Raw genomic sequence first — 55036 nt, 5'->3', positions numbered from 1 at the left:
GCCGTCGACGCGTTCGAGGTCGAACGTGCGCGGCGAGGCGTCCGTCGGGTTGGCCTGCGTGTGTGCGGTGACCTGCGCGATGGCGGAGTCGCCGGTGATCTGGACCGTGTCGATGCCCGTGACGACCGGGACGTTCCCCTGCGCGACGGTGTCGCGGTGCACGCTCGCGAACTCGGTGGGCGGGATGTCGCGGTAGAAGTCGGCGAGCGTGCCGCAGGTCGACGACTGCAGGGTCGCCAGGTCGCCGGACCCGAGGGCGCCGACGAACGTGTCGACGGCGTCGCGGACCTTGGACTCGTCGGCCCCGTGCGCGCCGCCGCGGGCGATGACGAAGCCGGTGACCCCGAGAGCGGCGAGCACGCCGACGACTGCGACAGTCGACGCGATGATCCAGCCGCGCCGCCCACCGGGCTTCGTGGCCGGGGCGACCGGATCGATGCGCTGCGGGCCGGCGCCGGCCGGTGTGGCGCGAGACTGGTTGTCGTTCGGGTCGGGCACGGGACGCCTCTCGGTCCGGGAGTGGGATCGACTGGTGGGCAGCCTATCGGCCCGCGTACGACGCCGGGCACGGTGGACGTAACCTGGACGCCATGACGTCTTTCGGTGATCTTCTCGGCCCGCAGCCCACCCTGCTCCCCGGTGACGAGGACGCGGAGTCGGACCTGCTCAACCACGAGGACCCGGCGAAGGTCGCCGCGGCGCACCCCACCGCGTCGATCGCGTGGGCGTACCTGGCGGAGGCGGCTCTCGAGCAGGGGCAGACCATCACCGCGTACGCGTACGCGCGCACCGGCTACCACCGCGGGCTCGACCAGCTGCGCCGCAACGGGTGGAAGGGCTTCGGTCCGGTCCCGTTCAGCCACGAGCCCAACCGCGGCTTCCTGCGCTGCGTCGCGGTCCTGGCGAAGGCCGCCCAGGCAATCGGTGAGAACGACGAGTACGCACGCTGCCTGGACCTGCTCGAGGACTGCGATCCGCGGGCCGCAGAAGCACTTGGTCTCGGCTAGCCGCTTCGTTCCCCGCCCTGCAGCGGGTAAGGAGCGCGCGCAGGCGTCGGTCCGTCGCCTGCGCGCGTCGGCGCTTCCGGTGCTGCAATGCGCCCTGGCGGCGGGCCTCGCGTGGTGGTTCGCCACCGAGATCGTCGGACACACCCGACCGTTCTTCGCGCCGATCGCGGCGGTGGTCTCGCTGGGCCTGTCGCTCGGTGCACGCCTGCGCCGATCGGTGGAGTTGGTCTGCGGTGTGACGGTCGGCATCGGTGTCGGCGACCTGCTGATCTCGCTGATCGGCACCGGAGCGTGGCAGATCACGCTCGTCGTCGCCTTGGCGATGTCCACGGCGGTGCTGATCGGCAGCGGGCCCATCTTCTCGATGCAGGCCGGCACGTCCGCCGTGCTGGTCGCGACGCTGCTGCCACCGGGCGACGCCGGCGGCGTCGACCGGATGGTCGACGCCCTGGTCGGCGGACTGGTGGGTATCGCGGTGGTCGCGATCGTGCCCACGCATCCCGTGCGCCGGGCCCGGCGGGACGCCGCCGGCATCCTCGCGACCGCGGCCGAGGTGCTGCAACTGGTCGCCGACGGGCTCATCGAGAACGATCCCAAGCCGATCGAGAAGGCCCTGCGCAAGGCCCGCGCGACGCAGTCGGCGATCGATTCGCTGCGCAGCAACCTGTCGGGTGGCAAGGAGATCAGCCGGATCTCACCGCTGTACTGGGGCAGTCGCGCCCGGTTGGCCCGGCTCACGGCGACAGCCGATCCGATCGACAACGCGATGCGCAACATTCGGGTGCTCTCGCGCCGGTCGCTCTCGCTGGTGCGCGACGACGAGATCCTCGACCCACGTCTCGTCGACGAGATCGAGAAGCTCTCGCACGCCCTCGACGTGCTGCGCCGGATGATTCTCGCCGAACCGGGGGAGCAACCGGATCAGGCGGAGGCGGCCCGGGTGCTGCGGACCGTCGCGTCGGGCATGAAGCCCGAGCTCGTCGAGAGGGCCGGCATCTCCGCGACCGTGGTGTTCGCGCAGATCCGGTCGCTCATCGTGGATCTTCTGCAGGTCGCGGGACTCGAGCGGATCTCGGCGATCGCGACGCTGCCGCCGACGGTTCCCAACCCCGCCTACAAGCCCGAACTCTGACTCCTTTTCATATATGCGAATGTATGCATATGATGGGCCGGACTTACGAGGAGGGTGATCATGGGAGCCGGTCACGGGCACAGCCACGGCAACACTTCGGGCGTCGGCGCCGCCGGTCCGTCGCATACACGGATCCGCAAGATGGTGATCGCGCTCGGGATTCTGATCGCGTTCCTGATCCTCGAGGTGGTCGTCGGCCTCGCGATCGGATCCCTGGCGCTGCTCGCCGACGCCGGGCACATGCTCACCGACGTCGTCGGCATGTCGATGGGGCTCGTGGCGCTGTTGCTCGCGAAGCAGGGGTCCAAGGCCGCGGCCCGCACGTTCGGCTGGCACCGTGCCGAGGTTCTCACGGCGATGGCTAACGCCGTGCTGCTGCTGGGCGTGGCCGCGTTCGTGATGTACGAGGCCATCGGCCGGATCGGTGACGTCCCCGAGATCCCCGGCGTCCCGCTGATGGCCACCGCGGCCGCGGGCCTGGCCGCCAACATCGTGGTGATGCTGATGCTGCGCGGCGACGCGAAGGACTCCATCGCCGTCCGCGGCGCGTACCTCGAGGTGCTCGCCGACGCGGTCGGCAGCGTCGGTGTCCTGATCGCCGGCGCCGCGCTGGTGTTGTTCGACTGGACCTACGCCGACGTCGTCGTCGGTGTGCTGATCTCCCTGTGGGTGGTGCCGCGCGCACTCAAGCTCGCCGGTTCGGCGCTGCGGATCCTCACGCAGGCATCGCCCGCCAATATCGACGTCGACGCAGTCCGGGCGGATCTGTGTGCGGTGCCCGGGGTGTCGGACGTCCACGACCTGCACGTGTGGACCCTGACCACCGGCATGGACGTCGCGACGGTGCATCTGACCACCGATTCGGACTCGCAGCGGGTGCTGGCGTCGGCCAAGACCGTGCTGGACACGCACGGCCTGAGCCACGCCACCGTTCAGGTGGAGTCCGGGGCCGAGGGCTCGCGCTGCCAGGAGGACCTCACTTGGTGACGCGGTGACGCGGAGCGGTCACCGATAGCCCTCGGTGTTCGCGGGCAGGTCCCGGTCCTGCACCTCGACGATGTACCGCCAGCAGTCGGGGCGGGAGCCGTCCACGTCGGTGAAGCCGTATCGCGCGGCCAGTTGGCCGCTCGAGACGACCTGGCCGCTGTATCCGCCTGCATCCGGCGCCGCCGCCAGCGCCGCGACCGCCCGGCCGACGAATGTCGGGGACTCCGAGATCGCGAAGTGCGGTACTTGATCGAGGGCGTCGCGCCAGTTGTCCTCGGTGACGCCGAACACCTCCAGCATCATCTCCGACCGCAGCCAGCCGGGGGTCACCGCGACGGCGGCGCCACCGTGCGGGGCGAGCTCGTACGCCTGCGCGGTCGTCATCCGCTGCACCGCCGCCTTGACCAGGTCGTAGTAGAACCCGACCTGGTGCCGGTAGGCGACGTTGTAGTCGGCGGTGCCGTCGGTCATCTCGACGACCAGCCCGCCCGGCCGGCGGATCAGCAGGGGCAGCGCGAAGTGGCTGGTGATCACATGGGTGTCGATGCCCATACGCAGCATGCGCAGGCCGCCGTCGAGGTCGTGCTCCCACAGTGTGGTGCCGAACTGGGCGTAACGGTCGCCGCCGAAGATGTCGTTGACCAGGATGTCGAGGCGGCCGTGTTCGGAGTCGATCCGGTCGATCAGTGCGCGCACCTGGTCGGGTTCGAGATGGTCGACGCGCAGCGCCACACCGTCGCCGCCGGCGGCAGCGATGAGTTCGCCGGTCTCCTCGATGGTCTCGGGTCGCTCGATCTCCGACGGCCCGGCCACCCGGCTGCTGCGGCCGGTCGCGTAGACGGTGGCTCCGGCCCGCGCCAATTCGACCGCGATGGCCCGGCCGGCACCCCGTGTCGCACCGGCGACGAGGGCGACCCGCCCGGTCAGGTCCGGCGCGGTCACCGGCTGGTTCTGGTGACGTCGGCGCCGGGCCGCCACAGGTCGACGTGCAGGCGATCCTCCGACACCGTGGTCAGCACCACCTCGTCGACGCTCAGTTCGAAGATCTGTGCGTCGTCGCCGGGGTTCTCGGGATAGGAGTCGAGGATCGCCTGCTTCTCGGTGCCGGTCAGTTCGCGGGCGCGACCGGAGATCTTGGCGTCGCCGCCCTCCATCGAGTGGTGGCCCGGATTCGAGTGCAACGAGTACCGCGGATCCCGTTGCAGGTCCCGGACCTTGCGGGCGCCGGGCATCGAGCCGAGCACGAGCAGCCCCCGGAAGATCTCGACCTCGGTGCCGCTCACGCGCGGTGAGCCGTCGGCGCGCAGCGTCGCGATCACGTGGTGCTTGTGCGCGGTCAGTCGCGCACGGACTGCCTCGGCCAGCGCCGGGGCCTGCTCGGAGAACTCCTGCCAGGTTGTCATGCCGTCAGTGTGCGCGCCGATCACTGACATCTTGTGTCAGTGATTATTCGTAGACTTTCCGGGTGCGCTCCTCCCGACTGCTCAATCTGATGCTGCGCTTGCAGGGTGGCCCCGGCACCACTGCCGCCCGGCTGGCCGAGCAACTCGGCGTCTCGGTGCGGACGGTCTATCGCGACGTCGCGGCGCTACAGGCCGCCGGGGTTCCGGTGTGGACCGAGAGCGGGCCCGGCGGTGGGATCCGTCTGCTCGACGGCTGGCAGTCCAAGCTCAGCGGCATGACGGGCGCGGAGACCTCCGCGCTCATGCTGCTCGGTATCCCGGACGTCGCGCAGGACCTCGGGCTCGCCGACGTCGCGGCCCGCGCGGAGTCGAAACTGCTGGGGGCGCTGCCGCTTCCGCTCCGGGCCGGCGCCCTGCTGTGGCGCGAGCGCCTGCACGTGGACGCGCCGGGCTGGTTCGAGTCGACGCCGTCGGGGGAGCACCTGCCGGCGGTGGCGGCCGCGGTGTTCGAGGGGCGACGGCTCCGCATCCGGTACCGGCGTCGGGGTGGCGAGGCCACCCGCACCCTCGATCCTCTCGGCCTGGTCGCGAAGGCGGGTGTCTGGTACCTCGTGGCGCGGCACCGGGATCGGACGTTGTCGTACCGGGTCTCGCGGATCGACGGCGCGCAGGTGCTGGATGCGCAGGCCGCGCGCCCGGACGACTTCGACCTGGCCGCGTGGTGGGCGGCGTCGATGGCGGAGTTCGACCGGGCGTTGCTGCGGTACCCGTGCCGGCTGCGGCTGTCGCCGTACGCGTGGCGACGGCTGCCGGACGTCGTGGGGGAGGAGGCGGCGCGTGTCGAAGCGTCCGAGGCGGACGAGCAGGGCTGGGTGACGGTCGATCTGATGCTCGAGGCCGAGGAGGTGGCGCTCGATCAGCTCACCGCGCTCGGCGGCGGCGTCGAGGTGCTGGAGCCCGCTTCGTTGCGCGCCGGGTTGCGGGCGGTCGCCGAGGAGGTGGCGCGCCGCAATCGGTGATCCGCGCTGCCGGCCGTCACAGCATGCGGCGCCGCCGGTCCAGCGCGCGGGCTCGGCGCACCGACACCCGAGACCACACGGCCTGCTGGATCGCCAGTGTCGCCCACCCGGCCAGCGCCATCCCGGACAGGTTCAGCAGCAGCTGCTGGGTGCTGCCCCAGACCTCGTGCCAGGCGCCGAAGGCCAGCGCGAGTCCGATGTTGCCGGCCGCGGGAACCGTTGTCACCGAGATGAACACACCGGACAGCCCGCCGAGCTTCGCCGAGGTGATCGACAGCACCCCCGCGGCCGCCGCGATGACGGCAACGATGAACGACCACTTGTCGGGTGAATAGATGAACGCGGTGTCCGGGCGGGGTCCGGTGACGTCGTCGATCGTCATCCAGCCGAGCATCCGTCCGCCCACGGCGGCCAGCGCGGTCACCCCGATCGCGACGGCGAATCCGACCAAAAGGGTACGCACGGCGGTCGCGAGCAGCACGAAGCGGCGCTTGACCAGGGCGACACCGAGCGCGGCGATCGCGCCGAACTCGGGGCCGAGGACCATCGCACCGATGACGAGGATCTGCGAGTCGGTGATGATCGCGATCCCCGCCAGCAGCGTCGCCATCGTCATGAAGCTCAGGTACGTCCAGTTCAGTTCGACGTCCTCGTAGGACCGCTGCGCGACCTCCGCCCACACCACGGCGTCGGCGCTGCTGCCCGGGCTGCTGAGCTCGGCGTCGAGTCCGCTCCGGGACAGCCAGGTCGTCACCGGCTCGATCTCGATGCTGCCGCGGTGGTGCAGGTCGGTGGCGCGGAGCTTCTCGATCACGTCGTTCGCGACCTCGCGGGCGATGTCGGCGTGGACGAGGTCGCCGGTCGGGCGCACCGCCGCGCCACGGAGGACGGCGAGCCCGCTGACGGCCGGTTCGTCCTCCAGGATGCGGACCGCGTCGTCCGTGAGATCGGTGGGCGAGAGGATCCGCAGATGGAGCATGCGCACAGTGTGCCGGGCCGGGCCGGGCGCGGTGACGGTGGGATGCCGCGGCGGCCGGGCGGGCACGAATTCGCTTTCCGCCGGGGCGCGGCGTCGATAGCATTCCCGGCCATGGCTATCCCGCATCCGCACGTGTACTACGGCGACCGACTCGTTCCCGCGTCCGAGGCCACTCTGGGAGTCGCCACGTCCGCCGTCCTGTACGGCCTGAGTGTCTACACCGTCTTCCCGGTGCACGCCGACGGTGGTGTCCGCTCGGCCTTCCGCCTGGCCGACCACTACCGACGTCTCGTCGAGTCCTGCAAGATCATCGGCATCGACCGGTTCGCCGACGAGTGGAGTTTCGACCGTTTCGTCTCGGCCGCAACCGAACTCGTCGACGCCAACGCGCCCGGCTCGGACGTCTTCGTGCGGGCCACCGTGCACGTCGACGAGTCGATTCCCGGCACCCGGGTGCGTGGTTGCCGGACCGTCGTGTCGATGTTCGTTTACGACGCGGTCCCGATCGTCCCGCAGGACGGCATGCGACTGAAGACCAGCACGTGGCGGCGTATCCCCGACTTCGCGATCCCCTCGCGTGCCAAGGTCAACGGCGCGTACGTGAACTCGGTGCTGGCCAAGCAGGACGCGATCGATGCCGGCTACGACGACGCGATCTTCCTCGACGGCGCCGGGCACGTGTGTGAGCTCAGCGCCGCGAACATCTTCCTGGTCCGCGGCGGGACCCTGATCACGCCCGACGTCTCGTGCGACATCCTCGACGGCATCAACCGGCGCACGCTGCTCACACTTGCCGCGGAGGACGGCATCCCAGTCGTGGAGCGCACGGTCGATCTCACCGAGCTGTACATCGCGGACGAGGTCTTCGCCACCGGCACCTCGGCCGGTGTGGCTCCGGTGACCGAGGTGGACGGCCGCATCGTCGGCGATGGCACGACGGGCCCGATCTGCGAGGCGCTGCGGAAGCGGCACACGGCGGCGCTGCGTTCGGACGCCCTGCACGGTTGGGTCACCGTCCTCGCCTGACGGCCGGCGCCGGCGAGATCGGGTAGTGAACTACCTACGTGTCCGCGCGACCGCGTACCTAGCGTTGTTGGCATGACCAGCGCACAGGTGACGAACATGTCGACGAACCGGGAGGCGGACCGCCGACCGGACGTCGACATCGAGCAACTCCGGGGCGAGATCGACCGTCTGGATTCACAGATCCTCGCGGCGATCCAGCGGCGCACCGAGATCTCCCGTCTGATCGGTGAGGTGCGAATGCTCGGCGGCGGTACTCGTTTGGTGCACACCCGAGAAATGAGTGTGCTGTCGCGTTTCGACGACCTGGGGCCGGAGGGGCACACGCTTGCGTTGCTGCTGCTGCGGCTCGGGCGGGGGCGTCTGGGTCATGCCATGTGACCGGCTGACCCCGGTCAGGAACCGACCGGGGTCGGCGCGGTCACGTGCGATGAACTGTGCGGGTCAGGTCCGCCAGAACTGCATCAGGTAGCTGCCGAAGGCGGCGTAGTAGTCGGGGATGCCCGACAGTCCGAACAGCCAGTAGATCGCGTCGAAGAACGCGGAATTGATCTGCGGGACGAACAGCAGCGCGATCAGCAGGAGCAGCCCGTACGGTTTGATCTTGTCGAGCGATTCGCGCGTGCGTGGCCGTAGATGCGGTTCGAGGGCGCCGTATCCGTCGAGCCCCGGCACCGGCAGCAGGTTCAGCACGGTGGCCATCACCTGTAGGAACGCCAGGAAGCTCAGCCCACTCCAGAACATCTGGTTGTGCCCGTCCAGTCCGAACAGCCGGATCACCACCAGCAGCACGACCGCGGCCGCCGCGTTCACCGCGGGCCCGGCCAGGGAGATCCGCGTCTGTACGCGGGGCGGCATCGACCCGGTCCTCAGGTACACCGCGCCGCCGGGCAGTCCGATACCGCCGATCGCAAGGAACAGCACCGGCAGGCCGATCGACAGCAGCGGCTGGGTGTACTTGCGTGGATCGAGGGTGAGGTAGCCGCGCATGACGACGTCGTGGTCGCCGTGTCGCCACGCGACGAACGCATGGGCGAACTCGTGCAGGCACAGCGTGACCACCCAGCCCGCGACGACCAGCAGGAACACGCCGATCCGGCCCGACGTCGCGTAGTCCGTGGACCGCCACGCGAGGACACCACCCAGTACGGCGACCGCCACGATGCCGAGGAACACGGGGCTCGGCCGGACCGTGGAGGAGCGGGTACGCGAGTCGGGATACATGCCTCCCAGTATCCAGGCGAGCGTGGTTCAGGCGCCGTAGACGAGAAGCCAGTCCTCGTGGTGGCGGTAGAAGGTCGAGCGTTTGACCGCCCGCGGGGTGCGGACACCGTCGCGCGTCAGTACCGCCGCCGGCGATCCGAGTTGGACGGCGCGTCCGGTGAGCCAGCGGTGCCCGCCGAACCAGCGTCGCTTGTCGACCGTCGCGCGCACGCCGGGCAGTTCGGGAATCGGAACGATGCGCATTCCGGGGACGGTGCCGGAGAACAGCCGGGTGTCGTCGACGTACGCCTCGCCGATCAACTCGCCCGCATGCTCGGATCCGTAGATGCGGGCCTCACCGACGAGGGCGATGCCGGCGTCGTCGCGGATCAGGGGCAGCGGCCGCGCCACACCGGAGACGGCGATCGAGGCCGCCTTGGATCCGGTCCGCAGTCCGTACGCGTGGGTGGCGTCGGTCCGCTCCTCCGGAACGTAGGCGAGTTCGATGTGCAGGCGCTCGGTGCGCATCAGCCGGGTCAGCGCGGCCGCGAACGCGCCGTCGTCGCCGACGATGACCAGTCGGGGCTTCTCGACCGTCTCGAGCTTGGCGAACGCCTCGTCGAAGTCGTCCTTCTCGGGGCGGGCGGGCGCGTTGAACACGTCGAGCGACCGCAGCGCCAGCGGTAGCGGCCCGTCGCCGCACTTGAGCACTACCGGGGTCATGACACTCCTTGCTTGTCCCCGACGCTGCGGTTCGGATCCGGCGATTCGGAGGATGGGCGTGTGGGTGAGCAGTTCGAACCTGGAGCCACGAACCGCCCGTCTTCTCACGTTCGTCGCCACGCCACGGCAGCGGCGACGGAGCATCCGTCGCGCGCAAAGGCATTTCGATGTCTACCCGAACGCGGGCGGGCGTCGCAAACGGTCGGGCCGCTTCGCTGCCCGTTTTGGGCGGGTTCGGAGGGCTAGTGGGCTGGACGACGGTCGGTCTCGGCTAGACTGTGCGTCCGGCCACTGCCTACACCACGGCAGGACCATGCAGTCGGATACGTCTGCACGTCGACCGTAGGAGACAGGGAAATGCCGGCAATCGTCCTCATCGGTGCCCAGTGGGGCGACGAAGGTAAGGGCAAAGCTACCGATTTACTGGGCGGAAGCCTGCAGTGGGTCGTGCGGTACCAGGGCGGCAACAACGCGGGACACACCGTGGTCCTGCCGAACGGTGACAAGTTCGCACTCCATCTGATCCCGTCGGGCATCCTCACGCCGGGCGTCACGAATGTGATCGGCAACGGCGTGGTGGTGGACCCGGGCGTGCTGCTCGAGGAACTCGCCGGGCTCGAGGAGCGTGGCGTCGACACCAGCGGGCTGCTGATCAGCGCCGATGCGCACCTGATCATGCCGTACCACGTGGCCATCGACAAGGTCACCGAACGCTTCCTGGGCGCCAAGAAGATCGGTACCACGGGTCGCGGGATCGGCCCCTGCTACCAGGACAAGATCGCGCGTGTCGGTGTCCGCGTCGCCGACGTCCTGGACGAGAAGATCCTCACCCAGAAGGTCGAGGCCGCCCTGGAATTCAAGAACCAGGTGCTCGTCAAGATCTACAACCGCAAGGCCCTTGATCCCCATCAGGTGGTCGACGAGGTCCTGACGCAGGCCGCGGGCTTCAAGCACCGCATCGCCGACACGCGTCTGCAGCTCAACCAGGCGCTCGAGCGCGGCGAGACCGTCCTGCTCGAGGGCTCGCAGGGCACGCTGCTCGACGTGGACCACGGCACCTACCCGTACGTGACGTCGTCGAACCCGACGTCCGGCGGTGCCGCGGTCGGTTCCGGCATCGGCCCCACCAAGATCGAGACGGTGCTCGGCATCCTCAAGGCGTACACCACGCGTGTCGGCTCGGGTCCGTTCCCGACCGAGCTGTTCGACGAGTCCGGTGAGTACCTCGCGGTCAAGGGCGGCGAGGTGGGTGTCACCACCGGTCGCGCGCGCCGCACCGGCTGGTTCGACGCCGTGATCGCCCGCTACGCGACCCGCGTCAACGGCATCACCGACTACTTCCTCACCAAGCTCGACGTGCTGTCGAGCCTGGAGACCATCCCGATCTGCGTCGCGTACGACGTGGACGGTGTGCGTGTCGACGAGATGCCGATGACGCAGACCGACATCCACCACGCGAAGCCGATCTACGAGGAGATGCCGGGCTGGTCCGAGGACATCTCCGGCGCCCGCACCTTCGAGGAGCTGCCGGTCGCTGCACAGAACTACGTGCTGCGGCTCGAGGAGCTCTCGGGCGCGTTCATGTCGTGCATCGGCGTGGGCCCGGGCCGCGACGAGACCATCGTCCGCCGCGACATCCTGGCCTGACCCTCCCCGTGTGACCGAATGTCACATGTGTTCAGTTCGACTGAACGCATGTGACATTCGGCGTTTCGGGGGTCTTCTCGGGCTCAGCGCATCTCGCCCGCGCCGGCGTACGGGTGCAGGCTGGCGAGGGGTTTGCCCTCGTCGAAACGGCTGTAGCGGAAGTCGTTCCCGTCGACGGCGGGGTCGCTGCTGATGCCGTCGAGCAGCAGGTCCGCGGCCAGGCGTCCCACGGCCGGGGAGATCTTGAAGCCGTGGCCGCTGAAGCCCACCGCGAGGAACAGGCCCTCGGCGGGGGCGGGGCCGATGATCGGGTTGTAGTCGGGCGTGATGTCGTAGCAACCCGCGTACGACGACGCGAGCCGCGCGTCGGGCATGTGGGGCAGGATCCGGTCGAGTTTGCCGATCGCGGTCTCGACGAACCCGTCGGTGGCGCGGTTGGGGTAGTTGTCCGGATCGGCGAACTCGGGTGCGGAGTGGTCGCTGTTGCCGACCAGCAGGTGCCCGTTCGGCTCGCGTCGAATGTATTGCAGATTGACCAGATCCGAGAACGTCGGGACATCGGGGGTGGGTTCGCCCTGGTCCACCAGGACCAGTTGCTCGCGCTGCGCGCGGATCGGCACATGCACGCCGGCGGTCGCCGCCAGTGCGGGACTCCACACCCCGGTCGCCAGTACGACGGTGTCGCAGAGGATCTCGGAGCCGTCGCCGCACGCGACGCCCACCACGCGCTCGGTCTCGTCCTGGATCAGTCGAACAACGCTGGTGGACTGCCGGATTCGGACGCCCAGTGCGCGGGCGCGGGCGCCGTACGCCATGCCCGTCATGTAGGCGTCGCCGTGCCCGCCGAGCGGTTCGTAGGCGAACCCGGCGAAGTCGTCGAGGTGGAGTCCCGGCCACATCGTGCCGACGGCGTCGGCGTCGATCAGTTCCACCGGGACGCCGAGGCCGCGGTGCATCTCGACGTTGGCGTGCAGTGGCGTCAGGTTGGCCGCGTCGACGCCGACGACGTATCCGGTCTGCCGGAAGCCGATGTCGGTTCCGAAGATGTCCTCGGCGCGGGAGAACACGTCGACGCCGTGCCACGCCATCGCGGCGAGTGACGGAACTCCGTAGTGGCACCGGACGATTCCGCTGGACTTGCCCGTCATGCCCGAGCACAGCGTGTCGCGTTCGAGGACGATGACGTCGGTCTCGCCGCGTTCGGCCAGGGACCACGCGATGGCCAGTCCCTCGAGTCCGCCGCCCACGATCACGATTCGTGCGTGCTCCGTCGTGCTGTCTGTCATCTCGACCTCCGGTCACCGATGTTTCTTGATGATGGACAGTGTTGCATGAAGTGAAACAGACGCAACCCCGGATTTGCTGTGCGAACCCTGTTACGCACTGTTCACCGGAGCTACTCGCAGCCCTTACAGCCGCCGTTCACTCTCGGATGACCTCGATTCCCCGTGTAAAACGGGCCGACACAAGGTGGGCAGATATGGAGCAGGCTCTCGCGGCGGCCGATACCGCATGGTTACTGGCAGCCTTCACTGCTGTTGCGTTGATGATCCCCGGGCTCGCGCTGTTCTACGGCGGCATGGTGAGCATTCGCAACTCGCTCAACATGATGATGATGACGTTCGGCTCGTTCGCCGTCGTCGGTGTGCTGTGGGTGCTCTTCGGCTACTCGGCCGTCCTCGGTAACTCCTTGGGCGGCTTGGGCATTCTCGGCGATCCGCTCGAGTTCGTCGGACTGGGGCAGTTGCTCGAACCGGCCGCGGAGCCCGCTCTGCCGCCGGCCCTGGTGGCGGGATTCCAGATGCTGTTCGCGGCCATCACGGTCGCGTTGATCTCCGGCGCACTCGCCGACCGAATCAAGTTCGGTTCCTGGATGCTGTTCGCCGGATTGTGGGTCAGCCTCGTGTACTTCCCGGTGGCGCACTGGGTGTTCGCGTTCGACTCCGACGACGGCAGCGTCATCGGTGGCTGGATCGCGAACACGCTGGGGGCGATCGACTTCGCGGGCGGCACGGCGGTCCACATCAACGCCGGCATCGCGGCGCTGGCGATGGTGCTGGTGCTGGGCAAGCGGTACGCATTCCCGAACATGCCACGCCCGCACAACCTTCCGCTGACCCTGCTCGGCGCGGGCATCCTGCTGTTCGGTTGGTTCGGCTTCAACGGCGGCTCCGCGCTCGCGGCCGACAATGCGGCGTCCGTCGTCGTCCTCAACACGGTGTCCGCGGCGTGCGCCGGGATCTGTGGCTGGCTGCTCGTCGAGCGTCTGCGTGAGGGCCGGCCGACCTCGCTCGGTGCGGCGTCGGGTCTCATCGCGGCGCTGGTCGCGATCACCCCGGCCTGTGGTGCGGTGTCGCCGATCGGTGCCCTGCTGATCGGTGCGGCCGCCGGCGCGCTGTGCTGCTTCGCGGTGTCGCTGAAGTTCCGCCTGGGCTACGACGACGCCCTCGACGTGGTCGGCATCCACCTCGTCGGCGGCATCCTCGGCACGCTGCTGATCGGTCTGCTCGCCACCGAGGACGCCCCGAACGGCGTCGCCGGACTGTTCTACGGCGGTGGCTTCGCACTGCTGGGCAAGCAGGCGCTGGCAGTGGGTGTGGTGCTGGCCTACTCGTTCGCGGTGACGTGGATCATCGCGAAGGGCATCGACCTCACGCTGGGCCTGCGGGTGCGGCCCGAGGACGAGCACGAGGGCCTCGACGTCACCGAGCACGGCGAGACCGCGTACGTGACCGAGACGGTGTCGGTGACGGTGTCCGGGTCGGGTCCGGTGGATCCGGCGGCCGTCGCGGATGCGGCCGAGGCGCTCGTGACACGCGCTGCGAACACCGAACAGCGCACGTAGCGGCGCATCGCACGATCGGGGCGACCGCTGCCCGTCCTCTCCGAGGCGGGCAGCGGTCGCCCTGCCGTGTCGTGAGTCTCGGCCCGGACGTCGGCATAATGTTCGACGGCAAGGTACTTCGATGAATCGGGATTTCGAGGCGGCATGAGCGAGGGCAGGAACACCGGACGCGGAGGTCCCGCGGAGGGAGAGGACTTCTCGCACTGGTTCGTCGAGAGTTTCGCCGACTACCGGCAGTCGGCCGGAGCGTCACGGATCGAGGGCCGCATCGCCGGGTACCTGCTCATCGACGAGTCGCCCGGGGTGACCGCCGAGGAGCTGGCCACCGAACTCGGTGCCAGTCGCGGTTCGGTCTCGACGTACGTCCGGCGGTTGATCGATCGCGGGTTCGTCAAAGTGATCCGCAAGCCGCGAGACCGAACTCATTACTACGCAATGGATTCGGACGTGTGGGGCGGATTCCTCGAGAACGAGCACGCGTACCTGGAGAACCAGCGCCGCCTCGCGACCGAGGCGCTTGCGCACACCGACCCGAAGGGGCCGGCGCACATCCGGGTGCTGAACATGCGGGACTACATGGGGTGGATCATCGACAACCGGATGCTCCGCAGCGAGTGGAACCGCTTCAAGGCCGAACGCGATGGGGGAGAACGCGACGGCGGAGCATCCGGTGGCGAGAATGCCGGAACGGCCTGACTAGTTGGCCTGGGCGGCGGGCTGGTCGAGCTTGGCGACCGCCTCGTCGATCATCGGCACGTAGCGTTCGAGCGACCACGGCACAGTCAGCGGATTGATCATCGACGAGCCGGTGACGAACGGTTGGTTCGTCGGGGCCACGACGGACCCGCGCGCGACGGCCGGAATCTGGGCGTACACCGGCTGTGCCTCGGTCTCGGCGCGGTTCGCCGGGTCCGAGTAGAACGTGAACAGCAGGTCCGAGTCCTTCAGCAGGTGCGCGTGCTCGAGCCCGATCACCGACGAGTCGGTGCCGTCGGTCTCCGGCAGGGTGTTCACGATCGGATCGACCTGCAGGCCGAGGCCGCGCACCATCGCGACCCGCTGCTCGTTCGGGAAGAACACGCCCAGCGTGCCGGGGCCGGTGTTGTAGATGAACGAGAACGAGACGTCGGCGTACTCGGGGTGCGCGGCAATGCTGTCGGCGAACTGGGACTTGATCTTCGCGATCTCCTGTTCGGCCTCGGCGGACTTGCCCATGGCCTTGCCGATCATCTTCATCTGGTCCTCCCACGTGATCGTCCACGCCTTCTCGGCGTAGGCGACGGTGGGGGCGAGGGTGCTGAGTGCGTCGTACTGCTGCTGCGTGATGCCCGACCACGGCGCGAGGATGAGGTCCGGATCGAGCGTGGCGACCGCCTCGATGTCGATCTCGCTGCCGCCGGTCAGCTGCACGGGAAGCTCCGCGCCACGCTCGGTGACCGCCTCGCGGATCCACGGCAGGTAGCCGGTCTCGTCGCTGCCCCACTTGTATTCCTCGACGCCGACCGGCACGGTGCCGAGCGCGATGGTGGTCTCGGCCGAGCCCATGCCGAGGGCGACGATGCGCTCGGGCTGCTCGGTGATGACCGCCTTGCCGAGGGCGTGTTCGATCGTGACGGTCTCGAAGTCGGTGCTGCCGGACTCGGCCGGCGACTCGCTCGAACTGCAGCCCGCCAGGACGAGGGCCGCGGCCACCAGGCCGGACAACAGTCCGGACCGGCGTGCGGTCCCGGATCGAGCGAATCTCATGGAGGAGCCTTCCGACGCGTCGACGATGCGTCGGTGAGCATAGGCTTACCTTCATTGAAATTTCAACTCAATTGAAAGTTTGTGCTGTGATCACTCGCTCAACGGGCCCACGGGCAGACAGACGCAGAACGGATGTCCGGCCGGGTCGATCAGGACGCGGCTCACCGCGGGTGCGTACTGCTCGGGCGCGAGCCGTGCGCCGAGTTTCACGGACTCGACTACTGCGGCATCCAGATCGTCGACGACCACGTCGAGGTGAATCTGCTTGGGAAGTTCGCCGCCCGGCCAGGTGGGCGGCCGGTAACCCGGCACGCGCATGGCGGTGAGCAGGCCGCCTGCGAACCGGACGCTGACGTATCTCTCGCCCGAGCGGGAGATCTCTCCGCCGAGTAGGTCTCGCCAGAAGGCAGCCAGAGTCGGAGGGTCGGAACAGTCCAGAGTGATCGAACCCATTCGCGCTATCGCCATGGGGCGACGCTACCCGTCACTCCTGGTGATTGTCCGGGTACGCGGTGACGGCCAGGAAGCGGATCGGCAACTGCGCCAGTTCGTTCGGGCCGTGCAGGCCCTCGCCGTCGAGCAGCAGCGAGTCACCCGGACGCAGTCGGTACTCGCTCTCGCCGTGCCCGTAGACCATCTCGCCCTCGAGCATGTAGATCAGTTCGGTGCCGGGGTGCTGGAAGAGCGGGAACACCTCGCTGGCGTTGGTGAGGGTGACGAGCACCGGTTCGAGGCGCTTGTGCTGCCCGCGCAGGGCGCCGAGCAGTTCGTAGTGATGCCCGACCCGCGTGCCGCGGCCGACGATCACCGCGCCGTTGCCGGACTCGACGAACACCGCGTCCCGCGTGGTGTCGGCGCCGCGGAACAAGGACGTCACCGGTACGTCCAGTCCCGCGGCCAGACGTGCGAGGGTCGAGAGACTGCAGGAGGTCTGCGCGTTCTCGATCTTCGACAGCATCGCCTTCGAGATGCCGACCCGCGCGGCCATGTCGCCCACCGACAGCCCGCTCGCCAGGCGCAGCTTGCGGACCTGCGCCGCGATGACGCGTTCGAGGTCGACGCCGGTGGGGGTGTCGGCCGGCACCTCGCGCTCGGTGGTGTCGCGGTGCACGGGGCGCTGGGACGGGCTCATTGCCTCACAGTAGCGCCCCGTCCACTGTCGGTGGACGGGGCGCGGTGGTCGGGCGGTGAGCGTTGTGGAGGGTGCCGGCACCGCAAAGGTTCTGTCGGCATCGCACACCTTTTCAGTACTGAATACATATGCGACGCCGGCAAAAGGTGTGCGACGTCAGAGCTGACCGGGAATCCAGCTCGTCCCGGCCAGCGGCACCCGGGCCATCGCCGACGCCTCGATGGTGAGTGCGACGAGGTCCTGCGGTTCGAGGTTGCGCAGGTGCGACTTCCCGCACGCGCGGGCGAGGGTCTGCGCCTCCATCGTGAGCACTCGCAGGTAGTTCGCGAGCCGGCGTCCGCCCTCGACGGGGTCGAAGTTCTGCTGTAGCTCGGGATCCTGCGTGGTGATCCCGGCGGGGTCGCGGCCGGCCTGGAAGTCGTCGTAGAAGCCCGCCGACGACCCGATCGCCTCGTACTGCTTCTGGAAGCGGGGATGGTTGTCGCCCAGCGCGATCAGCGCGGCGGTGCCGATCGCGACGGCGTCCGCGCCGAGGGCCATCGCCTTCGCGACGTCGGCGCCCGAGCGGATGCCGCCCGACACGATCAACTGCACCCCGCCGGATCCCCCCGTCGCTCCGCTCGCCCCGCGCCGATGGACGTCCATCTCCTGCAGCGCCTGCACGGCCTGCGGGATCGCGGCGAGCGTCGGGATGCCGACGTGCTCGATGAACACGTCCTGCGTCGCGGCGGTGCCGCCCTGCATGCCGTCGACGACGATGACGTCGGCTCCGGCCTTCACCGCGAGCTTGACGTCGTAGTACGTGCGGGTGGCGCCGACCTTGACGTAGATCGGCTTCTCCCAGCCGGTGATCTCGCGGAGTTCGATGATCTTGATGGCGAGGTCGTCCGGCCCGGTCCAGTCCGGGTGCCGGCACGCGCTGCGCTGGTCGACGCCGACGGGCAGCGTCCGCATCCCCGCGACGCGGTCGGTGATCTTCTGCCCCAGCAGCATTCCGCCACCGCCCGGCTTGGCGCCCTGCCCGAGGACGACTTCGATCGCGTCGGCCTTGCGCAGGTCGTCGGGATTCATGCCGTACCGCGACGGCAGGTACTGGTACACAAGGTTCTTGGACTGGCCGCGTTCCTCGGGCGTCATGCCGCCGTCGCCGGTGGTGGTGGAGGTGCCGACCTCGCTGGCCCCACGGCCCAGGGCCTCCTTCGCCCGCCCGGACAGCGCGCCGAAGCTCATGCCCGCGATGGTGATCGGGATATCCAGGTGCAGAGGGAACTTCGCGTGCCGATCGCCGAGCACCACGTCGGTGTCGCAGCGTTCGCGGTAGCCCTCGAGCGGATAGCGCGACATCGAGGCGCCGAGGAACAGCAGGTCGTCGAAGTGGGGGAGCTTGCGCTTGGCACCCCAACCGCGGATGTCGTAGATGCCGGTGTCGGCGGCGCGCTGGATCTCGTGGATGACGTCGCGGTCGAACGTCGCGGATTCGCGCAGGCCGGGGGTGTGCGTGGTCATTCGGGCCTCCTGGGGGTGGCGCGCGTCAGTAGGACGAGGCGTTGTCGACGTGGAAGTTGTAGAGCCGGCGGGCCGAGCCGTACCGGCTGAATTCGGTGGGGTCGGCGTCGAATCCGGCCGCGCCCAGTAGTTCTCGCAGTTCGGTCAGGTGCTCGTCGCGCATTTCCTTCTTGATGCAATCGGCGCCGAGCGAGGCGACGGTGCCGCGCACGTAGATGCGGGCCTCGTACAGCGAATCGCCCAGGGCCTCACCGGCGTCGCCGAGGACGACGAGGCGTCCGGCCTGTCCCATGAACGCGCTCATGTGGCCGATGCTGCCGCCGACGACGATGTCGACGCCCTTCATCGAGATGCCGCACCGGGCGGCGGCGTTGCCCTCGATCACCAGCAGCCCGCCGTGCGCGGTGGCACCCGCGGACTGGGACGCGTCGCCGGTGACGCGGACGGTGCCGGACATCATGTTCTCGGCGACACCGACGCCCGCGTTGCCGTCGACGACGACGTTCGCCTGCTGGTTCATCCCGGCCGCGTAGTAGCCGACGTGGCCCTCGATGCGGACGTCGATCGGAGCGTCCAGACCGCATGCCAGGGCATGTGCGCCTGCGGGTTCGACGACGGCGACGGCCGCGGGGGCTGCGGTCGACTGCAGCGCGGCGTTGAGTTCGCGGGTGCCGATCTCCGACACGTCGTACGTGGTCGGGGTGGCGGTCAGCGGTGCCATACGTAAACCTCTTCCGGCTCGGGTTCGAAGACGCGGGCGTCGGCGATGCCGGGCAGGCCGGCCAGGGCGCGGTACTCGGACGCCATCGCGACGTACCGGTCGTGCTCGGCGATGATCGCGGGCTTGCATGCGATGGGATCGCGCACGACGGCGAAGGAGTCCTCGGTGGACACCAGTAGGGTGTAGAAGCCGTCGAAGCGCTCGCCGAGCAGGCGCAGTGCCTTCTCGAGGTCGACGCCCTCGGCGAGTTGCTTCGCGACGAAGCGGGCACCGACCTCGGTGTCGTTCTCGCTGTCGAACGCGACGCCCTCGGCCTCGAGCTCGCGCTTGACGCTCAGGTGATTGGAGAACGAGCCGTTGTGGACCAGGCACTGGTCGGGGCCGACGGCGAACGGGTGCGAACCCGCTGCGGTGACAGCGGATTCGGTGGCCATCCGGGTGTGCGCGACGCCCTGCCAGCCGGATGTCTGCGGCAGTCCGAACCGGTGCGCGAGATCGACGGGGTCGCCCATGCCCTTGAGCACCGCGACGTCGTCGCCGAACCCGATGAGGATGGCGCCGGGGGCCTCACCCAGTGCCGCGTCGGCCAGTGCCGAGGCCGGAACCGGCGCGTGCAGCACCGCGTTCGGTCCGGCGCCGATGCCGACGACCGTGGTGCCGAGCGCGCTCCCGACCGCGGCGGCCAACGCCTCCGCACTGACGCCGGCGTCGAGCAGGGTCACGGTCGCGTGCCCGGGCGGCGACCACGTGGGGTCACCGTAGATGGCCATCCCGGCCGAGTCCGGCCCGCGGTCCACCATCTGGCCCAGCATCCCCGTGAGTAGCTCACCGAGTTTCGGGTACAGCGAGGACTCCCGCAGATGGAGCCCGACGATTCCGCACATATGTTGTCTCCCTTGGATGTCAGATGCTGGCGGTGGTCAGAACGCGGTCAGGTAGCTGTCCACTTCCCACGGCGTCACCGTGTTGTGCCAGTCGAAGAACTCGTCACGCTTGAGGGCAGTGAAGTAGTCGGCGACACCCGCCCCGGCCGCGTCCAGCGCGCCGGTCACGACGATGTCCGCGGCGAGGGCGTCCATCGCGTGCAGCAGCGTCATCGGCAGGACGTCGGCGCCGGAGCCGCTCCCCGCCGTGCCGGGGTCGATGCCGCTCCCCGCCGTGCCGGGGTCGATGCCACTGCCCGGCTCGCCGGGGTCGATGCCGCGGCGGATCCCGTCGAGCCCGGCCGCGACGGTCGCGGCGGACGCGAGGTACGGGTTGGCGGAGCCGTCGCCGCCGCGCAGCTCCACCCGGTTGCCGTCGGGCACGCGCAGGTAGTGGGTGCGGTCGTTGCCGCCGTACGTGGGCCGCCGTGGCGACCACGTCGCGCCGCTGCTGGTGGACAGCGCACCGGTCCGCTTGTAGGAGTTCACCGTCGGCGCCAGCACGCCCTGCAGCGCGCAGGCGTGGTCGAGGAGACCGCCGATGAACGAGTACGCGGTGCTCGACAGGCCCAGGCCGCGGGGGTCGGCGGCGTCCGGGAACACCGGGGAGCCGTCGCGCCACAGCGACAGGTGCATGTGCATGCCGCTGCCGGTGCGGTCGGCGAACGGTTTGGGCATGAACGTCGCCGTCATGCCGCGCTGTTCGGCAAGCACCGAGATGAGGTAGCGCAGGGTCATGACGCGGTCGGCGGTGGTGAGGGCGTCGGCGTACTGGAAGTTCTGTTCGAACTGGCCGTTGCCGTCCTCGTGGTCGTTGGCGTAGTTGCCCCAGCCCAGCTGGTTCATCGCGGCCGAGATCGCGGTGAGGTGTTCGTACATGCGGGTGACGTCGCGGGCGTCGTAGCAGGGTCGGCGGGAGGTGTCGAGGGCGTCGGCGGTGCGCAGCACCCCGTGCTCGTCGCGGTCGACGAGGAAGTATTCGATCTCGGTGCCGATCTTGACGTCCAGGCCCAGTTCGGCGGCCTGCGCGAGCACCTTTCGCAGAATCACCCGCGGCGCGAACGGCCAGGGGGTGCCCTCGACGTGCGGGTCGCAGTGCACCAGCGCGAGACCGGGCCGGACGAACGGGATCGGGGTGAAGGACGTGAGGTCGGGGATCGCGACCAGATCGGGGTCTCGTGGCTGCTGGCCCATCGCCGCGGCGGCGTAGCCGGCGAATCCGACGCCGTCGTGCTGGAGTTCTTCGGCCGCTTCGACCGGGACGAGCTTGGCGCACGGCTTGCCGGTGAGGTTGGTGAACACCGCGAGGATGAAGCGGGTGTCGGTGGCCCGGGCCAGCGCGGCGAGGTCGGAGTGCGCGGGGGCGTCCGGTGTCGCGGTGGCCGGCAGGCGCATCACGGTCAGATCGGCGGGGTCGAGCGCCATGTGGACTCCTCGGGATTCGACGACGAGTGTTTCATTAGGTGAATCGGTGTCGCATGTCAGGAAACACGCCGTCGATGACGGCCACGTTACGGGTGAGTGAGGTTGTCGTGACGGCCGGGCCGGGCGGCGCGTACGGGGATGGTGGGCTGGGAACTGTTGTGACGAAGGAGGATTCGGTTACAAGGATTAACCGGCACGTAATCGCTTCCGGGTTTCATCTCATTACTGTGCGTTTCACGCCAGCGATCGGCGCCCCTACTGTCGCCGCACCACGAGGAGCAGACATGTCCGACACCGCCACCACGCCCGCGTTCCGGGTCACCCCGGACTTCTGGAAGTCGCTGCCGCAGATGCCCCGGACGGAGTTCCCCGGCACCGAGGGCTACATCGCCGACGTCTACCCCAACCCCGGCGGGTCGGCGATGGCCGCCGGCTACTTCGAGCTGGTCCACACCGACGCGCCGCTCGACTACGTCTACGAGTACGACGAGATGAAGGTGGTGCTCGACGGCCGGTTCCGGCTCGAGAACCTCGACACCGGCCAGGTGGAGGAGGCGGGGCCACGCGATGCGATCTTCTTCCCGGCGGGCTCCCGGATCCGGTTCACCACCCCCGACCGCGCACTGGCGTTCTACGTCGGCCTGCGCTCGTTCGCACCCTAGGCGCGACATGAGTGTCTGCATGGAAACCACCAGCGTGCCGCGGTGGGGCATCGAGGCGCGGGCCCTCACCGACGCCGGGCGCACCGTCACGGTCCTGTCGTTCGGCGGGGCCGCCGAGGCGCGGGCGCGGGTGCTCGTCGCGGGCTTCGCCGGACGGCGCGTCAGCTGGCTGCGAATGCCGCCCGGGTGGACGGCGGGCGCCGAGGCCGTCCTGGGTCGCGAGTTGGCGGCGGCCCGCGTCGGATGGCGCCTGGTCCTGGTCGGCGACGAGGTGACGGTGCTGCAGGCGCGGGCGCTGGCCACCGCCGCCGGCGCGCTGGACCAGGAGATCCTCTCCGACGTGGTCGGAACCGACCTGCGGCGCGTGTACTGCGCGCACTGCCATCAGGTGCACGCCACGGACTCGGCGCCGGGCGAGCGCTGCACGTGCCTCACCTGCGGCGCCACGCTCGTCGTCTACCACCACGTCTCGCGCCGTCACGGCGCCTATCTCGGATACATGTGCGATGCGGAGGAACGCCCTTGACGATGCTCGTAGTCGGCTCGCTCGCCGACCTCACCGACGACGTCCGGCACCTGCGTCTCGTCGACCCCGCCGGCGCGGCGCTGCCGTCGTACGCTCCCGGCAGTCACGTCGTCCTCGCGTGCGGCTTCGGGGCGGACGGACGTCCGCGGCGGAACTCGTACTCGCTCACCGGGTCCGGGGTGGAGCCCGGCGCCTACTCGATCTCGGTTCGCCGTGACGACGCCGGCCGCGGCGGGTCGCTGTATATCCACGCCCTGAGTCTCGGCGAGAGCGTCGAGGTGAGTCGTCCGCGCAGCGCGTTCGCGCCGGTGTCGACCGCCCGGCATCACGTGCTGGTCGCGGGCGGGATCGGGGTCACGCCGATCCTCTCGCACGCCCGGGCGGCCGCGCGGTGGGGACGCTCGTTCGAGGTGCACTACGTGTTCCGGGACGGCGACGGTCCACACCTCGACGATCTCGGCAGGCTGTGCGGCAACCGTTTACGGGCCTATCGGGGCGCGGACGAGCTGTGGTCGGCGCTGGGGCCCGCCCTGCTCGACCGCCCGCTCGGCACCCACCTCTACACGTGCGGTCCCGCGCCGCTGATCGACGAGGTGAGCCGTCGAGCGCGCGCCGCGGGCTGGCCGCCGCAACGAATCCATCACGAACACTTCGGGATCGTCGACCTGGATCCGGGAACGGCCTTCACCGTCCGGTTGCGGCGCACCGGCGTCGACGTCGACGTGCCGTCCGGGACGAGCATGCTCGACGCGCTGGAACGGCGCGGGGTGGCGGTGCCGAGCCTGTGCCGTCAGGGTGTGTGCGGCGAATGCCGTGTCCCGGTTGCCGCGGGTGCCGTCGCACACCGCGATCTCTATCTGACCGACGACGAGAAGGCTGCGGGTGACTGTGTGATGCCGTGTGTGTCCCGTGCCGGAGGACCCCGATTGGAGCTGGAACTGTGAGTACCGCAATGGATTCCCGAGTGCCGCCGCGGGTGGCCGCCTTCCCGTTCCCGTTCCCCCGCGACACCTACCGCTACAGCACCAACGTCGAGCCCGCCGGCGGCCGCGCGGTGACCGCCGCGGGTGGCTGGGGCGAGCACGTCGTCGACGTCGACGAGCGCTATCTGACCGAACTCGCCGAACGCGACCGCATCCTGGCGGCGGATCCCACCCGGTTCCAGGCGTTGCCGCACATGGAGATCGCGCAGTGGGACGCGATGCTCACGATCATGCGGTCGCTGGCGGCGTCGTATCCGAGGGTGATGTCGCTCGAGCGTGACGGCGGGATCTGGCGGTGGACCAACCACGCCCTCGACCTCGAGCAGGCGTTCGTGCACGGGGAACGGGCGACGCTGCCGGAGCCGCCGCTGCGGTTCATCGGCCGGCAGATCCAGGAGGACGTCGTGCTGCTCGACCAGCGCGAGGGGCAGCTGTGGGGCGACGCGGGCCTGGTGACGTTCGCGGCCGACTGGTCGCTACGGTTCGACGTCGGCATGAGCTTCCTGCAGATCCACGGCCCCGTCCCACGGATCCACGCCGAGGGCGTGGTCACGCGAGCGCAGAGCTTCCTGATGCGGCTCGAGACGGGACAGCAGTTCCGGCGGACCAACTGGACGCTCACGGTCGACGGCCGGCTCGACACCTCCACCGAGACGTACCCGGAGTGGGGGCGGGACCGGCGGACGCTCGCGGACGGTCCGCTCGCAGAGGTGGGGGAGCGGCTGCACCTGCGGGTGGAGGTGCAGCACCTGATCCGCCTCGGCGCCTCGGGCGCGATCATGTTCCTGGTCCGCACCCACATGCTGCCGTTCACCGACATCGTGCTGGTCCCCGAGTGGGCGCAGCGGGTGCACGCCGTCCTGTCCGAGCTGCCCGACGACATGGCCGAGTACAAGGGCATCACCCGGATCCGGCAGCCCGGCATCGACTGGCTGGCCCGCTACGGCGTCCGATTCGGGAGCTGAAGGGACCGTTCGTACGCTGCGCGCGCACGAACGGACCCTTCAGCCAGGGGCGGCGGTTACGATCGGCCACATGGCCATCCTGCATGCCGCACAGCTGTCGCCCTCCAAGCCCGAACTGATCGCAGCCTGGATGCCGGCGGCGCCCTACTACTCGGGCGGGACGCCCACGCTCACGCCGGTCGGTGCGTACCGCTTCGACGATCCCGCCGGCGAGGTCGGCATCGAGACGCACCTGGTGCGCGACGCCGACGGCACGATCTACCAGGTGCCCCTGACCTACCGCTCGGCGCCGCTCGCGGGGGCACGGTTGGCGGGCGAGATGGAGCACTCGGTGCTCGGGCACCGCTACGTGTACGACGCCACCACCGACCCCGTCTACGTGCAGCAGTTACTCGCGACGATCTACGGCGGTGGCCGTGAGGTGGAACAGTACGTCGAGGTCGAGGGCTCCGAGCCGAGGCTGATCGACAACACCGCCTACGCGTCGGGCAGCGGTGTGACCGGCGCCCCGACGCCCACCGTCACCGGTGTCGGCGTCGCCGCGGACGGCCCGGACACCGTGATCAGTGCGGGTGGGACCACCGTCGTGGTGCACCACCGCCCGCTCGATGTCGAGCCGGGCGGGCCGGTCCTGCAGGGCGAATGGGACGGCGGCCGAGGAGTTTTCGCGTCGGTGCGCTGACACCGGCTCCCCCCCCCGGATAGCAGAATGTCACATACGTTCAGTTGGACTGAACGTATGTGACATTCGGTCACGCGAGGGGCGGTCAGTTGCCCCGCGCGATCCACTCCTCGAGGTGCGGCGACTCGGTGCCGAGGGTGGTGCCGTCGCCGTGCCCGGTGTGCACGCGGGTCTCGGCGGGCAGCGCGAACAGCTTGTCGCGGATCGACCCGATGATCGTCGGGAAGTCCGAGAACGAGCGGCCGGTGGCGCCCGGACCCCCGGAGAACAGGGTGTCGCCGGAGAACAGCTCGCCGGCCTCGGGCAGGTACAGGCACGTCGAGCCGGGAGAGTGGCCCGGGGTGTGGATGGCCTGGATTTCGGTGCCCGCCACGGCGATCCGCTGACCGTCCTCGAGCGCCTGGTGTCGGACACCCGGGTGGGTCATCTGCCACAGGACGTCGTCGGCCGGGTTCAGCAGGATCGGCGCGTCCAGCTTCTCGGCCAGCTCCGGTGCGACGGTGACGTGGTCGTTGTGACCGTGCGTGCACACGATCCCGACCACCTTGCGGCCGCCGACGGCGTCGATGATCGGCTGCGCGGTGTGCGCGGCGTCGATCACCACCACCTCGTCGTCGTCACCGACGAGCCAGATGTTGTTGTCGACATCCCAGGTGCCGCCGTCGAGTTCGAACGTTCCCGACGTGACGACGCGGTCGACGCGCAACGCGCCGCTCACAGGACCACCACCGAGCGCAGCACCTCGCCGCGGTGCATCGTCTCGAACGCCTGCTCGACGTCCTCGAGCTTGATCCGCTCGGTCACGAACTTCTCGAGCGGCAGGCGACCCTGCTGGTACAGGTCGACGAGCATCGGGAAGTCGCGCTCGGGCAGGCAGTCGCCGTACCACGACGACTTGAGCGAGCCGCCGCGCGAGAAGAAGTCGACCAGCGGCATCTCGAGCGTCATGTCCGGGGTGGGCACGCCGACGAGGACGACGGTGCCGGCGAGATCGCGCGCGTAGAACGCCTGCTTCCAGGTCTCGGGGCGGCCGACGGCGTCGACCACGACGTCGGTGCCGAAGCCGTCGGTGAGTTCCTGGATCGCCTCGACGACGTCGTCGACCTTCGACACGTCGACGGTGTGGGTGGCGCCGAGTTCGACGGCCCACTCGAGCTTCTTGGCATCACGGTCGATCGCGATGATCTTGTTCGCGCCGGCCAGACGCGACCCCATGATCGCGGCGTCGCCGACGCCGCCGCAGCCGATCACGGCCACCGAGTCGCCGCGGGTGACGTTGCCGGTGTTCATGGCGGCACCCATGCCGGCCATGACGCCGCAGCCGAGCAGGCCGACGACGGCCGGATCGGCGGTGGGATCGACCTTGGTGCACTGCCCGGCATGGACGAGGGTCTTGTCGGCGAACGCACCGATGCCCAGGGCCGGCGTCAGTTCGGTGCCGTCCTCGAGGGTCATCTTCTGCTTGGCGTTGTGCGTGTCGAAACAGTACTGCGGGCGACCGCGCTTGCAGGCACGGCACTTTCCGCACACCGCACGCCAGTTGAGTACGACGAAGTCGCCGACCTCGACGGTGTCGACACCCTCGCCGACGGCCTCGACGATGCCCGCCGCCTCGTGTCCGAGGAGGAACGGGAACTCGTCGTTGATGCCGCCGTCACGGTAGGTGAGGTCGGTGTGGCACACGCCGCACGCCGCGATCGCGACGACGGCCTCGCCCGGTCCGGGATCCGGAATCGTGATGTTCACGAGTTCGACGGGCGCATCCTTCGAGCGGGCGATGACGCCCCGTACCTGCTGCGGCATGGTTTCTCCACTCCATTCGGTCGACGTGAACACGGGCGCACACATGGTGGGGTGCGCATCCCACTACGAGGCTAGTCATGAGCGGGCGGCCCCGGGACTGGTCGAGCGGAGGGGTGAACCTGGCCGAACGGTCAGGTCGGTCAGGGGATCGGCCGAATACCGGCCTCGCCACCGAGGGCGGCGGCCTCGGCCCTGGTTGCGACGTCGAGCTTGCGCAGAACGCCCGCGACGTGGAACTTCACCGTGCTCTCGCTGACGCCGAGCCGATCGGCGATGACCCGGTTGCGACGTCCCGCCACCAGGTGCCCCAGTACCTCGAGTTCGCGGGGGCCGAGGTCGGTGAGCGCATGGTGCGCGGTGGGTGCCGTCGGCGCGTGCAGCGGCAGTGCCGCGACCACCCGCGAACCCCAGCCGGGCGTCGACTCGATCTCCACGGTCCCGCCCAGGGTTTCGACGCGGGGACGCAGTTGCCTGTCCAGGTCTGCGATGTCGGCCAGGCCGTGGCCGTCGTCGCGGATGTCCACCACCAGTTCGGTCTCCGGGCAGGTCCAGGCGACCCGGATCCGGCCGACGTCTCCCTGCGCGGACAACGCGAGTACCGCGCCGCGGACGACGGCGCGGGCCGCGTGGGCCACCTCGCCGGGGACGGCGCATCCGGCCACCGGCGGCTCCACCAGGTCCAGGTCGAGGTTCCGGTGGCGCAGTAGTCCGCGCAGTTCACCGCGGAGGCGGGCGAACGCGGTGACGACGGATTCCTCGGCGAACTCCCGGTGCGTGTCCACCGAGGTCCGCAGACCGATCAGGGCCGCCGACGCCGTTTCGCGCGCCGCCGCGCGGGCGCGGGTGTCGTCGAGGTCGTTGGACCGCAGCGTCGAGAGCAGCGTCTCGAGCGTGGTCGCGTGCACCTCGGTGAGTTCGGCGATGGTGCGGGCCCGCTCGGCGGAGGCCGCCCGGGACTCGGCGAGGTAGGCGGGGCTGGCGCCCTGCACCTGCAACTGGATACCGGTCGCGACCAGCCCGAACATGGCTCGGACGGACTCGAGTGGCACCGTCCGGGACAGGGGGCCGCGCGGAACCACGACCAGCAGGGTGTCGGTGTGGTCGAGGATCGCGTACACGTCGCGGGAGCTCCCCGCGATGGTTGCGCGGCCGCGGTGGATCTGACCGTGTTCGAGATCGGCTCGCAGGGAATCCAATTCGGCGATCGTCACCCGATCGACGATGTTCGGGTCGCCGGCAATCTTGCGGGGACGGCCCGTGCACTCGCGCGTGAAGATCACCAGGGCCGTGTGGGGAACCGTCTCGGTGAGCAGCGTCGAGAACCGGCGTCCGATGTCGGAGAGCCGCCCCACCAGAACATCGCGCAGGCCGTCCAGCAGGGTTTCGGTTCCGGTCTCGCTCACCTGGCCACGATATCGGGACGGCGGGTGGGCCGAACCGACCCACCCGCCGCTGTCCCCACCAGGGTGGGTCAGGAACCGAAGGGCCATTGCAGCGAGCCGAACGACGGCAGCTCGAGCGATCCGAGGACGGTGCCGACCGTGACCGGAAGAATCCCGCCCGCGGCCAAGGACACGGCGGCGCTGAGCGATGCCTTCACTCCCGTCTCGGTGAGCGTGCTGGGCACGGTGACCGCCACTGTGGTCGCCACGTCCGGCGTCGTGGCGGTGATGGTGCCGGAGTGCCGTTGATCGAGAACCGAACGGTGCCACCGGAAACGTGGTTTCAGGGAATCGGGTTGAGTGGCCTGATTGATCGGTACTGGTGTGGCTACCGACGTGTCGAGTCGGTCGGGCCTCGGCCCGATCAGTCCAGTCTCGAAATACTGGACTGATCGATGCTGGAGGAGGGCTCGGGGCGCGGTTCGTCGGGTCGCCGAGCTTCGGCGGTGTCGAGGATGCCTGCCAAAGGTGCTGCGGGGCGGAACTGTTCGGGCCGAAACGGGCCCCTCTCGTGCTCCCCGGGTGCGTACCGGTAGACGAACGCGGCCAGGGCAGCGATGCAGAGGAAGGTGATCAGAGTGCTCATGAGCACGATTCTGGGAAGAAGTGGCGTTGAAATGAACGGCCAGTATGCGAATACTGGACCGCATGATGATGCATGCACTCGGTGCCCGGGCGGTGGCGCGCGACCTCGGCGCCTGGCAGGACGAGTCCGGACGGCGCACGTCGCGCCCCGCGTACCGGGCCCTGGCCGACGGCATCCGACTGCTCGTGCACGACGGTCGCGTTCCGTTGGGGACGGCGCTGCCGAGCGAACGTGAATTCGCGTCGGAGTTGAACGTGAGTCGCACGACGATCACCACGGCGTACGCGGTGCTGCGCGACGAGGGCTATCTGGTGAGCCGGCAGGGATCGCGCAGCACCGTGACCCTGCCGGCCGCCGTCGACTCGGACCGGAGGAGGGTCCACGCCCATCTGCCGGTGCCCGAGGGTGTCGGGGTGGACCTCAGCTACGCCGCCATGGTGGCTCCGGCGGAGGAGATCAGTGAGGCTTACAGCGCTGCGCTGCAGTCTCTTCCGCCGTTCCTCGAGACTCACGGCATGGAGCCGGTGGGGATAACGGTGCTGCGGGAGGCGGTCGCGGCACGCTACCGCGCCCGGGGCCTCGACACCGACGTCTCACAGATCATGATCACCTCGGGTGCCCAGCACGCCCTGCGGCTCCTGCTGGGCGTCCTCACCGCTCCGGGGGAGCGGGTGCTGGTCGACCATCCGACGTACCCCAATGCGCTCGAGGCGATCCGGCGGGTGGGTGCACGCCCGGTTCCGGTGCCGGTGCGACCGGAGGGAGGTGCGGCCCGCGCCTGGGATCTGGGCGGGATCCGAAGCGCCGCACGGCAGACCGCCGCCCGGATGGCGTACCTGCTGCCGGACTTCCACAATCCGACAGGCCTGTGTCTGGACGCGCCGGGCCGGGCCGAACTGGCCCGGATCGCCCACGAGACCCGGATGACCCTCGTCGTCGACGAGACGATGGTCGACGTCTGGCTGGATGCGCCACCGCCACCCCCGGTCGCGTCGTTCGCGCGCGGCGCCGGGGACTCCGACGTCGTGACGGTCGGCTCCGTCTCCAAATCGCACTGGGGCGGATTGCGGGTCGGCTGGATCCGGGCCAATCCGGAACTCATCACGCGCCTGGTGGGTTCGCGGTCTGCGCTGGATCTGGGAACCCCGGTCATGGACCAGTTGGCCGCCGTGCGCCTGCTCCAACGGGGCGACGCCCCGATCGAGGTCCGCCGGGAACAGTTGCGCACACAGCGCGCCGCACTGCTCGACGAGCTGTCGGCCCGCCTACCGGACTGGGTTCCCACGGTCGGCACCGGGGGGATGTCGCTGTGGCTGCGGATGCCCGAACCGGTATCGACGGCGCTGGCCGCGACCGCGCCGAGCCATGGTGTGATCCTGGCGGCCGGAACGCGTTTCGGTGTAGAGGGCGCGTTCGAACGGTTCGTCCGGCTGCCCTACGCGCGACCGGTCGACGAACTCCGGCGCGCGGTGGCCGGCGTCGCGGCGGCCTACGACGCGCTCGGCGTGGCGCGCGAGCCCGCCGAGCCCGCGCTGGTGGTGTGAACGAGTCGCCGCACCCGTAACGGCGGATCACCCGCTCGGCGCGTCCTCCTTCCGCCAGGATGATCCGCATGCGTGAGATCACCCTCGACCTCGATGCGGTACGCCTTCAAGCCCTGACCTGGGGACCGGAGACCGGGCGGCTGGCAGTGCTGCTGCACGGCTTCCCGGACACCGCGCACACCTGGCGGCACCTGGGGCCCGCGCTGGCGGACGAGGGCTGGCGAGTGGTCGCGCCGTTCACCCGCGGGTACGCACCGTCGGCGGTGCCGGAGGACCACAGCGGTCATGTCGCCGCACTGATGGACGACGCCGTCGCGATCCACGCACGACTGGGCGGCGGGTCCGACGCCGTGCTGGTGGGACACGACTGGGGCGCCACCACTGCGAACGCTCTGGCCGCCCACGCCGAGAACCCGTTCGTCGCGGTGGCGTCGCTCTCGGTCCCGCCGTTCGCGGCCCTGCGGACGCCGGCGGCGGTCCGCGTGCTGCCCCGCCAACTGTGCAACAGTTGGTACGTCCTGTTCAACCAGCTCCCGCTGCTGCCCGAACGCCACGCGGAACGGCTGGTTCGCCGGCTGTGGGCCGACTGGTCACCCGGGTACGACGCCGGTGAGGACCTGCCGGCCGTGCTGGAGGCGATCGCCGATTCGGCGCACCGCCGTGCTGTATTCGGCTACTACCGGAACATGCTCCGGCCGTTCCCGCGTCCGCCCGCGCGTTACCGGCGCTGGGCCGGAGCCGAGATGCGGCTGCCGGCGGTCCCGACGCTCTATCTCCACGGCGGCGGCGACGGCTGCCTCGATCCGCGGCTCGCCGTCCTGGTGGGGCCCGGACTCCCGCCGGGCAGCGAGACCCACGTGATCGAAGGGGCGGGCCACTTCCTCCAACTCGAGCAGCCGGCGGCGGTCAACGCCCGGATCGTGGAGTTCCTCGCCGGGCACTGACGGCGACGCTCGGCTGGGGCCTCCCCGCCGAGCGTCGCGTGCAGACTGCCGTGGAGCGGCTCAGCGCCAGAGCGTGTCGACGTCGGTCGCGCTGTGGGCGGGCGGCTCGGGCGTGCGGTTGGGCGTGCGCGAGAAGCGCGGCGCCGGGGCGTGCTGCGGCACGCCCTCGATCTCGATGATCCCGCCGCGCGCCGCGACGTGCGGATCCTGCGGGGCCTCGGCGAACGTGAGCACCGGGGTGGTGCAGGCGTCGGTGCCGTCGAAGATCTTGGTCCATTCGTCGCGGGACTTCGACAGGAACCGGTCGGTGAGGATCTGGCGCAGTTCGGGCCAGCGGGCGGCGTCGTTCTGGCCCGGCAGCTCCGCGGGATCCAGTTCGAGGCCCTTCAACAGCACGGCATAGAACTGCGGCTCGATCGCGCCGACGGCCATGTACTTGCCGTCGGAGGTCTCGTAGGTGTCGTAGTACGGGGCGCCACCGTCGAGCATGTTCACCCCACGCTCGTCCGACCACATGCCGATGCGGCGGAAGTTCCAGATGATGTGCGACAGCGCGAGCGTGCCGTCGACCATCGCGGCATCGACGACCTGGCCCTTGCCCGAGGTCTGCCGCTCGATGATCGCCGCGAGGATGCCGAACAGCAGGAACATCGAGCCACCGCCGAAGTCGCCCACCATGTTCAGCGGCGGCACCGGACGCTCGCCCTTGCGGCCGATCGCATGCAGGACGCCGGTCAGCGAGATGTAGTTGATGTCGTGACCCGCGGAGTGGGCGAGCGGTCCGTCCTGCCCCCAGCCGGTCATGCGGCCGTAGACGACGCGGGGGCAGCGCGCGAGCACCACGTCGGGACCGAGACCCATGCGTTCCATCACGCCGGGGCGGAAGCCCTCGATCAGGATGTCGGCGCGACCGAGCAAGTCGAGGACCTTCTCGACGTCGGTGGGGTTCTTCAGGTCGGCCTCGACGACCCGGCGGTTGCGCGCGGTCTGATCCCCGACCGTGCCCTCGGGCGGGATCTGCCCGGCACGCTGCACGCGCACCACGTCCGCACCCAGATCGGCCAACAGTGTCGCGGCGTGCGGACCCGGTCCGATTCCGGCGAACTCGACGACGCGGATCCCGGTCAGCGGGCCCTTACGCTCGGTCCCTGCAGCAGTCACGGCATACCTCTTTCTGGATGGTCGACCTCATTTCCTGTGACGGTAACCCCTGCGGATGCGACTTTGTGTCGCGGGTCACGGGAAACCGGCCACTTGTCTCCGGCACTGATCGGGGCGCACAGTGGATGGCATGGCCTTCCCCGGAGAACTCGTCGCGTTCCTGGCCAGCACCGACCTGGACGTCTCGTCGATGTTCTACGTCGACACGCTGGGCCTGGCCGTCACCGAGCGCACGCCGTTCGCGCTCGTCGTCGACGGCGGTGGCGGCACCGAACTGCGCATCACCCTCGTCCAGTCGAAGGCCGACACCGGGTACACGGTGTTGGGGTGGCGCACGAAGGATCTGTCGGCGACGGTCGACGACCTGCGGGCCAGAGGCGTCGACTTCCTGCGCTACCAGGGGATGGACCAGGACGAGCACGACGCGTGGACGGCGCCCGACGGCACCCGGGTCGCGTGGTTCCACGATCCGCACGCCAACGTGCTCTCGATCCACCAGCCGCCGGCCTGATCCGGTGGGATTCGCCCTGGCCGCGGGTGCGCGGCTGCACTACGAGGTGCACGGAGACGGCGAGCCGCTGGTGCTGTTGCACGGCAACAGCGAGAACCTCGGCTATTTCGCCGGGCAGGTTCCCGCGTTCGCCGCGACCTACCGTGTGCTCGCGCTCGACACCCGCGCGCACGGTGAATCGACCCGGGGCGACGGCCCACTGGACTTCGAGCGCTTCGCCGACGACGTGTGCGCGGTCCTCGACGCGACCGGTGTCGAGAGTGCGCACGTCCTGGGCTACAGCGACGGCGGCAACACCGCCCTCACGCTCGCGCTGCGGCACCCGGCGCGGGTGCGATCGCTGATCGTCAACGCCGCCAACCTCGATCCGGCCGGACTGGGGCCGATGTTCCGGATTCCCGCGACGGCGGCCTGGATGCTCGGCGGTCTGGTGGCGCCGCTGTCGCGAGGCCTCGCGCGGAGACGCGAAATGCTGGGCCTGATGGTGCGGCATCCCCACATCGCGCCGGCCGCGCTCGCCGCGATCGACGTTCCGACGCTGGTGATCGTGGGGGAGCGCGACGTGATCCCCCGGCGCCACACCGACCTGATCACGCGCTCGATCCCGGGTGCCGAACTGGTGGTCCTCCCCGGCGCGGGCCACGCGTCCGCCGAGGAGCGACCCGATCTGTTCAACGCCGCGGTGCTGGACTTCCTGGCCCGCGTGGAGGCGCGCGGCTAGAGGATCTGCGCCGAGACGAACCCGGCGAGCAGCACCGCGAACGCGCCGATCTCGCCGACGACCAGTGCGATCATCGCCACACGCAGTGCCGCGTCGGGGCGCTCGAACTGGTTGGTGGTGTCGCGGCGGGCGCCGTGCACGATGTAGCTGCCGATGGCCGCGACGAAGAAGAACACCAGGATCCCCGCGCACGTCGCATTCGCCGCCGTCGGCCAGCCGCTGAGCTCGACGAACGCCGAAACGAGAAGCGTCGCAAACGAGTACAGGAGCGCCGAGCGGTGCGCGATGTCGACGTACGGGTGCGCGAGATGATTCGGCGACGTATGCATCTGGTGGTACTTCCACACTCCGAGGAGCAGGGCCAGCAGGAAGATGAGCCCCGCCGCGAGCAGTGTCAGGCGGGTGTCGAGGCCGAGTTCCATCGCGACAGTATGACCTGCGGCAACCGCATATAGTCCGACGCATGCGCCCCGACACTTCCGCTGACATTCCCACCCGGATCGGTACCCCGCTGAGCCCGAGCGCCACCCGCGTGATGCTGCTGGGCTCCGGCGAACTCGGCAAGGAGGTGATCATCGCCCTGCAGCGCCTGGGCGTCGAGGTGATCGCCGTCGATCGCTACGCCGACGCCCCCGGTCACCAGGTGGCGCACCGCGCGCACACCGTCGACATGGGCGACCGCGAACAACTGCTGCGCGTCATCGAGGACGAGCGCCCGCACTTCGTGGTGCCCGAGATCGAGGCCATCGCCACCGAGGCCCTCGCCGAGGTGGAGGAGCGCGGACTGGCCGTCGTCATCCCCACCGCGCGGGCGACGCAGCTGACGATGAACCGGGAAGGCATCCGCCGTCTCGCCGCCGAGGAGCTGGGCCTGCCGACGTCGCCGTACGCGTTCGCCGATTCGCTGGACGAGGTGCGTGCCGCCGCCGAGCAGATCGGGTTCCCTTGCGTCATCAAGCCGGTGATGTCGTCGTCCGGCAAGGGGCAGTCCGTCGCGCGCAGTGCGGACGATCTCGAAAGCTCTTGGGAATACGCGCTTTCCGGCGGACGGGTCAACAAGGGGCGGGTGATCGTCGAGGGCTTCGTCGACTTCGACTACGAGATCACCCAGCTCACCGTCCGCGCCGTGGACGGCACGCACTTCTGCGAGCCGATCGGCCACCTGCAGGACGCCGGCGACTACATCGAGTCGTGGCAGCCGCAGGCGATGACCCCAGCCGCGCTCGCCGCTGCACGTGACGTCGCGGAGAAGGTGACCACCGCGCTGGGCGGACGTGGCATCTTCGGCGTCGAACTGTTCGTCAAGGGCGACGCCGTCTACTTCTCCGAGGTGAGCCCCCGCCCGCACGACACCGGACTGGTGACGCTGCGCTCGCAGCGGTTCTCGGAGTTCGAGTTGCACGCCCGCGCGATCCTCGGCCTGCCCGTCGACACGACGTTGGCTGCCCCCGGCGCGTCCGCGGTGATCTACGGCGGCGTCGAGTCGGTCGGTGTCGCGTTCGAAGGCGTCGCCGACGCCCTGGCGGTGCCGGAGACCGATCTGCGCCTGTTCGGCAAGCCCGAGGCGTTCGCGCGTCGTCGCATGGGCGTCGCGGTGTCCACCGGGCCGGATGTCGAGACGGCCCGCGAACGGGCCCGCGAGGCGGCGTCCCGGGTGCGCGTCGTCGTGCCGGAGTGACGTGAGCGCCGGGGTCGAGGTTCTGCTCGGCCTGGTGATGCTCGTCGGGTTGGTCGGCGTCGTGGTGCCGATCCTGCCCGGCACGCTGCTGATCGCCGGTGCGCTGCTGGTGTGGGCGATCGTCGACGCCAGCGCTGCCGGGTGGGGCGTCTTCGTGGCCGGGGCCGCGCTGATGGTGGGCGCGGGGATCATCAAGTACACGTGGCCCGGACGCCGGATGCGCGACGCCGGCGTCCCCAACCGCTCGGTGATGTTCGGCGGGTTGGTCGGGATCGTCGGCTTCTTCGTGGTGCCGGTGGTGGGACTGCTGCTCGGGTTCCTGCTCGGCACGTACGCGGCCGAGGCGGCCCGGCACCGCACGCACCGCGACGCGTGGGCCTCGACCGTGCACGCCACCAAGGCCGTCGGACTGTCGATCCTGGTCGAACTGTTCGGCGCGCTCCTCGCGGTAGGCCTGTGGCTGGGCGCGGTGCTGTTCGTCTGACCGCCCGGTCGGGCCAGTCACAAGTCGAGTTCGCGGGCGAGCAACGCGGCCTGGACCCGCGACGCCAATCCGAGCTTGCAGAGTACCCGCGACACGTGCGTCTTGATCGTGGGAGCTCCCACCCCCAGTTCCCGGGATAACCCGGCGTTGGACAGGCCCTGCCCCAGCAGTCGCAGCACCTCGAGCTCCCGGTCGGTCAGGTCGGCGAGTGCCGTCGGTGGGGTGCGGCGTGCGGGGACTCGAACGAACTGGTCGATCAACGCGGACGCAGCACGCGGAGCCAGCACGGACTCTCCGGCCGCGACCGTGCGCACCGCAGCGGTCAGTTCATCCGCAGTCGCGGTTTTCACGAGGAACCCCGACGCGCCGGCGCGCAGCGCCCCGAACACGTACTCGTCGAGGTCGAACGTGGTGAGTACGACCACCCGACTGTCGGTGGTGTCGGTAATCGCACGCGTGGCCGTGATGCCGTCCGTGCCGGGCATCCGCACGTCCATCAGGACGACGTCCGGGCGATGGGTGCGGGCGAGGGTCACCGCCGATGTACCCGAATCCGCCTCGGCCACCACGTCGATGTCCGGTTGGCCATCGAGGATCATCGCGAGTCCCGCGCGGATGGCCGCGTGATCGTCTGCCAGCACCACGCGGATCGGCAGTCCATCGCGCTCGTTCATTCGGACGCTCCTCGTGACTCGAGCGGCAGCACCGAATCGACGATCCAGCCGTCCTGTGTCGCGCCGGCGTGGAGTCGGCCACCCAGCAACTGGGCGCGTTCTGTCATGTTGCGCAGTCCCTGTCCTCCGGACGCAGCGGAGGGCTCGTCGCCCGGGCCGCGTGGTATCGGGTTGTGCACGCGCAGCCGAACGGCATCGGCATCCTGCTGGATCGTGATCGAGATCTTCTGACGGGGAGCATGTTTGACCGCATTGGTGATCGATTCTTGCGCTATTCGGTACGTGGCGTGGTCCACGACGCTGGTCAACGTATCGGGATTCGTCGCGACGCTGGCTTCCACGGCGCTTCCGGCCGCGCGCGCACCGACGATCAGCATGTCGAGGTCGCTCAGGCGTAGCGGGGCGCCAGGATCATCCGGATCGCTCTCGGCGCGGAGTAGATCGATCATCGAGCGCATCTCGTCAAGCGCGGCGACGCTCCCCGCCCGGATGGCGGTCAGGACGTTGTCGAGAGTTGGATCGGTCCCGGTCGTCCCTCGAGACAGCGCGGCCGCCGATTGAATCGCGATCGCCGACAGGTGACTCGCGATCACGTCGTGCAGATCCCGAGCCATGCGATTCCGTTCGTGGGCGACCGCGGCCGCCCGGTCCGCCTCCGCGAGGGCCCGCATCGACTCTGCCCGTGCCCGTTCGGCGGCCGCGACCTCCTGGTGACGACGGATCGCGAGCGCCCACCACACGGGGGTCGTGAAGAACAGTGCGAGGACGATCCCCGCCGCCGCGGCCGCACGGCCGTCCTGCCATCCGACGTAGGCGGCAGCAGTGAGGACGACGACCGCCGCCCCGGTGGAGTAGCAGACCGCCCGGCTGACGCGGGGCCGCCCGTACAACACCGCGGCGTAGACGAGATCGGAGAGAACCAGCCACACGGGGACGGTGGGTCCGAGTGCGAGGTCGATGGCGGTCAGGACCGCCCCCACGGTCAGGGCGGCGGCCGGGTACGTGCTGCGGAAGGTGTCCGCAGCGGCGATCGCGACGAGCAGCGCGACCCGAACACCGGCGGGGGTGCTGCTCGGCCCGGTGCCGAGTTGAAATGCGCCGACGGCATACAGGACCAACCCGATGACGAGCATCCCGCCCGCGATCAGGATGTCATCACGGCGGCGTGACCGGGCGGTGTTCACGTGCCGGCGCATCCGCAGGCCGCCCCGCGACGGTTGCAACGGATACGCCATCACTCCATCACAGCACAGTGGACAGCCGGACCTGTCATACCAAGTGATGACGTCGCAGCCGCCCGGCGGCCGATGTGTCACTCCGCAGGGGGCCAGCAGTATTCGTGGCATGCGGTTACGACTTGCGGCAATGTTTGGAGTGTTCCTGATCGTCGCCGGGGCGGCGTTGTGGTTGTTCGCACGCGACGCGGAGTTCTTCTGGTTCCGGGGCGGACCGCTCGGCGTAGCACTCGTGGCGGTCGGGGTGATCGACGTCGTCAGCGCGCGTAGGACCGACACCAGTGGCCGTTGACGTGAACGTGGTGCTGCTGGCGTCGCTGGCAGGCCTTGCGCTCGTGGACAGTACGAGCATCGGAACGCTGGTACTGCCGGTGTGGATGCTGCTCGCGCCCGGGCGCCCACCCGTCGGTCGCATCGTCCGCTACCTGATCGTCATCGCCGTGTTCTACCTCGTCATCGGCGCGGCCCTCCTTACCGCGGGGCGGATGGGCCTCGACGTCGGAGGCCGGATGTTGGATTCGCCTGTGGCAAAGGCGGTCCAGTTGGCCGTCGGCGCGGCATTGTTCGTGCTGAGCTTCCGCTTCGACTCGAAGAAGCGCCGCGAACGTGGCGAGTCGAGTCGGGTCATCCGCTGGCGCGATCGGGCCCTCTCGGCGGGCGGGTCGGGTGGTGTCACCACACTGGCCCTCTCGGCGGGAACGCTGGAGCTGGTCACGATGATCCCCTACCTCGCGGCCATCGCGCTGATCGTCTCCGTGGGAGCGCCCGCTGCTCTGTCGATCCCCCTGCTGGCCGCCTACTGTCTGGTGATGATCGTCCCGGCCGTGACCCTGCTGGGGCTGCGGATATTGGTCGGGCAGCGCGCCGACGGCGTCCTGCACCGGATCGACGACTTCTTCACTCGCAACGCGGACAGCGCCGTGGGTTGGGCGTTGGGAATCGCGGGCTTTCTGCTCGCGATGGACGCCGCGAGCGCCCTGTTCGCGCTATGAGTCGTCGTCGCGCCCAGGATCGGTCATTGCCGAGAAGGTCCGCCCGGGCAGCGGTACCACTCTCGCGCGTTGCCGCCGAGGACGGCCTCGAGGTCGTCCCCGACGGCGTCGGCGATGACGTCGACGTCGGCGGCCTCGAACGCGCGGCGGGCACGGGTGCCGGGCAGGTCGGTGCCGAACATGAGGGCCTTCGGGTTGACGGCGTGGATCTGCCGGATGACGCTGCCGACGTCGTCGATCGAGGTCCGCCCGAAGCCGGTGGCCTTCACCTTGGCGCCCCGGTCGACGAGGTTGAGCAGGTACCGCAGCCCGCGCGTCGACATGCCCAGGTGGTCGATGCTGACTGCGGGCAGCTTCGCGAACACCGGTTCGAGCGACAGCAGCAGCGTCGCGTCCACGTAGAACTCGGCGTGCCAGCCCACCAGTTCGTACGCCCGCAGGGCCTGCGTCGTGAGGACCTGGACGTCGGTGGCGCTGCGCCGCAGATTGAAGCGCACCCCGCGGACCCCGGCGCGGTCGAGCGCGAGGATGTCGTCGTCGGTGGCGTCGGGGTCGAGGTGCGTGACCCCCACCCAGCCCTCGCCGAGTTCCTCGAGCGCGGCCAGCAGGCCAGGCCCACCGAGCGTGCCCTGGTACGACGCGGTCACCACCGCACCACCGTCGACGCCGAAGCCCGCCATGCGGCGGCGGTAGTCGTCGATCGTGAACGGATCGGGCAGATACCCGTTGTTCTCCACCAGCGGGAACCGCGGATCGATGATGTGCACGTGCGCGTCAAACACGTGTTCATCATGCCTCCCGAAACAGCTGAAGGGGCCCTTCACGCGCTGACGGCGCGTGAAGGGCCCCTTCAGCCGGGTGACGGAGTGCGTCAGGCCTTGTGCGGCTCGCTGGCGCGCAGCATGTCCTCGCGCTCGACGACCTTGACGCGTTCGCGGCCCTCGGGCTCACCGAGGGAACGCTCGTGGGCGTCGAGGCGGTACCAGCCCTGCCACGTGGTGTACGGAACACCCTTGCCCTCGAGGAACTCGATGATCGCGTCCTCGCCCGGCTCGGCGGCACCCGCGAAGTTCGGGGAGTCCTCGAGCAGGCATGCGATGGTCTCGTTCGCGTCGCCCTTGGTGTGGCCGATCAGGCCGACCGGGCCACGCTTGATCCAGCCGGTGACGTAGGTGGCGTCCATGAAGCGTGACGCGCCGTCCGCAGTGTCGTCCGCGAGGACACGCCCAGCCTCGTTGGGGACGGTGCCGGCCTGCTCGTCGAACGGCAGCTTGGCGATGTTCTGCGACAGGTAGCCGACGGCGCGGTACACGGCCTGGACGTCCCAGTCGTTGAACTTGCCGGTACCGCGGACGTTTCCGGTGCCGTCCAGTTCGGTGCGCTCGGTGCGCAGGCCGACGACCTTGCCGTCCTCGCCGAGAACCTCGTGCGGCGACTCGAAGAAGTGCAGGAACAGCTTGTGCGGGCGATCGCCCTGGTCACGGATGGCCCAGTCCTGCAGCGTGTTCGCGACCATGTCGACCTGCTTGGAGCCGCGACGCGCAGCCTCGGAGCCCTCGTCGTAGTCGATGTCCTCGGGGTCGACGATGACCTCGATGGTGGGGGAGTGGTCCAGCTCGCGCAGCTCGAGCGGCGTGAACTTGGCCTGCGCCGGGCCGCGACGGCCGAACACGTGGACCTCGACGGCCTTGTTGTTCTTGAGGCCCTCGTACACGTTCGCGGGGATCTCGGTGGGCAGCAGTTCATCGCCGGTCTTCGCCAGGACGCGGGCGATGTCGAGCGCGACGTTGCCGACGCCCAGCACGGCAACCTTCTCGGCCTCGAGCGGCCACGTGCGCGGGACGTCCGGGTGGCCGTCGTACCAGGAGACGAAGTCGGCGGCGCCGTAGCTGCCCTCCAGGTCGATGCCCGGGATGTTCAGGGCGCGGTCGGCGTTGGCGCCGGTCGAGAAGATCACGGCGTCGTAGTAGCGGCGCAGATCGTCGAGGGTGATGTCGTTGCCGTAGTCGATGTTGCCCAGCAGACGCACAGCGTCCTTGTCCAGCACCTTGTGCAGGGCGGTGATGATGCCCTTGATGCGCGGGTGGTCCGGCGCGACGCCGTATCGGATGAGGCCGAAGGGCGCCGGCATCCGCTCGAACAGGTCGATGCTCACCTCGGTGTCGGACTTCATGAGCGCATCGGCGGCATAGATTCCGGCCGGGCCGGCACCGACGATGGCCACGCGCAGTGGACGAGTCTGGTCAGTCATCTGAGGCGAACTACCTTTTCGATTGGACGGACGTGCTGGTGGTTGTGCGACAGCCGTGTGTGAAGCTCCAGCTTAAACTAAGCCCTACCTAACACGCGGTGCTGTCGGACTGTCGCGGGCGGTGGATTCCCCCGAACCCACCGTCCCCCGCCTTCATGCTAGAACTCGCACGGCGACCGCACCCGATACTCCCGGTGTGTTCTACCCCCGGGTAGTACGCCGTTGTTTGGGAGGTCACAAACAGCGATTGTGCCTTGGACTGTTCGCGACCCGGTTGGAGAGGACCCGGGCAGTCAGGGGAAAATCGCAGGTATGACCGATCAGCAGGAGCCCCTCGACGACCCCTCGCGCACGACGGCGAAGCCCTTCATTCTCGCCGTGTCAATAGTGGCGATCTTGATGATCGGAATTATCGTCTCCGCGCTGCTGCGACCGGCCGAGGAGAGTCGATCCGATGCCGATCGGATCAACGCGTCCGTCAGTGATTTCGTCCGCGCGAGCAACAACGACGATGCGGACGCGATCGACCACATGGTGTGCCAGGGATTTGCCGAGGAACGCTCCCCGATCGCCGGCCGTGAGGGCGAGATCAAGATCGAAGAAGTCACCAATGCGGCCGTGAACGGCACCGCCGCCACCGCGGACGTTCGGATCGACGCGGGCGACGGCAAGGGCGCCGCCACCTCGACGTGGCAGTTCGTCCACGGCGACGGCATCTGGCTCGTCTGTAACTGACCCGCCGCACCTGCACAGTTCTCGCGTTCTCGACCCTCCGCGTGCTACGCCCCACCGGGCACTGTGGAAAGCTGGGACGGTGAGCTACGCAGGTGACATAACGCCGCAGCAAGCCTGGGAGCTGCTGCGCGAGCATCCGGAAGCCGTGCTCGTGGATGTGCGGACCGACGCCGAATGGCGATACGTCGGGTTGCCCGACACGTCGTCGATCGACCGCCGGACCGTGCTCATCGAATGGGTGAGCTATCCCACGGGTGCGCGCAACGAGTCCTTCGTCGACCAGTTGGTCGAGGCGGGCATCGTCGGTGGCGCCGACGCGGAAGCAGCGCGTCCGGTGATTTTCCTGTGTCGCTCCGGGCAACGCTCCATCGGTGCGGCCGAGGCCGCGACCGCCGTCGGTATCGGACCGTCGTACAACGTGCTCGACGGGTTCGAGGGCGGGCTCGGGTCCGACAACCGTCGCGGCACCACCGGCTGGCGCGCCGTGGGCCTGCCGTGGAGGCAGTCGTGAGCGCCATCCCGCAGGGCGGGTCCTTCCGCAAGACGTTGCCCGACTCCGTGCGTCCGGCCACCCTCGGTGTCCGCGGCGGCACGATGCGGTCCGGCTTCGAGGAGACGTCCGAGGCGATCTACCTCAACTCCGGCTTCGTCTACGAGTCCGCCGAGGCGGCCGAGCAGGCGTTCACCGGCGAGGTCGACCACTTCGTGTACTCCCGTTACGGCAACCCCACCGTGAAGATGTTCGAGGAGCGGCTGCGTCTGCTCGACGGCGCCGAGGGCTGCTACGCCACCGCGTCGGGCATGTCCGCGGTGTTCACCGCGCTGGCCGCGCTGCTCGGCAAGGGCGACCGGCTGGTGGCCGCACGCAGCCTGTTCGGCTCGTGCTTCGTGGTGTGCAACGAGATCCTGCCCCGCTGGGGCGTGGAGACCGTGTTCGTCGACGGCGAGGACCTCGACCAGTGGGAGCAGGCGCTGTCGGTGCCCACCACGGCCGTGTTCTTCGAGACGCCGTCCAACCCGATGCAGACCCTCGTGGACGTCCGCAAGGTGTCGGAGATGGCGCACGCCGCCGGTGCCAAGGTGGTGCTCGACAACGTCTTCGCGACCCCGCTGCTGCAGCGCAGCCTGGATCTCGGCGCCGACGTGATCGTGTACTCGGGCACCAAGCACATCGACGGCCAGGGGCGTGTCCTCGGCGGCGCGATCCTGGGTCCCAAGGACTACATCGACGGCCCGGTGCAGCAGCTGATCCGGCACACCGGTCCGGCGCTGAGCCCGTTCAACGCGCACACCCTGCTCAAGGGTCTCGAGACGATGCCGCTGCGCGTGAACCACTCGGTGGACAGCGCCCTGCGTATCGCGCAGTTCCTCGAGGCCGAGGACGCGATCCGTTGGGTCAAGTACCCGTACCTCGAATCGCACCCGCAGCACGAGCTCGCGAAGTCGCAGATGAGCGGTGGCGGCACGGTCGTCACGTTCGAGCTGGACTCGGCCGAGGGCGAGGGGAAGAAGCGTGCCTTCGAGCTGCTGAACAAGCTGCAGGTCATCGACATCTCCAACAACCTCGGTGACTCCAAGTCGCTCATCACCCACCCGGCCACCACCACGCACCGCGCGATGGGACCGGAGGGGCGCGCCGCGATCGGCCTGTCCGACGGCGTCGTGCGCCTGTCGGTCGGCCTGGAGGATCCCGAGGATCTGCTGGAGGATCTGGCGCAGGCACTGCGCTGACGCTCGCTGTGTAGTGGCCGAATGTCACACACGTTCGGTCCGACTGAACGCATGTGACATTCGGCCGGAGCGCGAACGGGAGGGGTTGGGTCATCGACGTCGTACTGCTGGGCACCGGCAGCGCCGACGGGTGGCCCAACCCCTTCTGCGTGTGCGCGTCCTGCCGCACCGCCGCCGCGCGCGGCGAGATCCGCGGTCAGACGGCCGCCCTCGTCGACGGCACGATCCTGCTCGACTGCGGACCGGAGATCCCGCGGGCCGCGGTGCACGCCGGACGTTCCCTCGCCGGCGTCCGCCACATCCTGTTCACCCACGCGCACCCCGACCATGTCGGTCCGGCGGCGCTGCTGTTCCGCGCGTGGGTGCGGCGGGACGAACCCCTCGACGTGATCGGGCCGCCCGAGGCGCTGGACCTGTGCCGCGACTGGGTGGGCCCCGACGACCCGGTGCGGTTCGTCCCGGTTGCCGCCGGTGACCGAATCGACCTGGACGGCTACACGATTCGCGTGCTCGAGGCCGCACACACCGCGATACGTGACGGCGACAGCGTGCTCTACGACGTCGCCGCCCCGGAGGGCGCGCGGATGCTGTGGGCCACCGACACCGGGCCGCTGCCATCGTCGACGCTGGACGCCGTCCAGGATGCGGGATACGACGCGGTGTTCCTCGAGGAGACCTTCGGGACCCGCACCGACCTCTGCGCCGGACACCACGACCTGACGACGTTCCCGCGCACGCTGGCCGCACTGCGCGAATCCGGCGCGATCACCGACGCCACCGACGTGGTGGCCGTGCACCTGAGCCACTACAACCCGCCCACCCCGGAACTGACGGAGCGCCTGGCGCCGTGGGGTGCCCGGGTGGTGGACGACGGGGCGACGGTGACCGTAGGGGCGCAGACGGTGACCGAGACGCCGGGGCTCCGGCGCACCCTCGTCCTCGGCGGCGCCCGCGCCGGCAAGTCCACGTACGCCGAGGCGCTGCTGACGGTGCATCCGCGGGTCACGTACCTGGCGACCGGCGGGGTGCACGAGGGAGATCGGGAGTGGGCGGAGCGGATCGCCCTGCACCGGGCCCGACGCCCGGCGGGGTGGACCACCGTCGAGACGGCGGACGCGTCCGCGGTGCTGCGGTCCGCCCGCGAACCCGTCCTGCTGGACTGCCTCGGCACCTGGCTCACCGGACGCCTCGATCACCACGGCGTCTGGACGGGTGGCGATTGGGCCGCGGTGGATGCCGATGTGAGCGATCTGCTGGACGCGATGCGTTCGGTGACGGTGCCGGTCGTGGTGGTCAGCAACGAGGTGGGCAGCGGTGTGGTGCCGCCGACGTCGGCGGGTCGACGGTTCCGGGACCTGCTGGGGCGGGTGAACTCGGCGGTCGCGGGTGAGTCGGAGAGCGTCGTGCTGGTGGTTGCGGGCGTGGCGACACCGCTGCGCTGAGCGCCCACTCCGGGCCTCTGCGCACGGGAACCCGCGCCGGCGCTCGAGGAATGGGCGCTGACGCCGAATCATTCCTGCGGGAGTCGGCGGCGGCCTAGGCTGTCAGGTGGGGCCGCGGCGGGGGTGTCCGGTTCGAGGTGTTCATGACATCGGTACAGGGTCAATGTGATTCGGCGTTCTCGGCTGTCCGCGATGTCTTCGAGGACAGCTTCGCGGACGGCACGAACCTGGGTGCCGCGGTCGCCGTCTACGCCGACGGCCGACCCGTGGTGGACCTGTGGGGCGGCGTGGCGGACCGGCGCACCGGACGGGCGTGGGCCTGGGACACCCCGTGCGTGGTGTTCTCCTGCACCAAGGCCGTGACCGCGGCGGCGGCGCTGCTGCTCACCGAACGCGGTTACGTGACGGTGGACGCGCCGGTCGCGCAGTGGTGGCCGGAGTTCGCGCAGAACGGCAAGGGCGGCGTCACCGTCGAACATCTGCTCACACACCAGGCCGGACTGCCGGCGTTCGACGAACAGGTGTCGGTGGCACAGGCGGCCGAGCCGGCGGCGATGGCGGAGCGGCTCGCACGGCAGGCCCCGGAGTGGGAACCCGGCACCGATCACGGCTACCACGCCCTGACCTTCGGGTGGCTGGTCGGCGAACTGGTCCGGCGGCACACCGGGAAGACGGTGGGACAGTTCGTCCACGAGGAGTTCGGCACCGACCTGTGGATCGGGGCGCCGGCGGGGACGATCGCCCGCTCGGCCCGGATCAGCGTCCCGCGCCGCGGGGAGCCGTCGTCGCCGCTGACGGACGTCGCGACGCAGACACGGATCGACTCGGCCTACGCCGAGCCCGGCTCGCCGATCTTCCGGGCCACCACGAATCCGGTTGCGTCGTACAACGATCCGGCAGTGCTCGGCGGCGGATGGCCGGCCGCCGGGATGGTGACGACGGCCCGCGCGCTGGCCCGGTTCTATCGCGACCTCGTGCACGGCGTGTCGTTGAGCCATGAGACGCTGGACGACGCGCTGCGCGAACGGGTCCGCGGCCCGGACCGGGTGCTGCTCACCGACAGCGCGTACGGCCTCGGCTTCATGCGTCCGGCGCAGAGTTTCGAGCTACCCGAGGTGGCTCGTGACACCGCGTTCGGTCACCCGGGCGCGGGCGGGGCCGTCGGCCTCGGCGACCCCGACCACGGACTGACGGTCGCGTTCGTGCCGAACCTCAAGCGCGACTACTTCGCCGGTGACCGTCGCGCGTACCGGCTGATCGAGGCCGCGTACGCCTCGATCGCGTGAAACATTCTCTTTCAGAACGGGTTCGCGGTTCGCCCCACCAGATCGGCCACGGATTCGAGGACGAGTGTCGGACGGTACGGGAACGTCTCGACGGTTGCGCGGGTGGAGATTCCGGTGAGCACCAGGATGGTCTGCAGCCCGGCCTCGAGCCCGGACACGACGTCGGTGTCCATCCGGTCGCCGATCATCAGCGTGTTCTCCGAGTGCGCCCCGATCGCGCGCAGCGCCGACCGCATCATCAGTGGATTCGGCTTGCCCACGTAGTACGGCTCACGGCCGGTCGCGCGGGTGATCAGGGCCGCGACCGAACCGGTCGCCGGCAGCGACCCGTCGCGGGACGGGCCGGTGGCGTCCGGGTTGGTGGCGATGAACCGCGCGCCGCGCTCGACGAGACGGATCGCGGTGGTGATCGCCTCGAACGAGTACGTGCGGGTCTCACCGAGCACCACGTAGTCCGGGTCGTTGTCGGTGAGCACGTAGCCGATCTCGTGCAGCGCCGTCGTGAGGCCGGATTCGCCCACCACGTAAGCACTTCCGCCGGGACGCTGGTTCTTCAGGAACGTCGCGGTGGCCAGCGCGGAGGTCCAGATCGACTTCTCCGGGATGTCCAGGCCGCTGCGCAGCAGGCGTGCCCGCAGATCCCGCGGCGTCCGGATCGAGTTGTTGGTCAGGACGATGAACGGCGTTCCCGCCTCCTGCAGTTCGGCGAGGAAGGCGTCGGCGCCGGGAATCATGTGTTCCTCGTGGACGAGCACGCCGTCCATGTCCATGAGATAGGTCCAACCGGGGTTCCGCTCGTCGGTACTCACACCACCAGTATCCGTCATGCCCCGATCGCCGGTCCGAGCACCGCCCACGAGTCCTGCATCTCGGCCTCGAACACACCCCAGGTGTGGCTGCCCACGTCCCGGTAGACGACGGTCGCAGGGATCCCGAGCGACCGCAGGCGGGCGTCCATCACCAGGGTGCAGCGCATCGTGACCGACTCCAGCAGACCGCCCACAACGCCCTGCGGGATGGCGATCAGCGGGTCGAGGCGGTCGATGGCGCCGGGCATACCGGACGCGGCGGACAGGTACAACACCTTGCCGCGCAACCTTTCTGCCTGCACCACCGGGTCGTGCTCGATCCACTGCGGCCCGCCGACGGGACCCCACATGTTGTTGACGTTGCCGCCGCCACGCAGTTCGACCATGGAGCGGACCATCGCCTGCCCGTTGAAGTCGCTGGTTCCCGCGCACCCGCTGTACGAGCCGACGGCGCGGTAGACGTCGGGTGCCTGGATCGCGAGGTCGAGCACCGGGCCCGCTGCCATCGACACCCCGCCGAGGGCGTTGACGCCGGTGGTACCGAACTGACGATCGATCACCGTCGGTAGTTCCCGGGTGAGGAAGGTCTGCCACTTGTTGCGGCCCAGCACCGGATCGTCGTCGGCCCAGTCGGTGTACATGGAGAACTTGCCGCCCACCGGCAGCACCACGTTGACGTGCTTGTCGGCGAAGAACTGCGTCACGTCGGTGTTGTTGTACCAGGAGACGCCGTCCTCGCCGCCGGTGATGCCCGTGAGCAGGTAGAACGTGGGTGCCGGCCCGCCACCGACGGGATGGATGACGTCGCTCGAAACCACTCGGTCCATCGACGGCGAGTACACCGAGATGCGGGTGACGCCGTCGCTCACCTGGACCGTCCCCGCCACGTACGCGACGCCCGACGGAGCGGCCCGCGCGGTGAGCGCCCCGCCGAGCAGGGAGACCACCAGCACTCCGACGAGAGTGATCGAGTGGAGGAACCAGTGCTGTGCACCGGCGCTCGCCCCAGAGCTTCTCATCGCGCACCTCCGGCCGAATCGGCCTGAATTGCTTTCTGGCTGAATGAAGCTCACGCCAGCATATCCGCGGGAGTCGTGCCGGGGTGGCGCTTCCGGACGGCGTCGGACCCGGGAGCGTGCATTTTCCGCCCGATCGGTCTTGGATGTTCGGTATGGACGGCAACCGAACTCCCGATCCGGTCCGCGTCGCGGCCGGATCCGTCGCATTCCTCGGCGACGCTCTGCGCTTCGCGGCGGGCACCACGCTGGATCTCGCGCGCCGCGTGCCCGGGTTGGAGGCCGGTCTGGCCGCGCTCGAGTCGCGCGGCGCCGAGACGCTGCGGGCGGCGGACGAGCTCTCCGACCGCGTGCTGCGGGTCGTGGTGCGCCGAGTGGTGGCGGCCGCGCTGGCGGAGGTGGACATCACGGCCGTCGTCCGCGACCACGTCGACCTCGACACCATCGCGGAAGGCATCGACATCGAACGGATCGTCGACCGCGTGGATGTCGACGCCATCGCAGCGCGGGTGGACATCGCGCCGATTCTGGACCGGGTCGACGTCGACGACGTCGCCGCGCGCGTCGACATCGACCGGATCATCGACCGGGTGGACGTGGATGCGATCGCGGCGCGGGTGGACGTGGATGCGATCGCCGCGAAGGTGGACGTGGACGCGGTGATCGAACGGGTCGATCTGGTGGATCTGTCCAACAGCGTGATCGACGGCGTCGACCTGCCGCGGATCATCCGCGAGTCGACCGGGTCGATGTCGACCGAGGCGGTCCGCGGTGCGCGCAGTCAGGGCATGCAGGCGGACGACGCGGTTGCGGGCTTCGTCGGCCGACTGTTCGGCCGGGGCGAGTCGGATGTGCAGGATCCCGGCACCGGTGGTGATCGGTGACCGGCACCGTCCGCGAGGATCCGCCGCACCGCCCAGCCGGCATCGTCACCCGCGGTCTGGCGGCGGTGATCGACATCGGCATCGTGCTGACCATGCTGGTCGGCGTCTATCTGGCCCTGATGTTCGCGCGATTGTTGTTCTCGCCGCAGGATTTTCGCTTTCCGGAGGTTCGGGCGATCCTGTCGGTGACGACGTTCCTGGCGCTGTCGGTGCTGTACCTGACGGCGTTCTGGGCCACGAGCGGTCGAACGGTCGGGGCCGTCGTGATGGGTCTGCGGATGGTCAGCCGCAACGGCCGCCTCGTGCGCTGGCCACGGTGCGCCGCCCGCGCGGTGCTGTGCGTGCTGTTCGGGTTCGGGCTGCTGTGGGTGGCGATCGACCCGAGACGCCGCTCCCTGCAGGACATCGTCCTGCGCACGTCGGTGGTCTACGACTGGCGCGCCGACCCCACGATCGTCGAACACCGCGCCCTGCGCGACTGAGACGGGGGTTACTCCGCGTCGGTTGGTCGGGGCATACTCGAACCCAATCGAATCAGGTAGACGATCGGAGAACCGGTGGTACAGGGACTGAAGTTGGGTTTGAAGGCGTCCGCGGAGCAGTTCGGGCCGCGTGACCTGGTGGAACTGGGCGTGATGGCCGAGGGACACGGCCTCGACAGTGTCACCGTCAGCGACCACTTCCAGCCGTGGCGGCACAACGGCGGCCACGCACCGTTCTCGATCGCCTGGATGACGGCGGTCGGCGAGCGCACCCAGCGCCTGCAGCTCGGCACCTCGGTGATGACGCCGACGTTCCGCTACAACCCGGCCGTCGTGGCGCAGGCGTTCGCGACGATGGGCTGCCTGTACCCGGGACGCGTCATGCTCGGTGTCGGCACCGGTGAGGCGCTCAACGAGATCGCGACCGGCTTCAAGGGCGAATGGCCCGAGTTCAAGGAGCGTTTCGCGCGCCTGCGCGAGTCGGTGCAGCTGATGCGCGACCTGTGGACCGGCGACCGGGTCGACTTCGAGGGCGAGTACTACAGCACCAAGGGCGCCTCGATCTACGACGTTCCCGAGGGCGGCATCCCGGTGTACGTGGCGGCCGGTGGCCCCGTCGTGGCGCGCTACGCGGGCCGCGCGGGCGACGGCTTCATCTGCACGTCCGGCAAGGGCATGGACCTGTACACCGAGAAGCTGATCCCCGCGGTGAAGGAGGGGGCCGAAAAGGCGGCCCGCAACTTCGCGGACATCGACCGGATGATCGAGATCAAGATCTCGTACGACACCGACGCCGACGCCGCGCTCGAGAACACCCGGTTCTGGGCGCCGCTGTCGCTGACGGCGGAGCAGAAGCACTCCATCGACGATCCGATCGAGATGGAGGCGGCCGCCGACGCGCTGCCCATCGAGCAGGTCGCCAAGCGGTGGATCGTGGCGTCGGATCCGGACGAGGCTGTCGCGCAGATCAAGCCGTACATCGATGCCGGCCTCAACCACCTGGTGTTCCACGCGCCCGGTCACGACCAGAAGCGGTTCCTGGACCTCTTCGAGCGCGACCTCGCCCCGCGCCTGCGCGCCCTGGCGTGACGGGCGCCGACGCCGGTTCGCTCGGGGCCGGCATCTAGGCTCGTTCCCATGGAAGCCAGCGAGGAAGTCCGGGCCGCGGCACGCCGAATCGGTGACGTATTCGGCGTGCCGCCGCAGGTGTTGCGGTTCCGGGCGGCGGTGGACCCGGACGGAGACGGCGAGGAACCGCCCGAGGTGTCGATCGCGGTCGGCGACGGATGCCCCGCCCCGGGGTACGCGTCCTACGCGACTCTCGACATGGAGAGGTTCCCGACGAACGTCACCACCGAGGACGGCCGCCCGATTCGCACCGAGCTGATCACCGTCGGACGTGCCGACTATCGGCTCCTGTCCGACGTCCTCGCCCAGTGCGCGTTCCAGATCGCGTCCGGATCATTGCACGTCACCCCGAACACCATCGTTCCCAACGCCGTTCATGCGGCGGATCCGGACCGTTCCACCCGGCACGTGTTGCTGGTCGTCCCGTTCATCTGGTCGGCGCTCGAGATCCTCGTCGAACGAGACGAGGATGTGACCACATGGTTGCAGGCGGTGCCGATCACCGACGCCGAGTTGCAGTTCGCCTCCCGGTTGGGCGCCGACGAACTGTTCACACGACTCGAATCGGCGGGCGCCGACGTGTCCGACATCGACCGCCCCTCGGTGGTCTGACCCCCGCTGGCCGAATGTCACATACGTCCAGTCCAACTGAACGCATGTGACATTCGGCCACAGCGGCGGCGACGGTCAGCGGCGGGTGAGGGCGAACATCCGCAGGTTCCGGTCGGTGCGGCCCTGGTAGACGGCGTACGCGCCGGCCAGTTCGACGAACTGCTTGTACAGCCGGTCCTTCTCCTCGCCGTCGACCTGCTCCGCGAGGACGGGGATGTCGCGTCCGGCCATCGTCACGCTCGCCTCGGGCTGCGCGAGCAGGTTCGACGTCCACGCCGGGTGGTGCGCCTGCCCGAAGTTGCTGCCCACGACCACCAGACGGTCGCCGTCACGGATGTACAGCAGCGGGCTGGTGCGGCGCTGCCCGGACTTGCGTCCGACCGTGTTGAGCAGGACCGTCGGCGCGCCGATGGGGCCGAGGATCGTGTAGCGGCCCTTGCTGCGCAGGAGCAGTCGACGGTCCACCCCGGCGAGCCGGCGGATGGTCCACGACCCCAGCCCGGTCGCCGCGAACGCGGTGCCCGGCCCGCGCAGGATGCTGTTCTCCGAACCCCACCGGACGTCCGGGAATGACGATTCGCTCATGGGCGCCGATTATGCGCGATCGTCACTAGGCTGTCGCTCATGGCTGATTCGGGCACCGTGTCGAGCGTCTACATTGCCTCGCCGGAGGGCGATACCGGGAAGTCCACGGTCGCGTTGGGCGTGCTGCACATGCTGTGCGCGTCCACCGCGCGAGTGGGGGTGTTCCGGCCGATCGCGCGCGGCACCGACGAGACCGACCACATTCACGAACTGCTCGTCGAGCACACCACCGCGGACCTGAGCTACGAGCAGTGCCTGGGCGTGACGTACGAGCAGGTGCACGCCGACCCGGACGGCGCCCTCAGTGAGATCGTCTCCCGCTACCACCAGGTGGCCGAGCAGTGCGACGCAGTCGTGATCGTCGGCAGCGACTACACCGACGTCGCGAGCCCCAGCGAGCTCGGCTACAACGCGCGGATCGCGGCCAACCTCGAGGCGCCGGTGCTGCTGACGTTGCGCGGGGCCCGCCGCACGCCGCACGAGGTGGCGCAGCTCGCGAACCTGTGCACCGCCGAGCTGGCGACCCAGCACGCGCATCTCGTCGCGATAGTCGTCAACCGCTGCGATCCCGATCGGCTCGAGGAGTACGCGGCCGCGCCGGACGCGGCCGGGGTGCCGGTGTGGAGCCTGCCGGAGATTCCGCTGCTGGTCGCCCCGACGATGGCCGAACTGCTCGACGCCATCGACGGCGAGCTGTACAGCGGTGACACCGCGCTCCTACAGCGTGAGGCGCTGCGGGTGATGGTAGGCGGCATGACTGCCGAGCACATCCTCGAGCGGCTGTCCGAGGGCACCGTCGTCATCGCGCCGGGCGACAGGTCCGACGTGCTGCTCGCTCTCGTCAATGCCCATGATGCACAGGGGTTTCCGTCGCTGGCCGGAATCATCATGAACGGCGGGATCGCGCCGCATCCCGCCGTGGCGAAGCTGATCGACGGACTGAACCCACGGCTGCCGATCCTCACCACCACGATGGGCACGTTCGACACCGCGAGCACCGCGGCGCAGACCCGCGGCCGGGTCGGGGTCGCCTCGCTGCGCAAGGTCGACACCGCACTGAGCCTGATGGAGCGGCGGGTGGACTCGCGGACCCTGACGGATCTCCTGAAGCTCGAGATCCCATCGGTGATGACCCCGCAGATGTTCGAGTACCAGTTGATCGACCGCGCTCGTGCCGACCGCAAGCACATCGTTCTGCCCGAGGGCGACGACGATCGGATCCTGCGCGCCGCGGGCAGGCTGCTGCGCCGGCAGGTGGTGGATCTGACGATCCTCGGTGACGAGGCGAAGGTGCGTGGGCGGGCCGCCGAGCTGGGTGTGGACCTGTCGTCGGCCACCGTCCTGGACCCGCACACTTCCGAGTACGTCTCCGCGTTCGCGGCCGAGTACGCCCGGCTGCGGGCGCACCGCGGCATGACGATCGAACGGGCCCGGGAGATCATGGCCGACATCTCGTACTTCGGAACGATGATGGTGCACAAGGGGATTGCCGACGGGATGGTGTCCGGTGCGGCGCACACGACGGCGCACACGATTCGGCCGTCGCTCGAGATCATCAAGACCCAGCCAGGGGTGTCGACTGTGTCGAGCGTGTTCCTGATGTGCCTGTCGGACCGGGTCCTGGCGTACGGGGACTGCGCGGTGGTGCCGGATCCGACAGCCGAGCAGCTGGCCGACATCGCGATCTCGTCGGCCGACACGGCCGCCCGATTCGGGATCGAGTCGCGCGTCGCGATGCTGTCGTATTCGACGGGAGAATCCGGTACGGGCATCGGCGTGGACAAGGTGCGTACCGCGACCGCCCTAGTGCGCGAGCGGCGCCCCGACCTGCCGGTGGAAGGCCCCATTCAGTACGACGCCGCGGTGGAGCCCACGGTCGCGAGCGCGAAGCTGCCCGGTTCGGCGGTGGCGGGCCGGGCCACGGTGTTCGTCTTCCCGGACCTCAACACCGGCAACAACACGTACAAGGCGGTGCAACGCAGCGCGGGCGCCGTCGCGGTGGGGCCGGTCCTGCAGGGTCTGAACAAGCCGGTGAACGATCTGTCCCGCGGCGCGCTGGTCCAGGACATCGTCAACACCGTCGCGATCACGGCGATCCAGGCGCAGGGGGTGTCGTCGTGACCGAACGTATTGTGCTGGTGATCAATTCGGGGTCGTCGTCGATCAAGTTCCAACTGGTCCACCCGGTGGCGGGTGATGCTGTGGGCTCGGGTCTGGTGGAGCGGATCGGGGAGCCGGTGGGACGGATCGTCTACCGCCACCCGGGCGGCGTGATCGAACGCGTGCTCTACATTCCAGATCATGCGGCGGGCCTGCGCGCTGCCGAAGAGGTGATCGCCGAGACCGGCCCGCCGCTGCGCGAGCGCGGCATCGTCGCCGTCGGTCACCGGGTGGTCCACGGCGGCGCGGTGTTCCACGAGCCCGTCCTGATCGACGACGCGGTTCTGAAGGAGTTGCGGCGGCTGTCGCCCCTCGCGCCGCTGCACAATCCGCCGAACGTGGTCGGGATCGAGGTGGCGCGCAAGCTGTTGCCGGACGTCCCGCACGTCGCGGTGTTCGATACCGCGTTCTTCCACACGCTGCCCGACGCGGCCGCGACGTATGCGATCGACGCGGAGGTGGCGCGCGCGAATCGAGTGAGGCGCTACGGGTTCCACGGAACCTCGCACGAGTACGTGAGCGGGCGGGCGGCGGCGTTCGTCGGCCGCGACGACGCGGAGCTGAACCAGATCGTCCTGCACCTCGGCAACGGGGCGTCGGCGTCCGCGATCCGCGGAGGGCGTGCGATCGACACGTCGATGGGCATGACACCGCTCGAGGGTCTGGTGATGGGCACCCGCAGCGGCGACCTGGATCCCGGCGTCATCCTGCATCTGGCCCGCAACGCCGGGATGAAGGTGGACGAGATCGACGACCTGCTCAACCGGCACTCGGGGCTCAAGGGCCTGTGCGGTGTGAACGACTTTCGCGCGTTGCTGGGGCTCGTCGCCGACGGGGACGGGGCCGCGAAGCTCGCCTACGACGTGTACGTGCACCGGCTGCGCCGCTACATCGGCGCGTA

61 protein-coding genes (2 of these 61 running past the window's edge) are annotated in these 55036 nt (G+C 69.5%); 33 read left to right on the top strand and 28 right to left on the bottom strand.

Features of this window, described 5'->3' with window-relative positions; all coding sequences use genetic code 11:
- Positions 1-498, bottom strand: partial view of a hypothetical protein gene (locus tag J2X34_RS02490; protein WP_429516041.1) — the 5' portion only. It extends 27 nt beyond the left edge of the window; the window shows 498 of its 525 coding nt (coding positions 1-498); it begins with the start codon at positions 496-498; its stop codon lies off the left edge, out of view.
- A 92-nt stretch (positions 499-590) separates the two neighbouring features.
- On the opposite strand from J2X34_RS02490, the gene J2X34_RS02485 reads away from it, so the two are divergent.
- Genes J2X34_RS02485 through J2X34_RS02475 form a run of 3 tightly spaced genes read left to right on the top strand, consistent with a single transcriptional unit; the run spans position 591 to position 3126 of the window.
- On the top strand, positions 591-1007 hold the full coding sequence (locus J2X34_RS02485; protein WP_114721620.1) for a DUF3151 domain-containing protein: 417 nt from the start codon (positions 591-593) through the stop codon (positions 1005-1007).
- Entirely contained in the window at positions 994-2139 is a 1146-nt protein-coding gene (locus J2X34_RS02480) for an FUSC family protein (RefSeq protein ID WP_429516040.1), read from the top strand. The genes J2X34_RS02485 and J2X34_RS02480 overlap by 14 nt, the downstream gene beginning before the upstream one ends.
- 60 nt (positions 2140-2199) lie before the next feature.
- Positions 2200-3126 (top strand): cation diffusion facilitator family transporter, encoded by a 927-nt coding sequence (locus tag J2X34_RS02475; protein ID WP_114721622.1) that lies wholly within the window; start codon positions 2200-2202, stop codon positions 3124-3126.
- Between the two features lie 18 nt (positions 3127-3144).
- Here J2X34_RS02475 and J2X34_RS02470 read toward each other — a convergent pair whose 3' ends face one another.
- Together J2X34_RS02470 and J2X34_RS02465 are read right to left on the bottom strand one after the other, a co-directional pair.
- A complete protein-coding gene (locus J2X34_RS02470; RefSeq protein WP_429516039.1) occupies positions 3145-4068 on the bottom strand; it encodes an SDR family oxidoreductase in 924 nt (307 codons plus the stop codon).
- Positions 4065-4529, bottom strand: a complete 465-nt coding sequence (locus J2X34_RS02465; RefSeq protein ID WP_114721774.1) for a pyridoxamine 5'-phosphate oxidase family protein — start codon at positions 4527-4529, stop codon at positions 4065-4067. The genes J2X34_RS02470 and J2X34_RS02465 overlap by 4 nt, the downstream gene beginning before the upstream one ends.
- 62 nt (positions 4530-4591) lie before the next feature.
- Here J2X34_RS02465 and J2X34_RS02460 point away from each other — a divergent pair, with 62 nt between their 5' ends.
- On the top strand, positions 4592-5548 hold the full coding sequence (locus J2X34_RS02460) for a helix-turn-helix transcriptional regulator (RefSeq protein ID WP_429516038.1): 957 nt from the start codon (positions 4592-4594) through the stop codon (positions 5546-5548).
- Positions 5549-5564: 16 nt separating this feature from the next.
- Here J2X34_RS02460 and J2X34_RS02455 read toward each other — a convergent pair whose 3' ends face one another.
- Positions 5565-6527, bottom strand: coding sequence for a DUF389 domain-containing protein (locus J2X34_RS02455; protein ID WP_114721822.1), 963 nt, complete (start codon positions 6525-6527; stop codon positions 5565-5567).
- 111 nt (positions 6528-6638) lie between these two features.
- Here J2X34_RS02455 and J2X34_RS02450 point away from each other — a divergent pair, with 111 nt between their 5' ends.
- Both J2X34_RS02450 and J2X34_RS02445 read left to right on the top strand, forming a co-directional pair.
- Positions 6639-7553 (top strand): aminotransferase class IV, encoded by a 915-nt coding sequence (locus J2X34_RS02450; protein WP_429516037.1) that lies wholly within the window; start codon positions 6639-6641, stop codon positions 7551-7553.
- A 72-nt stretch (positions 7554-7625) separates the two neighbouring features.
- Complete coding sequence (locus tag J2X34_RS02445; RefSeq protein ID WP_114721628.1) at positions 7626-7931, top strand: chorismate mutase; 306 nt, start codon at positions 7626-7628, stop codon at positions 7929-7931.
- Between the two features lie 63 nt (positions 7932-7994).
- On the opposite strand, the gene J2X34_RS02440 is transcribed toward J2X34_RS02445, so the two are convergent.
- A complete protein-coding gene (locus J2X34_RS02440; RefSeq protein WP_114721630.1) occupies positions 7995-8774 on the bottom strand; it encodes a site-2 protease family protein in 780 nt (259 codons plus the stop codon).
- A gap of 27 nt (positions 8775-8801) precedes the next feature.
- Positions 8802-9476 carry a hypothetical protein gene (locus tag J2X34_RS02435; protein WP_429516036.1) on the bottom strand — a complete coding sequence of 225 codons (675 nt, stop codon included), beginning with the start codon at positions 9474-9476 and terminating at the stop codon, positions 8802-8804.
- A 357-nt stretch (positions 9477-9833) separates the two neighbouring features.
- Between J2X34_RS02435 and J2X34_RS02430 the strand changes: the two genes are divergently transcribed.
- Positions 9834-11123, top strand: a complete 1290-nt coding sequence (locus tag J2X34_RS02430) for an adenylosuccinate synthase (protein ID WP_429516035.1) — start codon at positions 9834-9836, stop codon at positions 11121-11123.
- Positions 11124-11206: 83 nt separating this feature from the next.
- On the opposite strand, the gene J2X34_RS02425 is transcribed toward J2X34_RS02430, so the two are convergent.
- Positions 11207-12409 (bottom strand): NAD(P)/FAD-dependent oxidoreductase, encoded by a 1203-nt coding sequence (locus J2X34_RS02425; protein WP_114721636.1) that lies wholly within the window; start codon positions 12407-12409, stop codon positions 11207-11209.
- Positions 12410-12603: 194 nt separating this feature from the next.
- Between J2X34_RS02425 and J2X34_RS02420 the strand changes: the two genes are divergently transcribed.
- Both J2X34_RS02420 and J2X34_RS02415 read left to right on the top strand, forming a co-directional pair.
- A complete protein-coding gene (locus J2X34_RS02420) occupies positions 12604-13968 on the top strand; it encodes an ammonium transporter (protein WP_429516034.1) in 1365 nt (454 codons plus the stop codon).
- 144 nt (positions 13969-14112) lie between these two features.
- Positions 14113-14664 (top strand): GbsR/MarR family transcriptional regulator, encoded by a 552-nt coding sequence (locus tag J2X34_RS02415; RefSeq protein WP_429516033.1) that lies wholly within the window; start codon positions 14113-14115, stop codon positions 14662-14664.
- Here the strand turns inward: J2X34_RS02415 and J2X34_RS02410 are convergent, their stop codons facing one another.
- The 7 genes from J2X34_RS02410 to glnT form a co-directional block, all read right to left on the bottom strand.
- Entirely contained in the window at positions 14665-15714 is a 1050-nt protein-coding gene (locus tag J2X34_RS02410; RefSeq protein ID WP_429516032.1) for an ABC transporter substrate-binding protein, read from the bottom strand.
- 90 nt (positions 15715-15804) lie between these two features.
- Positions 15805-16182, bottom strand: coding sequence for a VOC family protein (locus J2X34_RS02405; protein ID WP_114721644.1), 378 nt, complete (start codon positions 16180-16182; stop codon positions 15805-15807).
- Between the two features lie 16 nt (positions 16183-16198).
- Positions 16199-16846 (bottom strand): helix-turn-helix domain-containing protein, encoded by a 648-nt coding sequence (locus J2X34_RS02400; RefSeq protein WP_114721646.1) that lies wholly within the window; start codon positions 16844-16846, stop codon positions 16199-16201.
- 156 nt (positions 16847-17002) lie between these two features.
- On the bottom strand, positions 17003-18352 hold the full coding sequence (locus tag J2X34_RS02395) for an FMN-binding glutamate synthase family protein (protein WP_429516031.1): 1350 nt from the start codon (positions 18350-18352) through the stop codon (positions 17003-17005).
- A gap of 25 nt (positions 18353-18377) precedes the next feature.
- Entirely contained in the window at positions 18378-19073 is a 696-nt protein-coding gene (locus J2X34_RS02390) for a protein glxC (RefSeq protein WP_429516030.1), read from the bottom strand.
- Entirely contained in the window at positions 19061-19957 is an 897-nt protein-coding gene (locus J2X34_RS02385; protein WP_429516029.1) for a class II glutamine amidotransferase, read from the bottom strand. Before J2X34_RS02385 ends, J2X34_RS02390 begins: the two co-directional genes overlap by 13 nt.
- A gap of 36 nt (positions 19958-19993) precedes the next feature.
- The gene (glnT, locus tag J2X34_RS02380) at positions 19994-21421 is read right to left on the bottom strand and encodes a type III glutamate--ammonia ligase (RefSeq protein ID WP_429516028.1); all 1428 of its coding nucleotides are present in this window, start codon (positions 21419-21421) and stop codon (positions 19994-19996) included.
- Between the two features lie 284 nt (positions 21422-21705).
- On the opposite strand from glnT, the gene J2X34_RS02375 reads away from it, so the two are divergent.
- From J2X34_RS02375 to J2X34_RS02355, 5 genes are all read left to right on the top strand, one after another.
- The gene (locus tag J2X34_RS02375; protein WP_429516027.1) at positions 21706-22083 is read left to right on the top strand and encodes an ethanolamine utilization protein; all 378 of its coding nucleotides are present in this window, start codon (positions 21706-21708) and stop codon (positions 22081-22083) included.
- Positions 22084-22102: 19 nt separating this feature from the next.
- Positions 22103-22609, top strand: coding sequence for a dimethylamine monooxygenase subunit DmmA family protein (locus J2X34_RS02370; RefSeq protein ID WP_114721658.1), 507 nt, complete (start codon positions 22103-22105; stop codon positions 22607-22609).
- A gap of 2 nt (positions 22610-22611) precedes the next feature.
- Positions 22612-23553, top strand: coding sequence for a PDR/VanB family oxidoreductase (locus tag J2X34_RS02365; RefSeq protein ID WP_429516177.1), 942 nt, complete (start codon positions 22612-22614; stop codon positions 23551-23553).
- A gap of 8 nt (positions 23554-23561) precedes the next feature.
- Positions 23562-24557: a heme-dependent oxidative N-demethylase family protein gene (locus tag J2X34_RS02360; RefSeq protein WP_429516176.1), complete on the top strand. Its 996-nt coding sequence runs from the start codon at positions 23562-23564 to the stop codon at positions 24555-24557.
- 70 nt (positions 24558-24627) lie between these two features.
- Positions 24628-25239, top strand: a complete 612-nt coding sequence (locus tag J2X34_RS02355; protein ID WP_114721662.1) for a CG0192-related protein — start codon at positions 24628-24630, stop codon at positions 25237-25239.
- Between the two features lie 85 nt (positions 25240-25324).
- Here the strand turns inward: J2X34_RS02355 and J2X34_RS02350 are convergent, their stop codons facing one another.
- From J2X34_RS02350 to J2X34_RS02330, 5 genes are all read right to left on the bottom strand, one after another.
- Complete coding sequence (locus tag J2X34_RS02350) at positions 25325-25957, bottom strand: MBL fold metallo-hydrolase (RefSeq protein ID WP_114721664.1); 633 nt, start codon at positions 25955-25957, stop codon at positions 25325-25327.
- On the bottom strand, positions 25954-27042 hold the full coding sequence (locus J2X34_RS02345) for an S-(hydroxymethyl)mycothiol dehydrogenase (protein WP_114721666.1): 1089 nt from the start codon (positions 27040-27042) through the stop codon (positions 25954-25956). Before J2X34_RS02345 ends, J2X34_RS02350 begins: the two co-directional genes overlap by 4 nt.
- 140 nt (positions 27043-27182) lie before the next feature.
- Entirely contained in the window at positions 27183-28445 is a 1263-nt protein-coding gene (locus J2X34_RS02340) for a helix-turn-helix transcriptional regulator (RefSeq protein WP_114721668.1), read from the bottom strand.
- 68 nt (positions 28446-28513) lie between these two features.
- Positions 28514-28693 (bottom strand): hypothetical protein, encoded by a 180-nt coding sequence (locus tag J2X34_RS02335; protein ID WP_429516026.1) that lies wholly within the window; start codon positions 28691-28693, stop codon positions 28514-28516.
- A gap of 155 nt (positions 28694-28848) precedes the next feature.
- Positions 28849-29070: a hypothetical protein gene (locus tag J2X34_RS02330; RefSeq protein ID WP_258557853.1), complete on the bottom strand. Its 222-nt coding sequence runs from the start codon at positions 29068-29070 to the stop codon at positions 28849-28851.
- A gap of 62 nt (positions 29071-29132) precedes the next feature.
- Here J2X34_RS02330 and J2X34_RS02325 point away from each other — a divergent pair, with 62 nt between their 5' ends.
- Both J2X34_RS02325 and J2X34_RS02320 read left to right on the top strand, forming a co-directional pair.
- A complete protein-coding gene (locus tag J2X34_RS02325; RefSeq protein WP_114721670.1) occupies positions 29133-30614 on the top strand; it encodes a PLP-dependent aminotransferase family protein in 1482 nt (493 codons plus the stop codon).
- A gap of 68 nt (positions 30615-30682) precedes the next feature.
- Positions 30683-31558: an alpha/beta fold hydrolase gene (locus J2X34_RS02320; protein ID WP_174912924.1), complete on the top strand. Its 876-nt coding sequence runs from the start codon at positions 30683-30685 to the stop codon at positions 31556-31558.
- A gap of 60 nt (positions 31559-31618) precedes the next feature.
- Here the strand turns inward: J2X34_RS02320 and J2X34_RS02315 are convergent, their stop codons facing one another.
- Entirely contained in the window at positions 31619-32719 is a 1101-nt protein-coding gene (locus J2X34_RS02315; RefSeq protein WP_174912921.1) for a CaiB/BaiF CoA transferase family protein, read from the bottom strand.
- Positions 32720-32849: 130 nt separating this feature from the next.
- On the opposite strand from J2X34_RS02315, the gene J2X34_RS02310 reads away from it, so the two are divergent.
- Together J2X34_RS02310 and J2X34_RS02305 are read left to right on the top strand one after the other, a co-directional pair.
- A complete protein-coding gene (locus J2X34_RS02310; protein ID WP_114721674.1) occupies positions 32850-33230 on the top strand; it encodes a VOC family protein in 381 nt (126 codons plus the stop codon).
- A gap of 4 nt (positions 33231-33234) precedes the next feature.
- Complete coding sequence (locus J2X34_RS02305; protein WP_114721676.1) at positions 33235-33951, top strand: alpha/beta fold hydrolase; 717 nt, start codon at positions 33235-33237, stop codon at positions 33949-33951.
- Here the strand turns inward: J2X34_RS02305 and J2X34_RS02300 are convergent.
- The gene (locus tag J2X34_RS02300; RefSeq protein ID WP_114721678.1) at positions 33948-34373 is read right to left on the bottom strand and encodes a hypothetical protein; all 426 of its coding nucleotides are present in this window, start codon (positions 34371-34373) and stop codon (positions 33948-33950) included. The genes J2X34_RS02305 and J2X34_RS02300 overlap by 4 nt on opposite strands.
- A 41-nt stretch (positions 34374-34414) precedes the next feature.
- Between J2X34_RS02300 and purT the strand changes: the two genes are divergently transcribed.
- Positions 34415-35629 carry a formate-dependent phosphoribosylglycinamide formyltransferase gene (gene purT / locus J2X34_RS02295; RefSeq protein WP_114721680.1) on the top strand — a complete coding sequence of 405 codons (1215 nt, stop codon included), beginning with the start codon at positions 34415-34417 and terminating at the stop codon, positions 35627-35629.
- 1 nt (position 35630) lies between these two features.
- A complete protein-coding gene (locus tag J2X34_RS02290) occupies positions 35631-36113 on the top strand; it encodes a DUF456 domain-containing protein (RefSeq protein ID WP_429516025.1) in 483 nt (160 codons plus the stop codon).
- Positions 36114-36130: 17 nt separating this feature from the next.
- Here J2X34_RS02290 and J2X34_RS02285 read toward each other — a convergent pair whose 3' ends face one another.
- Positions 36131-36787 carry a response regulator gene (locus J2X34_RS02285; RefSeq protein ID WP_114721684.1) on the bottom strand — a complete coding sequence of 219 codons (657 nt, stop codon included), beginning with the start codon at positions 36785-36787 and terminating at the stop codon, positions 36131-36133.
- Positions 36784-38022, bottom strand: coding sequence for a sensor histidine kinase (locus J2X34_RS02280; protein WP_429516024.1), 1239 nt, complete (start codon positions 38020-38022; stop codon positions 36784-36786). Before J2X34_RS02280 ends, J2X34_RS02285 begins: the two co-directional genes overlap by 4 nt.
- Before the next feature lie 130 nt (positions 38023-38152).
- Here J2X34_RS02280 and J2X34_RS02275 point away from each other — a divergent pair, with 130 nt between their 5' ends.
- A complete protein-coding gene (locus tag J2X34_RS02275) occupies positions 38153-38314 on the top strand; it encodes a hypothetical protein (RefSeq protein WP_429516023.1) in 162 nt (53 codons plus the stop codon).
- On the top strand, positions 38304-39014 hold the full coding sequence (locus tag J2X34_RS02270; RefSeq protein ID WP_429516022.1) for a GAP family protein: 711 nt from the start codon (positions 38304-38306) through the stop codon (positions 39012-39014). Before J2X34_RS02275 ends, J2X34_RS02270 begins: the two co-directional genes overlap by 11 nt.
- A 23-nt stretch (positions 39015-39037) precedes the next feature.
- Here J2X34_RS02270 and J2X34_RS02265 read toward each other — a convergent pair whose 3' ends face one another.
- Both J2X34_RS02265 and J2X34_RS02260 read right to left on the bottom strand, forming a co-directional pair.
- The gene (locus tag J2X34_RS02265) at positions 39038-39796 is read right to left on the bottom strand and encodes an amidohydrolase family protein (RefSeq protein ID WP_429516021.1); all 759 of its coding nucleotides are present in this window, start codon (positions 39794-39796) and stop codon (positions 39038-39040) included.
- An 89-nt stretch (positions 39797-39885) separates the two neighbouring features.
- On the bottom strand, positions 39886-41265 hold the full coding sequence (locus J2X34_RS02260; protein ID WP_114721692.1) for an FAD-dependent oxidoreductase: 1380 nt from the start codon (positions 41263-41265) through the stop codon (positions 39886-39888).
- Positions 41266-41577: 312 nt separating this feature from the next.
- Here J2X34_RS02260 and J2X34_RS02255 point away from each other — a divergent pair, with 312 nt between their 5' ends.
- The 5 genes from J2X34_RS02255 (at position 41578) to J2X34_RS02235 (ending at position 46459) form a co-directional block, all read left to right on the top strand.
- A complete protein-coding gene (locus J2X34_RS02255; RefSeq protein ID WP_114721694.1) occupies positions 41578-42000 on the top strand; it encodes a hypothetical protein in 423 nt (140 codons plus the stop codon).
- Between the two features lie 79 nt (positions 42001-42079).
- Positions 42080-42511 carry a rhodanese-like domain-containing protein gene (locus J2X34_RS02250; protein WP_114721696.1) on the top strand — a complete coding sequence of 144 codons (432 nt, stop codon included), beginning with the start codon at positions 42080-42082 and terminating at the stop codon, positions 42509-42511.
- Positions 42508-43731, top strand: coding sequence for an O-succinylhomoserine sulfhydrylase (locus tag J2X34_RS02245; protein ID WP_174912897.1), 1224 nt, complete (start codon positions 42508-42510; stop codon positions 43729-43731). Before J2X34_RS02250 ends, J2X34_RS02245 begins: the two co-directional genes overlap by 4 nt.
- Before the next feature lie 92 nt (positions 43732-43823).
- Positions 43824-45173, top strand: a complete 1350-nt coding sequence (locus tag J2X34_RS02240) for a bifunctional adenosylcobinamide kinase/adenosylcobinamide-phosphate guanylyltransferase (RefSeq protein ID WP_429516175.1) — start codon at positions 43824-43826, stop codon at positions 45171-45173.
- A gap of 143 nt (positions 45174-45316) precedes the next feature.
- On the top strand, positions 45317-46459 hold the full coding sequence (locus J2X34_RS02235; protein WP_181818765.1) for a serine hydrolase domain-containing protein: 1143 nt from the start codon (positions 45317-45319) through the stop codon (positions 46457-46459).
- Between the two features lie 11 nt (positions 46460-46470).
- On the opposite strand, the gene J2X34_RS02230 is transcribed toward J2X34_RS02235, so the two are convergent.
- A complete protein-coding gene (locus J2X34_RS02230) occupies positions 46471-47286 on the bottom strand; it encodes an HAD-IIA family hydrolase (RefSeq protein WP_114721828.1) in 816 nt (271 codons plus the stop codon).
- On the bottom strand, positions 47283-48287 hold the full coding sequence (locus tag J2X34_RS02225; protein WP_429516020.1) for an alpha/beta hydrolase: 1005 nt from the start codon (positions 48285-48287) through the stop codon (positions 47283-47285). Before J2X34_RS02225 ends, J2X34_RS02230 begins: the two co-directional genes overlap by 4 nt.
- A 152-nt stretch (positions 48288-48439) precedes the next feature.
- On the opposite strand from J2X34_RS02225, the gene J2X34_RS02220 reads away from it, so the two are divergent.
- The 4 genes from J2X34_RS02220 to J2X34_RS02205 all read left to right on the top strand — a co-directional run bounded on the left by J2X34_RS02220 (position 48440) and on the right by J2X34_RS02205 (position 51390).
- The gene (locus tag J2X34_RS02220; RefSeq protein ID WP_114721702.1) at positions 48440-49168 is read left to right on the top strand and encodes a hypothetical protein; all 729 of its coding nucleotides are present in this window, start codon (positions 48440-48442) and stop codon (positions 49166-49168) included.
- Positions 49165-49650, top strand: a complete 486-nt coding sequence (locus J2X34_RS02215) for an RDD family protein (protein ID WP_114721704.1) — start codon at positions 49165-49167, stop codon at positions 49648-49650. The genes J2X34_RS02220 and J2X34_RS02215 overlap by 4 nt, the downstream gene beginning before the upstream one ends.
- 75 nt (positions 49651-49725) lie before the next feature.
- A complete protein-coding gene (gene fgd, locus J2X34_RS02210; RefSeq protein ID WP_429516019.1) occupies positions 49726-50739 on the top strand; it encodes a glucose-6-phosphate dehydrogenase (coenzyme-F420) in 1014 nt (337 codons plus the stop codon).
- A gap of 48 nt (positions 50740-50787) precedes the next feature.
- On the top strand, positions 50788-51390 hold the full coding sequence (locus J2X34_RS02205) for a suppressor of fused domain protein (protein ID WP_114721708.1): 603 nt from the start codon (positions 50788-50790) through the stop codon (positions 51388-51390).
- A gap of 75 nt (positions 51391-51465) precedes the next feature.
- Here J2X34_RS02205 and J2X34_RS02200 read toward each other — a convergent pair whose 3' ends face one another.
- Complete coding sequence (locus J2X34_RS02200) at positions 51466-51975, bottom strand: nitroreductase/quinone reductase family protein (RefSeq protein ID WP_114721710.1); 510 nt, start codon at positions 51973-51975, stop codon at positions 51466-51468.
- A gap of 39 nt (positions 51976-52014) precedes the next feature.
- On the opposite strand from J2X34_RS02200, the gene pta reads away from it, so the two are divergent.
- A complete protein-coding gene (gene pta / locus J2X34_RS02195) occupies positions 52015-54096 on the top strand; it encodes a phosphate acetyltransferase (RefSeq protein ID WP_429516018.1) in 2082 nt (693 codons plus the stop codon).
- A protein-coding gene (locus tag J2X34_RS02190) for an acetate kinase (RefSeq protein ID WP_174912878.1) crosses the window boundary here: on the top strand, positions 54093-55036 show its 5' portion. The gene runs 247 nt beyond the window's last position; only the first 944 of its 1191 coding nucleotides appear in the window; its start codon is at positions 54093-54095; the stop codon falls past the right edge of the window. Before pta ends, J2X34_RS02190 begins: the two co-directional genes overlap by 4 nt.

It is taken from the genome of Rhodococcus sp. BE178 (genome assembly GCF_050433545.1).
Taxonomy (GTDB): Bacteria; Actinomycetota; Actinomycetes; order Mycobacteriales; family Mycobacteriaceae; genus Prescottella.
The sequence above is the reverse complement of the archived record's forward strand: the minus strand, read 5'-3'. Positions and strand labels throughout refer to the sequence as shown.

Excerpts from the sequence above, each read along its gene's own strand:
- J2X34_RS02485 (WP_114721620.1), top strand. The coding sequence starts at position 591 with ATGACGTCTTTCGGTGATCTTCTCGGCCCGCAGCCCACCCTGCTCCCC.
- J2X34_RS02475 (WP_114721622.1), top strand. The coding sequence starts at position 2,200 with ATGGGAGCCGGTCACGGGCACAGCCACGGCAACACTTCGGGCGTCGGC.
- J2X34_RS02465 (WP_114721774.1), bottom strand. The coding sequence starts at position 4,529 with ATGACAACCTGGCAGGAGTTCTCCGAGCAGGCCCCGGCGCTGGCCGAG.
- J2X34_RS02455 (WP_114721822.1), bottom strand. The coding sequence starts at position 6,527 with ATGCTCCATCTGCGGATCCTCTCGCCCACCGATCTCACGGACGACGCG.
- J2X34_RS02450 (WP_429516037.1), top strand. The coding sequence starts at position 6,639 with ATGGCTATCCCGCATCCGCACGTGTACTACGGCGACCGACTCGTTCCC.
- J2X34_RS02445 (WP_114721628.1), top strand. The coding sequence starts at position 7,626 with ATGACCAGCGCACAGGTGACGAACATGTCGACGAACCGGGAGGCGGAC.
- J2X34_RS02440 (WP_114721630.1), bottom strand. The coding sequence starts at position 8,774 with ATGTATCCCGACTCGCGTACCCGCTCCTCCACGGTCCGGCCGAGCCCC.
- J2X34_RS02435 (WP_429516036.1), bottom strand. The coding sequence starts at position 9,476 with ATGACCCCGGTAGTGCTCAAGTGCGGCGACGGGCCGCTACCGCTGGCG.
- J2X34_RS02430 (WP_429516035.1), top strand. The coding sequence starts at position 9,834 with ATGCCGGCAATCGTCCTCATCGGTGCCCAGTGGGGCGACGAAGGTAAG.
- J2X34_RS02425 (WP_114721636.1), bottom strand. The coding sequence starts at position 12,409 with ATGACAGACAGCACGACGGAGCACGCACGAATCGTGATCGTGGGCGGC.
- J2X34_RS02420 (WP_429516034.1), top strand. The coding sequence starts at position 12,604 with ATGGAGCAGGCTCTCGCGGCGGCCGATACCGCATGGTTACTGGCAGCC.
- J2X34_RS02415 (WP_429516033.1), top strand. The coding sequence starts at position 14,113 with ATGAGCGAGGGCAGGAACACCGGACGCGGAGGTCCCGCGGAGGGAGAG.
- J2X34_RS02410 (WP_429516032.1), bottom strand. The coding sequence starts at position 15,714 with ATGAGATTCGCTCGATCCGGGACCGCACGCCGGTCCGGACTGTTGTCC.
- J2X34_RS02405 (WP_114721644.1), bottom strand. The coding sequence starts at position 16,182 with ATGGCGATAGCGCGAATGGGTTCGATCACTCTGGACTGTTCCGACCCT.
- J2X34_RS02400 (WP_114721646.1), bottom strand. The coding sequence starts at position 16,846 with ATGAGCCCGTCCCAGCGCCCCGTGCACCGCGACACCACCGAGCGCGAG.
- J2X34_RS02395 (WP_429516031.1), bottom strand. The coding sequence starts at position 18,352 with ATGACCACGCACACCCCCGGCCTGCGCGAATCCGCGACGTTCGACCGC.
- J2X34_RS02390 (WP_429516030.1), bottom strand. The coding sequence starts at position 19,073 with ATGGCACCGCTGACCGCCACCCCGACCACGTACGACGTGTCGGAGATC.
- J2X34_RS02385 (WP_429516029.1), bottom strand. The coding sequence starts at position 19,957 with ATGTGCGGAATCGTCGGGCTCCATCTGCGGGAGTCCTCGCTGTACCCG.
- glnT (WP_429516028.1), bottom strand. The coding sequence starts at position 21,421 with ATGGCGCTCGACCCCGCCGATCTGACCGTGATGCGCCTGCCGGCCACC.
- J2X34_RS02375 (WP_429516027.1), top strand. The coding sequence starts at position 21,706 with ATGTCCGACACCGCCACCACGCCCGCGTTCCGGGTCACCCCGGACTTC.
- J2X34_RS02370 (WP_114721658.1), top strand. The coding sequence starts at position 22,103 with ATGGAAACCACCAGCGTGCCGCGGTGGGGCATCGAGGCGCGGGCCCTC.
- J2X34_RS02365 (WP_429516177.1), top strand. The coding sequence starts at position 22,612 with ATGCTCGTAGTCGGCTCGCTCGCCGACCTCACCGACGACGTCCGGCAC.
- J2X34_RS02360 (WP_429516176.1), top strand. The coding sequence starts at position 23,562 with ATGGATTCCCGAGTGCCGCCGCGGGTGGCCGCCTTCCCGTTCCCGTTC.
- J2X34_RS02355 (WP_114721662.1), top strand. The coding sequence starts at position 24,628 with ATGGCCATCCTGCATGCCGCACAGCTGTCGCCCTCCAAGCCCGAACTG.
- J2X34_RS02345 (WP_114721666.1), bottom strand. The coding sequence starts at position 27,042 with ATGCCGCAGCAGGTACGGGGCGTCATCGCCCGCTCGAAGGATGCGCCC.
- J2X34_RS02330 (WP_258557853.1), bottom strand. The coding sequence starts at position 29,070 with ATGAGCACTCTGATCACCTTCCTCTGCATCGCTGCCCTGGCCGCGTTC.
- J2X34_RS02325 (WP_114721670.1), top strand. The coding sequence starts at position 29,133 with ATGATGATGCATGCACTCGGTGCCCGGGCGGTGGCGCGCGACCTCGGC.
- J2X34_RS02320 (WP_174912924.1), top strand. The coding sequence starts at position 30,683 with ATGCGTGAGATCACCCTCGACCTCGATGCGGTACGCCTTCAAGCCCTG.
- J2X34_RS02310 (WP_114721674.1), top strand. The coding sequence starts at position 32,850 with ATGGCCTTCCCCGGAGAACTCGTCGCGTTCCTGGCCAGCACCGACCTG.
- J2X34_RS02300 (WP_114721678.1), bottom strand. The coding sequence starts at position 34,373 with ATGGAACTCGGCCTCGACACCCGCCTGACACTGCTCGCGGCGGGGCTC.
- purT (WP_114721680.1), top strand. The coding sequence starts at position 34,415 with ATGCGCCCCGACACTTCCGCTGACATTCCCACCCGGATCGGTACCCCG.
- J2X34_RS02285 (WP_114721684.1), bottom strand. The coding sequence starts at position 36,787 with ATGAACGAGCGCGATGGACTGCCGATCCGCGTGGTGCTGGCAGACGAT.
- J2X34_RS02280 (WP_429516024.1), bottom strand. The coding sequence starts at position 38,022 with ATGGCGTATCCGTTGCAACCGTCGCGGGGCGGCCTGCGGATGCGCCGG.
- J2X34_RS02275 (WP_429516023.1), top strand. The coding sequence starts at position 38,153 with ATGTTTGGAGTGTTCCTGATCGTCGCCGGGGCGGCGTTGTGGTTGTTC.
- J2X34_RS02260 (WP_114721692.1), bottom strand. The coding sequence starts at position 41,265 with ATGACTGACCAGACTCGTCCACTGCGCGTGGCCATCGTCGGTGCCGGC.
- J2X34_RS02255 (WP_114721694.1), top strand. The coding sequence starts at position 41,578 with ATGACCGATCAGCAGGAGCCCCTCGACGACCCCTCGCGCACGACGGCG.
- J2X34_RS02235 (WP_181818765.1), top strand. The coding sequence starts at position 45,317 with ATGACATCGGTACAGGGTCAATGTGATTCGGCGTTCTCGGCTGTCCGC.
- J2X34_RS02230 (WP_114721828.1), bottom strand. The coding sequence starts at position 47,286 with ATGACGGATACTGGTGGTGTGAGTACCGACGAGCGGAACCCCGGTTGG.
- J2X34_RS02225 (WP_429516020.1), bottom strand. The coding sequence starts at position 48,287 with ATGAGAAGCTCTGGGGCGAGCGCCGGTGCACAGCACTGGTTCCTCCAC.
- J2X34_RS02220 (WP_114721702.1), top strand. The coding sequence starts at position 48,440 with ATGGACGGCAACCGAACTCCCGATCCGGTCCGCGTCGCGGCCGGATCC.
- J2X34_RS02205 (WP_114721708.1), top strand. The coding sequence starts at position 50,788 with ATGGAAGCCAGCGAGGAAGTCCGGGCCGCGGCACGCCGAATCGGTGAC.
- J2X34_RS02200 (WP_114721710.1), bottom strand. The coding sequence starts at position 51,975 with ATGAGCGAATCGTCATTCCCGGACGTCCGGTGGGGTTCGGAGAACAGC.
- pta (WP_429516018.1), top strand. The coding sequence starts at position 52,015 with ATGGCTGATTCGGGCACCGTGTCGAGCGTCTACATTGCCTCGCCGGAG.